The organism is Bacillus sp. 7884-1, from assembly GCF_002272245.1.
Classification (GTDB): Bacteria; Bacillota; Bacilli; order Bacillales; family Cytobacillaceae; genus Neobacillus.
Map to the genome: position 1 here is coordinate 1 of NZ_NPDD01000035.1, position 49,642 is coordinate 49,642.

Sequence of the window (49,642 nt, forward strand, 5' to 3'; positions counted from 1 at the left end):
CAAGCTATTCTTTTCAGTGGCTGTGTTAAACTGGGCTGTTGATTTGTGCTCCACTAAGGAATGCTCCTTGGAACAGTCATCGCAGGGACAGGCAGAGATCGCCTGTCCCTGCGATGACTGTTCCAAGGAGCATTCCTTAGTGGAGCACAAATCAACAGCCCAGTTTAACACAGCCACTGAAAAGAATAGCTTGCGGTTTTCTGAATTTTTTCTTATAATTCAAATAATGGGCGGTATCCTTGAGAGCTGCACCTGAAACTATTTTTTCATAATTTAAAAGGTTTCTGCCTAGATCCGTAGCACGGACCGGGACAGAGGGATAGAACATGTAAAAGAGTACCAAGATCCTCTGCCTTCAGAAGGATCTTTTTTGCGCTCTTTTTTAATCCCCTCTTCCTAATTAAAAGGAGGGAATGTAGATGAAGCAAAGTACAGATTTCTTGAAAATGAAAGAAAATAAGGAAAAAATTGTTATGCTTACTGCGTACGATTATCCATCTGCGAAACAAGCAGAACAGGCAGGAGTCGATATAATTTTAGTTGGAGACTCTCTTGGGATGGTCGTGCTGGGTTACGATTCCACGGTACCTGTAACGATGGAAGATATGATTCATCATGCAAAAGCTGTAAAACGAGGAGCTAAGGATACGTTTATCGTTGTTGATATGCCATTTTTAACCTATCATCTGTCCATTAAGGATACAATGCTAAATGCAGGCAGATTGATTCAGGAAACAGGTGCTCACGCTGTAAAGCTTGAGGGTGCAGATGATGTAATTGATAAAATCGAAGCCCTCACAAAGGCAGGAATTCCAGTTTGTGGCCATCTTGGATTAACTCCTCAATCCGTTGGCGTATTAGGCGGCTATAAAGTTCAAGGAAAAGATGCAAAAGCTGCAATGAAACTATTGGAAGATGCGAAAAAGTGTGAGGAAGCAGGGGCATTCGCAATAGTGCTTGAGTGTGTACCTAAGCAGCTTGCAGAGGAAGTATCAAAACATGTTTCCGTTCCTATTATTGGCATTGGAGCAGGGGCAGATGTGGATGGTCAAGTACTCGTCTATCATGATATATTAGGTTATGGTGTGGAGAGAGTGCCTAAGTTCGTAAAGCAATATTACAACTTAAACCCGTTTATTGTTGAATCCATACAAGCGTATGTAAAGGAAGTAAAATCAGAACAGTTTCCTGAAGATAAACACTCCTTTACAATGAAAGAACGTGAGCTTAGCGGACTTTACGGAGGTATTAAATGAGAGTCATTACCACGATAAAGGAAATGCAGGCTGAAATAAAAAAAATAAAATCTCAATCAAAATCAATCGGGTTTGTGCCAACCATGGGATTTTTACATGAAGGTCATCTTACTCTATTAAATAAAGCAAGATTAGAAAATGATAGTGTTGTTTTAAGTATTTTTGTAAATCCACTTCAATTTGGACCAACTGAGGATTATTCAACCTATCCCAGAGATTTTACCAGAGATCAATCATTGGCTGAATGTGAAGGGGTAGACATTATTTTTTATCCATCGGTAAAAGAAATGTATCCGCATTCTTCATCTGTTAGAGTGACAGTTCAGGAACGTACGGACGTTTTGTGCGGGAAATCTAGACCAGGTCATTTTGATGGTGTGACTACTGTTTTAACAAAGCTTTTTAATATTGTGTTGCCAACAAGAGCTTATTTCGGGATAAAGGATGCTCAGCAAGTCGCCGTAGTAGAGGGATTAATTTCCGATTTTAATTTTCCGATTGAATTAATTCCTGTAGACATTGTCCGTGAAGAAGATGGCCTTGCAAAAAGCTCTCGTAATGTTAATCTCATGCCTGAAGAAAGGTCACAGGCTGTAGTTCTATTTAAAAGCTTAACTGCCGCTAAAAAGGCCATAGAGGGAGGAGAACAGAACCCTCAAACAATTAAGGATCTAGTTTCAGACATGATTGGTTCAGAAACCCACGGACAAATTGATTATGTAGAAATCTACTCATATCCTCAATTAAAAGAAATAGAGAATTTAGAAGGCACATGTATCATTGCGCTGGCAGTTAAATTTTCAAAGGTTCGATTAATAGATAATATCATCTTAGATGCTACGCAGGGAATTGGAGGAGAGAAATAATGTTTCGGCACATGATGAATGGGAAAATCCACCGTGCTACAGTAACGGAAGCTAATCTAAATTATGTTGGAAGTATTACAATAGATGAAGATTTGCTAGATGCCGTGGGTATGGCGGCTAATGAAAAGGTTCAGATTGTTAATAACAATAATGGTGCTAGACTTGAAACGTATATCATTCCTGGAGAAAGAGGCAGCGGTGTGGTTTGTTTAAATGGGGCTGCTGCCCGGCTAGTTCAAAAAGGTGATATTGTTATTATCATCTCTTATTGCTTAGTTCCGGAAGAAAAAGTTCAAAGTCATCAGCCTAAAGTGGCCATTATGGGTGAATGTAACAAGATAATAGAAATGATCAATGCTGAACCAGCATTAACTATTATGTAACGAATCCCCTTTATCGGGGATTTTTTCTTTTTTTATGATTTTTTTATATACTGTAAGTATGGTTTTCTTTTTCTTTTACCTTTTTTGTGATACCGTTTTAATGAAGGTTTGAGGTGTTAGGTAGAATGTTAAATAAATTTGTTGTGGTAGACCTGGAAACTACAGGAAATAACCCCAAAAAAGGGGATAAAATAATCCAATTTGCTGCTGTGGTCATTGAAGAAGGGAAAATCACAGAAAGCTTCTCATCACTTATCAATCCCAAAAGGTCAATCCCTGCTTTTATTGAAGAATTGACACACATAGACGATGAGATGGTAAAGGACTCTCCATTATTTGCAGAAATAGCTCCGAAGGTTAACTCATTATTAGAGGGTGCTTATTTCGTTGCTCATAATGTTTTATTTGATTTGTCATTTTTGCAAGAGGAATTAATTCAAGCAGGATTTGAAGGCTTCTACGGCTCAGTCCTTGATACAGTTGAAATGGCGAGAATCATCTTTCCTACGGCTGACGGTTATAAACTTTCTGACCTAGCTGTAAGAGAGGACCTGCAGCATGATAGACCACATCAGGCAGATAGTGATGCGCAGGTTACTGCAGAACTTTTTCTAATTCTTGTAAATCGGTTATTTCAATTACCTGTATTGACTCTCAATCAGCTTTCACAGCTTTCAGGAGGACTTAAAAGCGATTTACAACAATTAATTGATGAAATCATTTTAGAAATAGACCCAAGCAGTCAAAAATGGCATGAATACGTTGAAATATGGAATACACTTGCCCTGAAAAAGATTCAAAGTCATTCATCATCGACTAGCAGGCAATTTAAGGATGATTACCAATTTCCACTCAGTGAAGAAGAAAAAATGAAGATGGTTAGTAAGGGTTTTACATCCTATGAAAAGAGAATAGGACAATTTCAAATGATGGATGGAGTTTACCAGGCTTTCCTTTCTGGAATGCATACACTCATTGAGGCAGGTACGGGTGTAGGGAAATCATTAGGATACCTGCTGCCCGTTGCGTATTTTGCAAAAGAGAGCAGGCTCCCTGTTGTGGTAAGTACCCATACTATTCAGCTTCAGGAGCAAATCATTCAAAATGAAATACCTTTGTTAACAAAGATTCTTCCTTTTGAAGTAAAGCCTGTTTTGTTGAAAGGAAGAAACCATTATATTAGTTTAGAAAAATTCGCCCTGTCCTTATTGGAGGAGAATGATAATTACGATACGACATTAACGAAAATGCAAATTCTTGTATGGCTGACTGAAACAAATACGGGTGATCGTGATGAGCTGAATCTCTCTAGCGGCGGAAATATTTTTTGGAACAAAATTAAGAATGAACAAACAATCTTTGCGATGAATAAACTTTGGCAGGAGAAGGATTTTTATTTACGCGCAAAGAATGAGGCTCAGGATGCGGATATTATTATTACCAATCATTCGCTGTTATTAAGTAATCTAAAAGCTGAAAAAACATTTTTGCCAGAGTTTGATTATGCCATTATCGATGAAGCTCATCATTTTGAAAAGGTCGCAAGCCAATATTTTGGCCGCACATTAGATTACCTCACAACCCGTTTGCTTCTAAGTCAATTTGGGCAAAATGATCAGCGACTTTTATTTCATGAACTAGAATCAATCCTTGATGCCCTAATAGCAAACAAGGGGAATTTAATACCATCTATAAAAATAAATCAACTTGCAGCAGATCTTTCCTATGAAATGGATGAGTTTTTTAAGCTGACTGCCCTTTATGCAAAATCAAGTACTCCTGAAAGAAGAGGTATAAATCGAGCAAAAGTCCGGTTTTTACGTGAAAAAGGAGGCAAAGAAAAAAATGCTCTTATCCATAGCGCAGAGAGGTTTGCCTTTCTTCTGAAGGATTTACAGAATGCAATCAGTGAGCGTTTAGAGTTAATTAAGAATCATAAAGAAATTTTAACAAGTAAGCAAAGAGGAAAAATGGAAGAAATCATTTCCTTTAGTAATGAACTAGAAGAACTTAGAAACACCGTTCAAGATTGCTTTATTAAAGAATCTAATGATGTAAAATGGATTGAGATTGATTTCCGTTCACAACAGAATGTAACCACCTTCTATGCCCAGCCTGCATTCGTAGCGGCTTCGCTAAAAGAAAGGTTTTTTAGTGTTAAAAGTGGCGTGGTTTTAACTTCAGCAACTCTTACAATTAACAATTCGTTTGACTACATGATAAATGAAATGGGACTCGTTAAAGAAACTACGCTAACCATGAATATACCTTCTCCCTTTGATTATAAAAATCAGGTGAAACTGTTAATACCTGAAGATTTACCAGAGGTGAATGCAACTGGTCTAGAGGATTACGTTATTGCGATTACGGAGCATATAATAACGGTCGCAGAGGCAACAAAGGGTAGAATGCTGATTCTCTTTACGGCTCACGACATGTTAAAGAAAACATTTGAGCTTATTAAAGAAAGTGGATTTCTAAATGATTATGCAATGATTGCACAAGGGATTACAAGCGGCAGCCGCTCAAGATTAACGAGGAATTTCAAACGTTATGAGAAAGCAATTTTACTAGGGACTAGCAGCTTCTGGGAGGGAATAGATATCCCGGGTGAAGACCTATCCTGTTTAGTAATTGTCAGATTGCCATTTAGCCCGCCAGACGAGCCGCTGACGGAAGCTAAGTGTCAAATAATCAAACAGCAAGGTGGAAATGCCTTTACGGAGTATTCATTACCTGAAGCGATTCTCAGATTTAAACAGGGATTTGGGCGTTTAATCCGCAGTGATAAAGACCGGGGAATCATGATGGTTTTTGATAAAAGGATTATTTCTGCAAAATATGGTAAGGACTTTTTGAAGTCAATACCACCCGTACCGATGAAAAAAGGAAATATTGACGAATTAGTCGAAATAATTTACAAATGGCTATAATGAAATCTGGAAAAATTACACATCCTATTAGTATGGAGGTATGTGTATGAGAAAATTATTACTTGTGGCAGCAATCTTTTTCCAATTTACTTCGATTGGAAGTGCCTCTTCTTATGAATATGGTAATGTAGAAAGTATCGATTTGAATTTGAAGGACCATGAAATTGCTGTCACCTTTTTTGGCTTAGGTGACGGGGAAGCGACCCTTATTCAAGGCTCTAATGGTGAGAATATTTTGGTTAATATGGGTGGAGAAGAAACAAGTGATGAATTGTGGGAAGTTCTCAAAACTTATGGTGTTAAGGAAATTTCAACACTAATCATTACGAACACTCAAAATCTTTTTCTTGACCAACTTACGCAAATTATTTCAAAATATAATGTAAATCAATTGATTGCAACAGCTGAAATAGCAAAGGAATTAACTAACATGTCACCTTCCTTTACGGAAGTAAAAGTAATTCCTTGGTCAGAGGGAATAACTCAAGTCCTTTTCCCAGATTTGTCTGCAGAGGTTCTATATGCAGGAATAGGAGAAAATGAAGGGATAGATTTTACGCTGCAATTTTTTAAGCATCGTTTATTTCTGATGACCTCGTCTAGTCAACAAGTGGAAGAAAATTTATTAAAGAAGAATTTAGATGATGTTACTATTTTTAAAGTGCCAAACTGGGCTAAGGAAGATTCGTTATCGGAAAAATTAATTCAACATGTTAATCCGCAAATATCGATTCTATTTGAATCAGAGCAGCATCAACCTGACCCCGATATTATCTATAACCTGCAGGATACATGGTCTGAAGTCTTTTTTACAAAAAAGCATGGTACCATTACGATAAAATTTACTGAAAATAACTATGAAGTATTCACTTTTCCAGTAGAAAAGGAAGACTATAGCTGATATTATTGCTTTAAAGAGATAAAGGAGGAATACAATGGAATCAAAAATAGAAGTCCTCTCAACCGTTAAACTTCAGCATAGTCCGGACTTATACAAAATTGTTGACGCCCTTAATCGAACATTAAAACAAAAGGATTTAATGTTTGGACTAGCACTCGATCAAGAAGATCAAAGTAAAGCTATTTTTACCATTTATCGTACATAAAAGATGTAAAGCGGAGGCGACTGTCCAACTTTGACGGACGCTTACAAGCCGGCACTGCAAATCCTGCACTTTGGATTTGTAGGGACGGATTGAAACGACCGAAAAGTTAGGAGCCGCAGCTAGAAGAAGTGGAGTACAATGAAAAAAATTATTTTATTTATAGTATTATTTATAGTAATTTGTGTTGGTGTTTTTATTAAAGTATATGCAACTGCCCAAGAACCTCTAAATGCTGCAGAAGAAAAGGCTGTTACCTTGGCAAAGGAAAAGGTCGAGCTAAACGAAGTCGAGGATTTTCAAATCTATCATGGAACAGAGACAGTAAATGTCATAGAGGGGAAAAATAAAAAGGGTGAAAATATTATCGTTTGGATCCCTGAGAAAAGCAAGAAAGTGATGTGGGATAAACGGAAAAACGGCATTTCTGAAGAGGATGCTGTCCAAAGACTGTTGGAAGAAAAAAATCCCAAAAAGATTATCTCAGTTAAAATAGGAATGGAAAACAATATCCCATTATGGGAAATTTATTACCGTTCTGAAAATAATTTAATAAATTATTATTATGTAGACTTTAAAACAGGTGAATGGCTAAAAAAAATCGAAAATTTATAGCTTCATGCGAGCAGGAGGAATAGGAATGGCAGTGAAATTAGCAAACAGAGTTATGACGCTTACACCATCAACAACATTAGCAATTACAGCAAAGGCTAAAGAATTAAAGGACCAAGGGGAGAATGTAATTGGTTTAGGTGCAGGTGAACCTGATTATAACACTCCACAACATATTTTAGATGCAGCAGTCCGTTCGATGAATGAAGGACATACGAAGTACACCCCTTCAGCAGGCTTACCTGCCTTAAAGAAGGCAGTCATTGGAAAATTAGAAAGAGACCAAGGTCTTTCCTATAAACCAAATGAAATCATCGTAGGGAACGGGGCAAAACACGTTTTATATACGCTTTTTCAAGTTCTCTTAAATGAAGGTGACGAAGTCATAATACCAACCCCTTACTGGGTAAGCTATCCTGAACAAGTTAAATTAGCCGGAGGCGTTCCGGTTTACGTGGAGGGATTTGAGTCACAGCAATTTAAGATTACAGCTCAACAATTAGAATCGGTGATTACTGAAAGAACCAAAGCAATAATTATCAATTCTCCAAGTAATCCTACAGGTGTTATTTATTCCGCCGAAGAACTGCAGGAATTAGGAAAATTATGCCTTGAAAGAAATATTTTAATCATATCAGATGAGATTTATGAAAAGCTCATTTATGGTGAACATAAGCATGTATCAATTGCACAGTTATCTCCTGAATTAAAGGAACAGACAATTGTAATTAATGGTGTTTCGAAATCACACTCCATGACAGGCTGGCGTATTGGTTATGCTGCAGGGAATAAAGAGGTTATCGAGGCAATGACAAACTTAGCGAGTCATAGCACATCTAATCCGACCACAACTGCTCAGTATGCCTCTATAGCTGCCTATAATGGTCCACAAGAGCCAGTTGAAGAAATGCGTCAGGCCTTTGAACATCGTTTAGAAGTTATTTATGAAAAATTAGTTGCGATACCTGGATTCACTTGTGTGAAACCTCAAGGTGCATTTTACTTATATCCAAATGTGAAGCATGCAGCTGAATTAACAGGATATCAAGATGTAGATGCATTTGTTGAAGCCCTGTTGGTAGAAGCAAAGGTAGCAGTAATCCCTGGCTCCGGATTTGGTACACCAGATAATATCCGTCTTTCCTATGCAACTTCACTTGATCTCTTAGAAGAAGCAGTGGCGAGAATGAAGGATTTTGTTGAGGCTAAGCGTCAACGTTAAAATATTGGATTTTCAATAAAAAGTCTGCCATTGCAGGCTTTTTGCTTTTCTTATAATATCTGGATATTTCAATCCCCTTACTGTGAGAGGATGTTCATGTTATACTAAGCAAGAGGTGTCGCAAAAAATGAAAACAAATATATTATCGTGGCTTCAGGAAGGTAATATAACGGTTCCTGCTCTATTATTCTCAGAGTACCGAAATATGAATCTTAATGAATATGAACTTGTTCTCTTATTAAATATTATGACTTTTATAGAAAAGGGAAATGACTTTCCCACTCCAGAAGAGCTATCGTCTCGGATGACGATTACTGTTTCAGAATGTAACGAAATGCTGCGAAGATTAATTCAAAAAGGGTTTATACAAATAATAGATGAATACTCTTCAGAGGGAATCAGGTTTGAGAAATACTCTGTTGGGCCTTTATGGGAAAAACTTGTAGACCAGTTTTTAATTAAAAATAAACAAACTCAAGAGGTCACTAAGAAGACAGACGAAAGTGATCTATACACATGCTTCGAGAAGGAATTTGGACGTCCTTTATCCCCGTTTGAGTGTGAATCACTGGCAATGTGGATGGATGATGACCATCACGATCCTATCATCATTAAGGCAGCATTACGAGAATCGGTCATGTCAGGAAAGTTAAATTTCCGATATATTGACAGGATTCTTTTTGAATGGAAAAAGAATGGCATAAAGACAATTGAACAGGCGAAAACTCATGGGCGAAAGTTTCGCCAAAAGCAGACGCCAAATCGACCGTCGCAAGATTCTCAAGCCCCTTCAACCAATTCTGTGCCCTTTTACAATTGGCTGGAACAATAAATTAACTAAACGAGAGGAGAAAATCTCTCGTTTGTTTCCATTTAAATTACTAACTGGCAGGTGAAATTACTTTGTTAAACAATACACAAATCCGTTTTTGTCTAGATCAAATGGGCGAGATGTTTCCTGATGCTCATTGTGAATTAGTACATTCAAATCCTTTTGAGCTGGTAATTGCGGTGGCATTGTCTGCACAATGTACGGATGTTCTCGTCAATAAGGTTACCAAGGAATTATTTAAGAAATACAAAACTCCAGAGGATTATTTAGCTATTCCTCTAGAAGAACTGCAAAATGATATTCGCTCGATTGGACTCTATAGAAATAAAGCTAAGAATATCCAGAGTTTGGCCAGGCTTTTATTGGATGAATATGGCGGTGAAGTGCCAAGGGATCGTGATGAATTAACGAAACTTCCGGGTGTAGGAAGAAAAACGGCAAATGTTGTCGTATCAGTGGCTTTTAATATTCCTGCTATCGCAGTAGATACTCATGTTGAAAGAGTAAGTAAACGGCTTGGTATTTGCCGCTGGAAGGATTCTGTGCTTGAAGTGGAAAAAACACTAATGAAGAAGGTACCAAAGGACGAGTGGTCTGATACTCACCATAGATTAATTTTCTTTGGCCGATACCATTGTAAAGCTCAAAACCCGCAATGCCCAAGCTGCCCATTATTAGAGCTGTGCAGGGAAGGGAAAAAGAGAATGAAAGGTAGGAAAGTCGCGAATGGATAATCAGCTAATCATCCCCTTCCTGGAAGAATTGGAACTAGAGGGTTTGAATGAAAATGTAGACCAAGCCATTTCAAATCTATTATCAGACTGGGAAAGAATAAAAGTTGAACTTGAGGGACTTTATCGGAATCGAGATCAAAAATCAACATTACAAGGGATGAAAAAAGGGATTGGCTTATTCATTCAATTTTTATATTGGTCCAATGATAGACAAATTAATTCTAAGGAACCTATTTTAATTAATCATTTAGTGATAACACCGGTTAATCTCGATGAAAGATTAGCTTATATCCTTTCAAGGCCGAACCTGTTCCATTCTTATCGCCAGCTTTCCGAGCTGATGACAGAACAAGCAAAACAATATGCAAAAAAAAATATCGTAAAAAAGCGTCTAAACCAAAAGGGCTAGACGCTTTTTTTGTATTGGAGATTTATCCCCCACTACCACCATTACCGTTACCATTGCCAGGCTCTGTGGTGACTGGTACATCACTGCCTTCGTTTCCTTCGTCTCCGTCTCCTTCACCAGCACCGTTACCATTACCATTGCCATTGCCATTACCATTGTCATTGCCATTACCATCACCAGCACCTTCATCTTGTTGGGGCAGTGGGATATCGATTGAAGTTGTAGCTGGGTCACTTCTCTTGTTACCAATAATCGCAACAACACTGATGCTATACTTCGTACCTGGAATTGGATTCTGAAGCGTAACTACTTTTTCTGAAATAGTTTCAGTTTTAGGTGCTACACCGTCAGAAATAGTTACTTCGAATTGAACAGCAGTATTTTCTGAATTGTTGTAATCCCAAGTTAGTGTCACTTCATTTTTTCCTGCATCATAAATTGCTTTTGGATTAACAGGTGCATTAATCTTGTTGTATTTCTCTGAAACCTTTTTTGGTGCATGACCTTTCACTGCATACTCCACAATAACTTCACTATCAGGTGTAAACTCACTTGCTAATGCAGGCGGTTTAGAACCTTTTTCAACTCTAACCTTTTGCACGTTATCGGGAACAGGGAAGTCAGGTGTTTCGATGTCTTTTGATACATATGCCATTAAATTCTTAAAGATTAGCTGTGCGATTCTCTGATCTGCACCCGGTTGAATAGGGGTTTTTAAATTGGAATAACCCGTCCAAACGGACGCAGTATAGTTAGTTGTATAGCCTGTAAACCATGCATCAGGTACAACCCTGCTGCTAGTAATGTTCCAATCTTTCATTTGTTTTTCTGAATAGTTGGTAGTGCCTGTTTTTCCAGCAACTGGAAGTCCCGGAACTCTTGCCGTTGTACCAGTACCTGGTGAAACCATAACGCTCTTTAACATATCGGTAACCATGAAAGCAGTAGAATCCTTCATAACAAGCTTTGATTCTGGTGCAGTATCAAGGACAGTACCATCTCGAAGCTCAATTTTTTTCACGGCATAAGGCTTTGTATACATTCCATTATTTCCAAATGCACTATAGGCTCCTGCCATTTGGAGAGGCGAAACTCCTACTGTTTTTCCTCCAAAACCGCCAATTGCATAGGATTCAAATATTTCCTTCAACGGTATCCCTAGGCTGATAGCGAATTCTTTTGCTTCTTCTAAACCAACCTGCTGAAGAGCCTGAACCGCTGGGGTATTTCTAGAATACTGCAAGGCAGTACGCATTGAAATTGGACCCATGTATTTGTCATCCCAGTTGCCAAACTCTTGACCGGTAGAATACTTTATTGGTTTATCATCAATCGTTTGATAGGTACCCCAATTTAGATATTCAATCGCTGGTCCATAGTCCAGTACAGGTTTGATCGTTGATCCAGGCTGGCGCTGGGTATCAATTGCATAGTTAAAGCCACGGCTAACCTCTTGGTTTCGCCCGCCGCCAATCGCACGGATTTCACCAGTTTTTGTATCGGTGAGAGCTATACCTGCTTGGAATTCTGCATCTGGATAGCTTATTACTTCATCGGTATTTAATAAGGTATTAACATATAATTGAGCGTTCTTATCAAGTGTTGTATGAATCGTTAATCCATCCGAGAAGATATCAAAGTCTCCTTGATCCTCAACCTCATCAATAACAGCGTCAACAAAAGAATCAAAAGGTTTTTCGTCTCTAACTCGTTCCTCTTCTTTAACCAATGTGGCTGTCACTGGAACACTTTTTGCCTCTTCCATTTGTTTTTTCGTGATATATCCATGCTGTTCCATTAACATCAAGACAATATTACGTCTTTTTTCTGCTAAGTCAGGGTGGTCAAATGGGTTATAATTATTTGGACTTTGCGGCATTCCTGCGAGCTGTGCAGCCTCAGGAAGGGTAAGCTCCTTTAATTCCTTACCATAAAATATTTTTGCAGCCGTCGCTAGTCCATGACTGTTTTCAGATACAAAGACTTTATTTACATACATTTCAAAAATTTGGTGCTTTGTGTATTTTTGTTCTAACTGATAGGCCATCCATGCTTCCTGCACCTTACGCTTCAAGGTTTTTTCAGGAGTTAAGAATGAATTCTTGATGACCTGCTGAGTAATCGTACTTGCTCCCTCAGAACCAAATCCTTCCCGGAAATTTGCTACAACAGCTCCAGCCAAACGGATAGGGTCCAAACCATGGTGTTTATAAAATCGAACATCCTCCACCGCTAAAACAGCATCTTCAAAAAGTTTTGGAATATCCTTATAGTTTACATATTCACGGTTTTCCGAGCCAACTTCTGCAATCAGCTCGCCATCTTTATCTAAAACTTTAGAGGAGATGGGGTCTTTTAATAATTTCGGATCAAGTTTAGGAGTATCCTTCACTAAATAAGCAAAAGTTCCAACGCCTGCCAAAATACCAATAATGCCAAGGGCAACAAGGATTAGAAAAATTTTCTTAACAATACCACTAGGTTTTTTCTTCGCCTTTTGTTTTCCTTTAGATTGTTGGAGTTTTTTACGGCGCTCCTCTCTCGATTCTGCCATGATTAATTTCCTTCCTTTCATAACTTCAAACATTTTCTTAATATCTAAAAATGAAAAAGAGTATCGATTATTTTAATATAGTCAATTCTGGGTTGAAATCCAAGTGGAATAAAAACTCCTTTTTGCTCGATTTCTTCCTTTGTAATTGATTTTCTCCCCCCATTTTTCATTCTTTCCCAAAAGGATAACAAGTGGTTAGCTTCTAGTAAATATACTTGTTCAAATTTGGAGAACCTGAGAATAACAAAACAAATTCCACCCTGTGAAACAACTTCCTGCATATGTTCAATTTGATGCTGATGGAAATTTTTCAAAGGAAACGAGGTCGGATTTGCTGTTTCCTTTGCCTCAAAATCAATATATTTACCTTTATATACCCCGTTATAGTCAGTGGTAGAAGCTTGTTTAAAATAGGCTTCCTTGATGACAGCAGCACTTCTTTTAGGGTAATCCACCTGAACAATTTGAACGGGTGTAGGCTTTTTGTGAATGACTGCAATATTTCTCACACGATAATATTCATTCGTATCGTTCAAATCATCCTCGAGTGTCATACCTCTATTACTAAATGAGTGATTACTTTGTTTCTTTACTTTGGATTCTATTTCCATTTCTTTTGGAACGTATTTTTTTCCGTTTGGATAATTAAATTTCATGACAAGCACCTCTCAAGCTACTACTTATCATATCAAATCTAATCGCTAAGGGGTGTATAAAATTATTAGGTAAACACACGCTAATAAAAATAATGTACCGTGACTCGGTAAAAAAAGCATGATTCTTTTTTCATAAATATTTAAGTCTCAAAAACTACCTATTATGAAAGTAGAAGGTGAATATGAATCATCTTACAATACATGAGATAGAGACTATCAGTCAAATGAAAGCCGAAACGGACAAAAAGAACCTTGATAATATTTCGAGAACGGATGCCTATTTTTCCTATTTTAAAAAGAACTCAGATATTATTTGGTCATTCCTAGCCAGTATGGTATCAAGGAATGGCGGGTGGAATATGTGTGACCTGGAAGGGCATGTATTTCGAGAAATATTAGAGCCTAAAACAAGGAAGGAACTATTTCTAACTTTTGAACGAGCCAATTGGTTAATTTTCCACGATGTTTACCCTCAATTACTGGTCTATCAATATTCGACGAAAATAAAACGTCCAATGTTTCATCTTCTTCCATACTTTGAATGTTCCGAATTTATTCGAAAAGAGTGGGAGAGGTACTGGAAAGAAGGTAATACTGAACGCCTTACCACTTCGTTAATAATAAATGAACAAAATGTGATTCATACACCTGTTATTGGGCATCCAGTTTACAAAAAGCGGGTTTTTCAGTCGTGGATTTTTAATGTTCAGGATTGGCTTCATTTCAGCTCTGTCCTATTTCCCACATGTGGGGGGGAATTATATGGTGCTAGTGTAAATGGCTTTAAGTCACTTTCGAAACGAATTAATCTTGGAAAAAGATTAGCTAGAATCTTGACCCATCCTCGGCTTTTTCCCTTGTTTTTCGATTTTGCTGATAAAACACCGCATACTGGGTCCCGAAATGATTATGAACAATATTTTAAGACAAAGACGAACCGTAATACACCTATATTAAGAGCAACCTTTCCGATTATAGAACACAAACATTATGAATATGTGGATTGGAGCAAGAATCGAGTGATTTCCCCGGCATGGCTGTATTTTCAAGCGAGACATCGCCATCCTATTCACTTAACAGATTGGTACTTTGAAAAATCAAATCAGCTGGAATTTATGCTAGCGTTACACAAAACATCCCATTTAAAGAAAATATAAAAGCAAGGCGCTATGCCTTGCTTTGTTTACAATACTTTATTCCGCCGGGCGATTTGGTCCTTCGAGCTTTTTATCACCATAGCCAACTTTATTGTCTACTTGTGCTGCGCCAGATTTTTTGTTTTGTTTCTTTTTTGACATTATCAACACCTCCAATTTTAGCTTGTTCGATTTTCCATTTTTCATGCGAAAATGAGATAGTGTCGAACAGAAAGGTAATAAATGCCAAATCAGCACTTTCTTTGACGAAACGCTTCTAGTTTTGTCAGTGGGGGAGGAAGCGTTAAAAAGAAAGAGAATAGTACAATATATAAACGCGAGGAGGTTCTAAATTTGATGAATTCGTCATTGCCAGAAAAGGAAAAGCTGCTTTCTATGCTGACAGAGATATATGATCAATTAGAAGAATTGGAGATTGTTCTAGAAGCATCTTTCTCAGACCTTCGCATTCAAATGAATCATGAAGAGCAAAAAAAATTATTGGAACCGATTCATAGACTCTCAATGCTTGAAATGGAATTAGATAAGATAAATCCATCTCCCCACGAATCCATTACAGATCATAGTAATTCAGTAACAAGAGCACTAAAACTTGAAATGGGCTTTTAATTACCTATAGAATAAATATAGAATCCATTGAGTAGCTTTTTAAAAAAGCTGCTTTTTATTTTGCATAAATAGAAAGGAAAAAAGAAATGTCAGAAGAAATTCTAAAATTAACAAAAAAGCTGCTACACTATAACCGATTATTTATTGAATATTTCGAGGAAGCTCGGGAGAAAGGGACCACCCATGATTTTCATGAGGTAATAAAGCCGTTTGCCAATGAAGTAAAAATTACTGCGATTGAATGGAGTACTCTAATGAAGACTTGGTTAACAAATAGCCCGCAAAAACATATACATCCAAAACAAGTCAATACCACTTTTGAACATATAGAACAATTATCCATTCAGTCCTTTTTTCCAAAAACAAGCCGATCAAGATTTTTAAATGCCAATCGAACGGTTGAATTTTTTCTATTAGAAATAGTAAAGGAACTTGAAAAGTAAAATAGAGATGCAGTTTTTGCATCTCTAAGGCTTGTCTAGCTGGTATTTTTCATTTTATGAATTTTCGATGAGGGAGTCTTGCTTATAGTCGTCTGGAATTACTGCGCCCTGCGATTCGAGCTCACGTACAAGAAGACGGTATTCTTTTATGTTAATCTCGTTGTGAATATAGGCTTTCTTAGCAAAATCCATTAATGCGTTTACATCATCAGTGTTGTAATCCCGACTTTGATTAAATTTGCTTTTAAGTGAGCGAATGTCCATATGTAATTCCTCCTTCATCATTTTTTTAATCGTACCATGAAAAAAAAGGATTCCTAGTTTTTAAAATATTTAAACTTTAGACAAAATCCCCCTCATTTTGACATTGAAATCTATTTGCAAATATGCACCCATTATCACCTTCCAACATAGTTTGTAGTAATGAAAACGCGGAGGAGATGTTTGCCCATGTTTGGTAAAAATAGATCAAATCATTATCTAAATCATGGATACTCGGGGCAAATGAATTACGGGAGTCCAATCCATTATCCAGCACATTTTCAGGGGGCTCCTCGTAATCAACCATACCAAAACCAATCAGTACAAAGCATGGAATGGTACCCATATCAGCAGCCAAATCCATACTACCAGCAGCCATATCAACAATCCTATTCTCAACCATATCCACCATATGATGTAACCTTTCCACCAGGTGGAATGCCCCAGCAAACATACAATCAAGCTGGACAGTATCCTCCTAAAGATGTACAGTTTCTATTTCAAAATCCGTTGCAGCCTAAGGAGGAAATGACACCAAATCAGTATGCACCTCAAATGAACGGTTATCCAGTAATGAACCCTTATCCAAAACCAAATGGAATGCTGAAACAGCCAGGTGGGATTCAATCACTTATGAATTCTTTTAAGTCTCAAGATGGGACCGTTGACGTCAATAAGATGGTGAATACCGCAGGACAAATGGTAAATGCAGTAACGCAGGTATCTTCATTAGTAAAAGGTATTGGTGGAATATTTAAAGCATAGAAAAGTAGAAAGACGGCTAAAAGCCGTCTTTCTTATTGGGTTTTGTCGAAAAATATATGGTGTGATGATTTTTCGGGTTATTAATCCTCAATATTTATAGATTTTCCTCTAACCATAGGAACAGTAATGGTAAGTAATCCATCGCGATAAGAAGCTTTAACCATTTTTTCATTAATAACAACAGGTAATGAAATGGTTCGGGAAAGCCTTTCGTGTGAAATCCTTTTTTGGAAAATGCGATTGTTAAGATCTTCTGTTGTTCCACTTTCAGTATTTTCAATCGAGATAGTTAATTGATTGGGTAAGAAATTTAGTCGTATTTGCTCTTTTTTAACCCCAGGAAGCTCGGCTGTAATAATATATTTATCCTCTGATTCCCGTACCTGAATAGGAAAAGCACCACTAGGAAACGGACTGTTAAAAAATTCATCAATGGATTGCAAAAATCCCTTTACCGGTTTTTCATGAATTAAGTCATTCATGGATCTAAACAAATCTCGAAACTGCTCGGGTTTGAACTTTTTGTTATTATTTTGGTCACTAGGAGGCATGGATGACATCATACTTTCCCTCTCTTTCCAAATTTTCTCACCATATCATATGCATTAGGCTATTGTATGTGCAGCGTAATAAGTTCGATATAACTTTATGAACTTTTTTCAACCAATGGTAGTAGGTCATGCCCTGCCATTCAGATGTAGAGAATAGAAAGAACCGCAGCATCGACATGGCTGCGGTTTGTTTTTATATTAAATTAATTTCTGATAGCAGGACATCGATATCAAGGATCATATTTCCGTGGTCATCGACTTCGATTAGTTCATCCTTTTTCATTTTTGTCAGTGTTCTACTAATCGTTTCGCGAGTCGTTCCAATCATACTGGCCAAATCACGGTTAGTAAACTCCGATTTAAGCAGAATCGTCCCATCTTCTAATTCCTTCCCGTGCTTTTGCCCAAGGCGAATGAGAAGTTTGATGATTTGTTCATATGTATTGTTAAGAATTTGTTCTTCTAACCGATTCTGTAAATCAACAATTTTTTCACCAAGTACTTTAAAAACTTTAATGCTTAATTCAGGGTACTCAATAAGAACACCTTCAAATTTTGAGATAGGTACTGCAATTAACGTTGACGGTTCAAGAACTTCGGCATAAGCAGGATAACTGCCTTTTCTGAAGAACCCTACATGAGGAAACATATCCCCTTTTTTCATGATGGCAACTATTTGTTCCTTCCCATGAATATCACTTTTATATACCTTTATTTTTCCGTCATAAATAAAATAAACATTTTCTAAGGGATCACCTTGAAGAAAAACATGACTTTGCTTTTTCCATTCTCTTGCAATGGAAATATTGGCAATCTTAGATAATTCGTAGTCATTTAATTCCCTAAAAAGCGTGAACTCAGAAAGCACCTTCTTAATATCTTCAATTCTCATATTCCACCTCCACATACGTAATAAAATATCTTATACTATTGTAACAGACAAACAAATAATAATTAATCTTCTTTTTTTACGAACGTTTATTCGCTATAATAATAGCAATGAGGTGATCCCATGAAACTAAAGAAAAATTTGCAGGAAATTCTTGTTGATTTAAAAATAAATGACAGTTTTAAAGAAAATATCGTTACATGGAAGACACTCGAATCAAAGGATGCCCAAACTGTCTCACTTCCTGAGGATCTTCATCCGGCATTAGGAGATTCACTAAAAAGTAAGGGAATAGATAAGCTTTATACGCATCAAAAAACGGCTTACGAGAATATCATGGCCGGAAACAGTGTTGTAGCCGTGACACCGACCGCTTCGGGAAAAACATTATGTTATAATCTTCCGGTTTTGCAAAGTATTTTATCCAACCCAAACGCAAGGGCTCTTTATATGTTTCCCACAAAAGCTCTTGCACAGGATCAAAAGAGTGAAATCAATGAAATTATCCAGGCAGCTGGAATTGATATCAATAGCTATACCTATGATGGGGATACACCGGCAAATATCCGTCAAAAGGTCCGAAAAGCAGGACATGTTGTTATAACCAATCCTGATATGCTCCACTCTGCAATCCTTCCTCATCATACGAAATGGGTTTCACTCTTTGAAAATCTCAGATTTGTTGTGATCGATGAGCTTCATACCTATCGAGGTGTCTTTGGCAGTCATGTTGCCAATGTAATCCGAAGGCTAAAACGAATTTGTCGTTACTATGGCAGTAATCCTGTTTTTATCTGCACATCGGCAACCATTGCCAATCCGCTTGAACTAGCTGAAAAGTTAACAGAAGAAAAAATGGTCCTGATTGATAATAATGGAGCACCTAGTGGAACCAAACACTTTCTTTTTTATAACCCGCCCATTGTAAATAAGCCCTTAAATATTCGAAGAAGTGCAACACTTGAAGTTCGTAAAATTGCAGGTGAATTGTTAAGAAATAAAATTCAGACGATTGTCTTTGCTAGAAGCAGGGTTCGGGTTGAAATTATCTTAACCTACTTGCAGGAATTGGTGAAAAATCAGTTAGGTCCCAAATCTATTATGGGATATCGTGGGGGCTATTTGCCTACAGAGCGCAGAAAAATTGAAAAGGGCCTTCGCTCCGGGGATATATATGGGGTAGTTAGTACGAATGCGCTCGAGCTTGGGGTAGACATAGGTCAGCTGCAGGTTTGTATCATGACGGGATATCCTGGAACCATTTCTAGTGCTTGGCAGCAGGCAGGGAGAGCAGGAAGAAGGCACGGCGAAGCATTGGTCATTATGGTTGCAAGTTCTAGCCCACTAGATCAATACATCATTCAGAACCCTGAGTACTTTTTTAATAAAAGCCCAGAGACGGCAAGGATTAATCCTGATAACTTAATTATTTTAATTGATCATATGAAGTGTGCTGCATTCGAGCTTCCCTTTAAAGCGGGTGAGCAGTTTGGGGAAGTTGGGACAGAGGAGCTGCTTGAATATCTGACACAGGAACGGATTCTCTACCAGAATGGTGATAAATGGTATTGGATGAATGATTCGTTTCCTGCTCATAATATTAGCTTGCGCTCCGCTTCACAGGAAAATGTCATCATTGTTGACCAATCAGATGTAGCAAATGCAAAAGTAATTGGGGAAATGGATCGTTTTTCCGCTATGACGCTGCTGCATGATGAAGCTATTTATCTCCATCAAGGAACTCAATTTCAGGTTGAAAAGCTTGATTGGGAAGAAAAAAAGGCCTTTGTCCGTGAAGTGGATGTCGATTATTTTACGGATGCCAATTTAGCCGTACAACTTAAGGTCTTAGAAGAGGACAAGCTTAATAAGCTGGAGTATGCAGAAGTTGGCTATGGGGATGTAAGCGTCCGGGCAATGGCAACTATTTTTAAGAAAATTAAATTTGAGACACATGAAAATATCGGTTCTGGACCAATACATCTCCCTGAAGAAGAGCTCCACACGAGTGCGGCATGGATTTCGTTAAATAAGTCGTTCGCGGAAATGGGACAAGAGCGATTAGAGCAGGGACTTGTTGGCACTGCTCATGCTTTAAATCATATTGCACCATTATTTGTAATGGCAGATCCACAAGATTTACATGTGATACCACAGGTAAAAGCAGATCATAACGAAAAACCAACGATATTCTTTTATGATCGATATCCCGGCGGCATCGGTTTAAGCGAGAAAATTCATTCTAGAATGTCAGTAGTCTTTGCAGAGACGAAGAAAATGATTGAACACTGTAAATGTCAAACTGGGTGCCCATCATGTATTGGGACCGATGCTGTGGGTGAGACCGCAAAAAGAGATACTTTAAAAATAATTGAAGCTTTTATTAATCCTTCCAATTAATATGAGGAAGTGCTGAGAATGTCATTGAAAAATAAATTAAATCGTTTAAAACCGCATATTTCAGGAGGAGAACCCGCAGTAAACAGTAGTACTTCTTCTGAGCTATCGAGGATTGAGATACCATTCCTGCCTAAATGGGAAAGTGAAAATGTGACTCCTTATTTATTGGACCAGGATTACTGTCTGATTCGTGAAGTAAAATATCCGTTGGCACAAAAACATGGTCATTACCATTTTCAAGATTTTCTTACAGCTGTTGATATCTGGAATAAGCAGCCTATTAGCCATCCATTATCAGCCGAAGGGCATCGTGCCGAAGAATTATTCTTTTTTGATACGGAAACCACAGGCCTAGGCAGTGGAGTTGGGAATACGATTTTTTTACTAGGTTACGCAAGTGTGATTGGTGAAAGTCTTGTTTTAAGGCAGCATATTCTTCCTCATCCTGGTGCTGAGGTCCCTTTATATAAAAGCTTTCTGGAGAAGGTAAATTATAAAACATTAGTCACATATAATGGGAAATCCTTTGATTGGCCGCAAGTAAAAACCAGGCATACACTCGTAAGGGATCATGTACCAAAGCTTCCAGCATTTGGCCATTTTGATTTATTTCATGCAGCAAGAAGACTTTGGAAGCATAGGTTGGACCGTCTTAAGTTAGCAGTGGTCGAAAAGGATGTCCTAGGAATCGAAAGGAAAGATGATATTCCAGGGTATTTGGCTCCAATGATTTATTTTGATTTCATTGAAAGTAAACAGCCGGATGGGATGCTGGGAATCATTAAACACAATGAAATTGATATTTTGTCGCTCGTCACATTGTATACCCATCTTACCTTTCAACTTTGTGGGATGGACACCAGCCAAACACGAAAAGAATCTTTTGAAGTGGGCAGGTGGTATGCTTCACTTGGGGAAAAGGCTGAAGCAAGAAAGGTATTGACGAAGCTTGTAGAAGGAAGTGATTTTACTTCTTTACAAGCAAAGCTAACATTAGCCTATCAGTTTAAAAAAGAGCAAGACTGGGAAAGTAGTTTACCTTTATTTTTAGAAGTGGCTGACGAAGGAAATCAGCTGTTGAGCATTGAAGCATGTGTAGAAGCTTCAAAGATATATGAACATAAATTAAAAGATTACAAGCTTGCCTTGGAATATTGCCTGCAGGCTTTGGAATTTGTGGGAAATACGAAGGCTCCAATCCAAAAAATCAAGCAACAGCTTGATCTCCGGCGGAAACGTTTGGAGGGGAAATTCGCTAAATTTCCCAGGTAAGCGCAGTATTCGTCAATCCTCGATTATTTGTAACAAAAAATTCATATTTAAATACGAAAATAATAGTAATCTCATATTGTTTCTTATAGTTGAAAGTTGTAAAATAGTTAACTGTGAGTAAAAAACGACTATAAAACAATAATGGGGTAGATACTATGTATAAAGCAATCTTGTATTTATTTTTTGTTGTCGTTTGTTTGACTGCAGTACTTTTTTCAAGCTTAAAAGATAACTTATATTCGATGCTATAAAAAGTAAGAGCGCCATTCTTCCAGATATAGACTCTTATCACTACGCGCTCGAGCTAGACAGTTGTCTAAGTGAAGTTAATCTTAAATAGATATATGAAAAATAGGTATTTTCCTTAGTACAAGAAATTCCCTTCTATCATAGGCTGTTAATGTAAACAGAATATACTTTTGAAGGGAGAGCTTATATTGTATCTTGGAACTAATTTTGCGCCGCCAGTCATTCATCCGACTCAACAATTCGTTAACCACACTTTTTCAACAACTGTGGTTCCGCATATTCATCCAAAACATGTAACAACTATTAATCATCATATGTTCCAGCATAAACACTATTGTCCAACTACAGCTTCTTGCGCTGAGGAGTGCTGTAACCAGCACATTAACTGTTGCCCAGGGGGTATGCCGCCAGCACCTGTGCCAACACCTCTGCCAACAGCAGTTGCTGGAGCACAGAGTAATGCTTTACCTAACATGCCCCCAAATATGGGACCAGGCATGATGGGACCGGGTATGGCTCCAGGAATGGGACCAGGCATGATGGGACCAGGTATGGCACCAGGTCAATACCGTCGTCCGCGACGTTTCTTTGGATAATCAAACCTACAAGGGCAAGTTTGCCCTTGTTTTTTTTATATATTTTGATATGTTAATAAAAAAGACGGTATTCATTGTCGATAAGGAGAAGAACCTTGATTAAAGTTTTAGCCATATCAGGTTACAAACCATTTGAATTAGGAATTTTTAAAAATGACCATCCTTCCGTTTATTATATTAAAGCAGCTATAAAGAAAACATTAATACCGATGATTGAAGATGGTTTAGAATGGGTCTTGATCAGCGGACAGCTGGGCATGGAGCTATGGGCAGCAGAAGTTATCTTTGAGCTGAAATCTGAATATTCTGATGTAAAGCTGGCGGTTATTACGCCATTTTTAGAGCAAGAGGCTACTTGGAGTGAAAACAACAAGGAATGGTATAAATCTATACTGGCACAAGCGAATTTCATTGATTCAGTTACAAAAAAAGGATATGAAAAACCTTATCAATTTCGCATGAAAAATCAATTTTTTATTGAAAAAAGTGACGCCTTGCTCCTTTTTTATGATCAAGAGAAAGAAGGAAGCCCAAGATACATATACGAAATGGCTGGTCACTATCAAAATAATCATTCTTATCCCATCCAGCTGATAACCTTTTATGATTTACAAGTAATTGTTGAAGAAGAACAAGAACTCAAACGTACAGATTTTTAAAAGAAATTCATATTATAGAGTTATAAGAAAGAAAAATTGACAAAATCACTTATTTTTGAAAAAATAATAGGTAATGATTGGCGAATGACTTGAGGTGATATTGAATGGTGACCGATAAAGTGAAACTTACCGCTAAGGATATATTAGAAAAAGAATTCAAGACCGGTGTAAGAGGATATAAGCAAGAAGATGTTGATAAGTATCTAGACTTGATTATCAAGGATTATGAAACATTACATCAGGAAATTGAAGATTTGCAGCAAGAAAATCTTCGTTTACGAAAGCAGCTAGAAGAAACATCTAGAAGACAGCCAGTAACACAGCCTGCAGGAACGACAAACTTTGATATCTTGAAACGTTTATCAAATCTTGAAAAGCATGTTTTTGGTAATAAGTTATACGATTAACAGATCGTACCTTGATTTCCAAATTAGTACCATTGATTAATATGATACAAATGCATATAATAAAAAAGTACTCATTAATTACGTTCGGGTAATCGCTGCAAGAAGCATTTGCACTCTTGTAGAGGAAAGTCCATGCTCGCACGAGCTGAGATGCTCGTAGTGTTCGTGCCTAGTGAATTCATAAGCTAGGGCAGCCTGAATAAGGCTGACGGCCGGGAAAATACCTAAGTCCTTACGGATATGGTATGAATACCTATAAAAGTGCCACAGTGACGGAGCCTTTTCAGAAATGAAAAGGGTGGAACGAGGTAAACCCCACGAGCGAGAAACCCAAATAATGGTAGGGGCACTTTCTCTGAGGAATTGAACGAGGAGAAGGACAGATTCCTTGGGATCTGTAGATAGATGATTACCACCTAAGTACGAGGCGTTTACGCCGTTTGTAGTACTCTGGTACAGAACATGGCTTACAGAACGTTATTAATGTAAATAAAAGTTAATGGTATCGACTCTCCTTATGAGGAGAGTCTTTTTACTTTTAGTGAATATACGTTTTTGCATGGGCTTACTGATTTTGGTCTATAATGGTATGATAGACCAGCAAATAATCATACATAATAAGGTTAAAAGTTAAGGGTGGACGAAAATGGGAAAATATCAATTAATTGCAACCGCTGCAATGGGGCTGGAAGCATTAGTAGCAAAAGAAGTACGCGCTCTCGGTTATGAGTGTGAGGTAGAAAATGGCAAGGTGATTTATACAGGTGATGAAACCGCGATTGCCCGCAGCAATATGTGGCTGCGCACAGCGGACAGAGTAAAAATTAAAGTCGGTGAATTTAAAGCCTATACCTTTGATGAATTATTTGAGAAAACTAAAGGCTTACCCTGGGAAAAGTATCTTCCAGAAGATGCCGAGTTTCCTGTAACCGGAAAGTCTGTAAAATCAAAGTTGTTTAGTGTTTCAGATTGTCAGGCCATTGTGAAAAAAGCGGTTGTGGATCGAATGAAAAGCTACTATAAGCGAGATTCTTGGTTTGAGGAGACGGGTGCCTATTTTCGAATAGAAGTGGCACTGTTAAAGGACGTTGCTACTATAACGCTTGATACAAGCGGTCAAGGACTACATAAACGAGGATACCGTGTGGATCAAGGGGAAGCACCATTAAAGGAAACCCTAGCAGCGGCACTGGTACAATTAACGAATTGGAAACCTGATAAACCGTTTATTGACCCTTTCTGTGGCTCTGGTACCATTCCAATTGAAGCCGCCATGATTGGTCAAAATATTGCTCCAGGCTTTAATCGTGAATTTGTTTCGGAAAAATGGAATTGGATTCCGGGAAAAGTATGGGATGAAGCTCGTACTGAAGCGGAGGATCTGGCAAATTATGACCAGCCATTGGATATTATGGGGACTGATATTGACCATCGTATGATCAAAATCGCTCAGGAAAATTCCTTTGAGGCAGGTCTTGGAGATCTCATTCAATACAAACAAATGCAAGTAAGAGATATTACAACCACCAAGGAATATGGCGTGATTATTGGAAATCCTCCATATGGAGAAAGACTCGGTGAGAAAAATGCTGTTGAGCACATGTACAAGGAAATGGGACAGGCCTTTAGCAAGCTCGACACCTGGTCCATTTATATCTTGACCTCTAATGAAGAGTTCGAGCAATTTTATGGAAGGCCAGCTACAAAAAAGCGCAAGCTATTTAATGGCTTTATCCGTACTGACCTTTATCAATTTTGGGGAAAAAGACCACCCCGTTCAATTGAATAGTACGCAAAAAGAACAATTGGAGCCTATTCAAAAAGGCTCCATTTCATTCGTTTATAGGAGGGGATTATATGCAAGACCGTATTCCATTTGTAGTTTCTAAAACTGAATCCTTTTATGACAAGCTAAGTGAATGGATTGGTGACTTATTTTATGATATTTTACCCGAAGCTGGGTTTGAATTGCGTGATGAACAAATCTTTATGGCCTTTCAGCTGGAGAAAGCATTCAAGGATAAAAAAATTATGTTTGCTGAAGCAGGAGTTGGTACAGGTAAAACAATTGTTTACCTTCTCTACGCTATTATGTATGCCAGATACACAAATAGACCAGCAATCATTGCCTGTGCAGATGAAACATTAATTGAACAGCTAGTGAAAAAAGAAGGTGACATTGCCAAGCTTGAGAAAGTGCTCGGGCTCAATATTGATGTTCGTTTGGCAAAGTCGAGGGACCAATACCTTTGCTTAAAAAAGCTCGATTATGTTAGGCATGAGGACTTTAATGATGATATAGCTGGAATATATGAGGAATTACCAGATTTTGTTCATAGTGATGGCTCGATGCAAAGGTTTGAAAGATATGGCGACCGCCGGGATTATCCTACATTGTCCGATGATACTTGGGGAAAGATTAACTGGGATATGGTTCAGGATTGTTTTTCTTGCGAAAAAAGACACCGTTGCGGTCTTACATTAAATCGTGATTTTTACCGACATTCAAAGGACTTAATCATTTGTTCTCATGACTTTTATATGGAGCATATTTGGACAAAGGAGTCGCGTAAGAGGGAAGGGCAGCTCCCGTTATTGCCTGACCACTCTTCTGTGGTATTTGACGAAGGACATTTACTTGAGTACGCGGCACAGAAAGCCTTAAGCTATCGTTTCACCGATTCAACACTAGAGACCTTACTTACTAGGCTAATGGAAAATGAAGTGCGTGAAAAAACACTCTATACCATTGAGGAAGCTCTTTTAGACAATGATAAGTTCTTTAGTGCAATATCACAGTATTCTGTCCCATCAGAAGGATCAGAAAAACAAATGATTACTATGAATCCATCTCTAATCAAATATGGTACAACTCTGTTAAATCGACTTCAAGCAATTGAGGAAGAGCTTGTCTTTGAAAGTGAATTGTATGTAATTAATGAATATGACTTGAAAATTGTTGAGGAATATTTAGAGCAAATTACTTACTCGTTATCGTTATTCCTTAAAGAAATGAACGGGATTACTTGGTTTGAGGAAAAGGGATATGAACGGACACTTGTCATCATGCCTAAAATGGTTGAAGAAGTCATGAGGGACGAAGTCTTCATACAGAAAAAACCGTTTATCTTTTCATCTGCAACACTGTCGAACCAAAAGAAATTTGACTATATTGCCAATAGCTTGGGGATTAAAGAGTTTTTATCTTTTTCTGTGGATTCGCCTTTTGATTACCAGGAAAAAATGGAAGTATTTATACCGAAATTTAATCAAAATTCGATGGAAGCTAAGATTGACTATTGTATAAATAAGATTGTTCAAACTGAGGGCAGGGCACTTATTCTGTTAAACAATCAAAATGAATTAAAGAGTCTTAAACAAAGGCTTTCGGGAACAGTTCCATACCCAGTGTACTTTGAGGGGGATGAAGAAATAAGCACGCTCGTTTCAAAGTTTCAAAATGAAGAGCATGCTATTCTTTGCACCATCCATTTATGGGAAGGTTTAGATATTCCAGGCAGATCATTAGAAAATGTGTTGATATTTTCCTTGCCATTCCCTCCAAATGATCCAGTGTTTACGGCAAAAAGGAATGGTGTTGCTAACTCATTTGAAGAAGTGGATTTACCATATATGCTGCTTCGATTACGCCAGGGCATTGGCCGATTAATTAGAAGTGAAAACGATCGGGGCAGTGTTCATATCATGCTGGATGAAGATATAAATGCAGCATTGTTGCAGAAAATTAAAGATGTTCTCCCTACAGAGGCAGTTGAAGTATAATAAAAAGGGTCAGCACCGGTGGCTGACCTTTTGCTTATCTTCCTAATAACCGAAGTCCTTCTGGAGTCATTTTCTCAGGTGACCACGCAGGTTCCCAGACAAGATTTACATCCACATTTCTAGTTTCTTCTATCCCTTGAACAGCGTAGCGAACGCCAGTAGTAATGCTATCGTGAAGTGGACAACCAGGTGTTGTTAACGTCATCGTAACATCTACATCGTTTTCTTCTTTAACTTCCACATTATAAATTAAACCCAGGTCAACAACATTAATATTTAACTCAGGGTCATATACACTTTTTAATGCTTCTATTACTTTTTCTTTTAAGTTCATCCTAAACACCTCGTTATTTTTTTAGAACGCTCAGAATACTTAACGCAATGATGATAAATACAATCGAAAGAACAAATTGGCCAATATTAAAGAGTAGAATACTTTTAAAGAGGATAGAAAAAAACACAGATAATACAGATACTACAAATAAGGTAAATAAGGGAACAACTATCTTTTCATTCATCATATCTTTTAAAGAAGGGACTGCATTTTTCCCAATTTCCTTACTGTATTTAAAAGTCCACCATAAAAATGGAACAATTTTATATAAATATCCTGTAATGCTAAGGACGATCCATAGCATTAAGTAAAGGTATACGAACGGGCCAATAAGATTTGAAAATTGCTCACTCCATAAAGCGATGAAGGCTGCTAGGTGGACGATGTTTCCTAAACCAATGGCAACAATAGAAAACGAGAATGGCTTATCGAGCTTCTTTTTTAACCTTTTTTTTATGATAATAGAGATATGCCAGCTGAAAATAGAGAATCCAGCTAGTAGTAAGAAAAATCCAGCTTTTAGTAAAATGTCATTACTAGTAAAAAATGATAGTAACATAATCACAAGACCGGAAATATATAAACCATATACATATCGTGCTTGTACCATTGGGAATCCGTGTGATAAAGAAAACATAGGAACCATCTTATAAGAAAAACCGAAAATTAATAGTGTAAACCAGCCAGTTACCCCCATTAAAAGATGGCTTTTAAAAATTGCTTGATAGTACTCAGACGCAAAACCTGTTTGAAGAGAATAAATTAATGTTATTCCTAAGAATATCGTCAAGAATAAGCAAACGAGAGCGCTGCCGACAAAAGCAGTCAGGATATTCGGTTTTGCCTGTTTTCTTAATGTCATAAACATTTGAAATAAGAACATTAAGATACCAAGCAACATGAGAATACCTGGTAGTAATGCGTTTTGTGGCGATATATATAACATCCAAGAAAAAGAAGCAATTCCTATTGCAGTAACAAAAAATTGGATAAATCCAAATTTCTCATTCCATATTTTTGTTAAGAAAGCAACGGGAACCAGCTGATACATCGCACCCATCGCGACCATTAGCGCCCAGCCCAAGATGAGTAAATGGGCAGCAGACCAGATAGCCGGTATGCGGAAGCTGCCATTCACGAGCATTTGTCCATTTACTAACACCAGAATTTGTGATAACACAATGGCGATTAAACTAAAAATGATAAATGAGATAGGAAGCTTAATATTAGTTTCATTTCCCGTAGATTGAGCGAGCATTCTATTTCACCTTCTTAGCGGAAGATTTCAATTTTAAAGCTTCCGTCGTTTTGTGGTTCTGTACGCTGCTTGTAGCCAAGTTCCTCTAGCTGCTCATATAGGAACATGGGTCTTCTATCATTAATAATCGTTAAGACTGCACCTTGTTCTAAATTCTCCAAGGCTGCAAGTGTTCTCATCATCGGCTGTGGCGGTTCTAACCCTCGATTATCAAGTATCATATTGAATCACCTTCTTTATGGAATTATGAATTCTTAGTGAAGGTAACTTTCCAATGCTTCGTATCGATTTCCTCGGCCTCATGGGTAAAGCCTTTTGCTTTTAATACAGTGAATAGTGGTACAGGCTTGAATGGAGCATGGAGGATAAAGATATCATTATCTTTCACTTCTTTAATAGCTTCCATAATTTTTTGGAAAGGTTCAATCTTATTCTTTAAATCTTCCCTAACATCTAGCTCAATAATCTTCTGTTCCATTTTTAACAACTCCCTGATTGATTTTATTAATAGAATAATTCCTGTTCCAGTGCTTCACGGTCGATTAAATAGAGTCCATCTTCGCGCTGGTTAATATAATTTTTCTTTTTTAAATGGTTAATCGTCCTGCTGACTGTTTCTCTTGAAGTGCCAATCATGTTTGCCAGCTCACGATTTGTAAATTGTGTTGTTAGCTGATACCTGCTGCCAACCTGTTCACCGTTTGACTGGCAAAGTCTAATAAGAAGTAATACGATTTGTTCAAAGGTGTTATGGAGGACTTGCGCCTCTAATCTGCCTTGAAGGTCGACAATTTTCTCTCCTAGCACTTTAAAAAGCTTTATGCAGAGTTCAGGATTAGCAATAAGCGTTTCTTGAAATTTGTCAATTGGGATGACAATAAGATTTGCTTCTTCTAAAACCTCCGCATGTGCAGGAAAGTTTCCTTCCCGGAAAAATCCAGCATGTGGGAACATCTCACCAGGTTCAAGTATGGAAACAATTTGTTCCTTCCCGGAAAAATCTGTTTTATAGATTTTTATTTTTCCAGAATGGATAAAAAATACCCGGTCAAGTGGATCATCCTGCATAAATACATACATCTTCTGCTTATAAAAGCGAGTCAAGGCAATTTTTATGAAAGGCTCTAGCTCTTCATCAGATAATTCTTTGAATAGGGGGACATCTGATAATCTTTTGTTTATGTCCTCTTGCTTCATTAACATCACCTTCGTATTAGTAATTCTTAATTACCTTCATTTTAGCAGTGATTGAAGAACAAATATGTGACCTCCATCATAGATAGCAAGTTTCCTTGAAAATAATTCTCAATAAAAAGATCCGCAAGATTTAATCTTGCGGATCTTTTTCATGGCGAGATTCGTCGAAGCATTCAAAGCAATACATCTTTCGGTCATCAGATTGTACGCCGTTAAAGAAGCCATCTAAACAATAAATTTCTTTTGAGCAGGTCGTGCAATAGCCAACCAATTCTTTCATTCTATTTTTCTCCTTTCATTAACTATTAGCGAAATCATCCTGTAGGTGTGATAGTTAGCACTATGGCGAGAATACAAATTTTCTATAATAAAAAAGAAGTTAGCAAATTAAAAGGAGTGAAAATGGATGCAAACTTACGCAACGGTTATTCATGTACCAGATTATCCACCACGTGAAAAACATTCAACTATATTTAAAGGCTTTGACGAATTGAATTCTGGTGAATTTATGCAAATTGTAAATGACCATGACCCAAGACCACTTCAGTATCAATTTATGATGGAAAGACCTGAACAATTTTCTTGGGAATACCTTGAAGAAGGTCCAGAGGTTTGGAAAGTATCTATCGGTAAAAAGTAATCGGGTTCTCTGACCCTCGAGTACGAACATACTTAACTTCTCCAAACCATTTTTACTTAACTTTTTTATTTTTCAGGAAACATCCTCTTCCCCTAAATTTTATTTTACAACAGAATTTTATTCTGTTGTTTTTTTATTCTAAGATTTTCAGAAAAATATGATAAAATACAAATGGTTATAAAAAAGGGGGATTTAGTATGAGCCTGACGCCAAAGCAAGTTGAAAAGAAGTTTTTAGAATATGTAAAGAAAATGAGCGCATACAATGAGGCACTTGGATTGATTTATTGGGACCTGCGGACTGGAGCTCCGAAGCAAGGTATGGATCAACGATCTGAAGTAATTGGAATGCTTTCATCTGAGGTTTTTAAAATGTCCACATCGGAAGATATGGCAGCATACATAGCAACACTATCTAAAAATGAACTATCCGAAACCACACGTAAAATTCTTGAGGAATGTAAAAAAGAATACGAACGCAACAAAAAAATTCCTGCGGATGAATACAAGGAATATGTCATTCTACAGTCCAAGGCAGAATCTGTCTGGGAGGAGGCAAAAGAAAAGTCAGATTTTAATCTGTTCAGACCTTACCTTGAGAAGCTGGTAGAAACGACGAAGAGGTTCATCAATTATTGGGGTTATACAGGAAATAGCTACGATGTCCTGCTTGATTTATATGAACCCGGTATGACCGTAGAAGTCCTTGATCAGGTATTTGGCGATTTAAGGGAGAAAATTGTTCCTTTGGTCAAACAGATTGCTGACTCACCAAATAAGCCGAGGACTGAGTTTCTTTTTAAACACTTTAATAAGGAAAACCAGCGTGCATTAAGTTTAAAAATACTTGGGAAAATGGGTTACAACTTTGATGCAGGCAGACTTGATGAAACTGTTCATCCCTTCGCTACTGGGTTAAATCCAGGTGATGTCCGGGTAACAACAAACTATGATGAACAGGATTTCCGTACAGCTGTCTTCGGTACTATTCACGAAGGCGGGCATGCATTATACGAACAAAATATTTCAAGAGAATTGATTGGAACTCCTTTATGTACGGGAACATCAATGGGTATACATGAATCTCAATCTCTTTTTTATGAAAATATTGTCGGACGCAGTTTTTCATTTTGGAAAAATAATTACGAGCTATTAAAGACATATGCAACCGGTCAGTTTGACGACGTTTCAATTGAAGAATTCTACAGGGGAATAAATGAATCGAAGCCTTCGCTAATTAGAATCGAAGCAGATGAATTAACCTATCCTCTCCACATTATTATTCGTTATGAAATTGAAAAGGGTCTTTTTAATGGTGAGATAGTAGTTAAGAACCTTCCGCGGGTTTGGAATAAATTATATCAAGAATATTTAGGGATTACTCCAGAAAATGACGCTAAAGGCGTATTGCAGGATGTTCACTGGGCAGGAGGCAGCTTTGGATATTTCCCATCTTATGCACTAGGATACATGTACGCTGCTCAATTTAAGCATAAAATGCTTGAGAATCTGCCGAACTTTGATCAACTGTTAGAAGAAGGAGATTTACTGCCAATCAAAGAATGGCTGAACAAAAATATTCACCAATATGGTAAACAGAAGAAACCATTAGAAATCCTTCAAGATGTAACGGGTGAAGGTCTGAATGCTCAATATCTAGTTGATTATTTGTACGATAAATATGGTAAGGTCTACCAACTAAAATAATGATAAAGAGGGGAAGGGAGAAATTAATGCCCTTCTTCTTTATTTAATAAGGTGTGTGAGGGATGGGGAAATTAGGTCCAATTATTCTTATTGCAATCAGTGCGATTATGTGGGGAATCATAGCAGTTTTTGTTAGGAAACTGTCAAGCTTAGGTTTTACTCCAATGGAGATTGTTACAATTAGAGTGGTAACAGCCGTTCTATTACTAGGAATTATCGGTTTGCTAAAGTATCCGGGACAAATGAAGATACATTTACGAGACAGCAAATACTTTATCGGAACAGGGATATTTAGTATTGTATTGTTTAATTGGTGCTATTTCTCTTCGATAAATCAACTTAGTCTATCATTTGCCGTTATTTTACTTTATACGGCACCTACTTTTGTAGTTGTTCTTTCTTATTTGTTTTTAAAGGAAAGTATGGATGCTTTGAAAATAATTTCAGTGATTGGGACTTTGATAGGCTGTACATTTATCGTTGGAATTAATTTGATGGAAACACCTTCAATGAATCTAGCAGGGATATTAACAGGTCTAGGAGCAGGCTTCGGTTACGCTCTGTACACTATATTTGGTAAATTTGCTTTAGTAAAGTATCGCCCATTCACTGTTACTTTTTACACATTCTTCGTTGCTTCCATTACTTTACTTCTCTTTACAGATCTTTTTGAAAAAGGAAGTATGCTATTAAGCAGTGAAGCCATTCTTTACGGAATAGGGTTAGGCCTATTTCCAACCGTTCTAGCATACTTATTCTATACAAAGGGACTAGAGAAAATGGAAGGCAGCAAAGCATCTATTATCGCGACTGTGGAACCTGTTGCTGCAACGTTACTAAGTGTTTTCTTCTACAAAGAAGACTTTGGGGTTCTGCAATTTATTGGAACTGCTATTATTCTATTATCAGTTATTCTAATAAATTTGCCGAAAACATTCTTTAAAATAAACAACAAAAAAAGGCTTCAGTATTAATGAAGCCTTTTTCGTTATTTTCGTATTTGTTACCAGGAACCCCAAGTTTTAAATCCTGGTGAGCCTGGTGGGGCATTTTGAATCATATCGATAAACGGTATAGTGTATGCGAATAGAATTAGGGCTGCTGTGATACCAAGCCATAATTTCCAGTTTTCAAAGAGCATTGGTGCTTTTTCATCAAGATTTTCAGCTTCACCTACAGGGAATTCTTCTTCTCCTTTAGGTGCAAAGAACGCAAGATTAACAAAGATGATAATCATTAATATGATTCCAATGAATAGAATCGATCCACCTACGGCTTGTGCAATTTGGTAAGGAATCCATTCCATTGCTTGCGCTGAATCTCCATAAGTTGAGTAGGCAGAGCGTCTTGGGCCGCCGAGAAGTCCTTGGAAGTGCATAGCACCTGACATAAAGGCCATTCCGATAAACCAAACCCAACCTTGTATAATAGCTAATTTGTTCATTGCTTTCGTTAATATACGTCCAGTTAAATGAGGAACAAGCCAAAAGGTAATTCCAAAGAACGTCAAAACAACAGAGGTTGCAGCAGTTAAATGGAAGTGACCTGTTACCCAAATCGTATTATGAACGACTTGGTTCATTTGGTTTGAAGCGTTGATAATACCGCCTGCACCCGCAGGGATAAAGCTTGCCATCCCAATAAATGGAACGGTAAAACGAGCATCTTTCCAAGGTAAAACCTTGAACCAGCCAAAAAGTCCAGTTGCTCCTTTAGAGCGGCCAAATCGCTCAAACGTTGCAAACAATGAAAATGCAGTCATTAATGATGGAATGATTACCATAAAGGTTAGAATTACCTGTAAAAACTTCCAAGCTGGGTCAATACCAGGCTCAGTTAATTGATGGTGGAATCCAACCGGAATGGAAAATAGCAAAAATAGAATAAAGGATAGACGTGCTAAAGAATCTGAAAAAATCTTTCCGCCAATAATTTTTGGAATGATTGCATACCAGCACATATAAGCTGGAAGTAACCAGAAATACACGAGCGGATGTCCGAAATACCAGAACAAGGTACGGCTGACTAACACATCTACTGTATCTACTAATCCAAGAGACCAAGGCAGTAACTGGAATAAGACAGTTGCCGCTACTCCAAGTGATGCAACAATCCACATTACTGTATTAATAATAGCCATAAAGCTTAACAGCGGGCTTGGTTTACCAGGGTTTTCCCTGCGCCATCTAGCATAAGTCATAATTTGTGCTGCTCCATCAAGCCAGCTGCCGATAACAACAAATGTCATACCTAAGTAAAAAATCCAATGTGCTTTTAACGGTGCATAGAAAGTGTAAAGAACAGAAGCTTCTTTAAGTAGTACCATTGTAGCAGCCATAATTGTTCCTAGCGTCATTACCCAGAAGCCAAACCAGCCAATCCTGCGTGCTGCTGGAGAATGAGTTCCTGCTGTACGGCTGACAGCAGCATATTGAAATCCCATAATAAAGAACGTTGTCAAAACAAGCCCCATTAAGACACCATGTACGGTTAAAATTTGATAATAATCAATACCCCATGGAAGCTCAAATTTGCCCGAGCGGACCAGGGTTTGGAGTAATCCCATTAAACCGCCTAGTGTAAGAGCAATAAAGGCAACATAAAAGTGTGCCATCGCAAGCTTTCCATCACGTGGATCAACTTTTAATTTTGATGTTTGGCTAGACATTATTTAACCACCTTTATCTTAGAACTCATTAAATGGTGACCGGTACCGCAGTACTCGTTACAAACCACTAAATATTCGCCTTCTTTATCAAACGTTGTAACAATCTCATTTATGTAGCCTGGTTCAAGCATCATATTGATATTTGTTCCGGCAACTTGGAATCCATGAATAACATCCTTCGTTGTTGCCATTACTTTTACTTTCGCTCCTAATGGAACCTCGACTTCAAGTGGATTATAGGAGAAAGCTGAAGCAACATAAACTAATTCATAATCCCATTCTTTTCCTTCAACTTTGTTTAATCCAGGTTTATCAAAGGGTGCCTGAGTATCAATCTTTTCTGGATCTATAGTAGTTAAGCAGCTTGGCGGCTTGTTACCTAAGTAAAAAGCGCTTACTCCTACAACTGATAAGAAAACAACAAGAGCGCCGATTCCGAAGATAAGCCAAATTTTTTCAAACTTATGCATATGCATGGTTTTTTCCCCTTTCTCTCTTTAAGGCTCTTTTCTTAAACATTCTTGCTTTATGGAACAATTGTCCTAAGTTTCACGAGAAATTAGAAATTAGAAATTAGATAAATCTATTAAGAAAAGAGCTACCAACTAAATTCTAAAGCGCAAAATAACTATTTCCACGTTAAAATCGGCCTTAGGATTTTAACAACAACTTTACGAAAACAGTCATGCATTAAAAACGATCTAAGAACAAGAAATAGACACTTACCCATGTGACAACTAAAAAGATTCCCAAAAAGAAAACGGACGCCATTGTCCCTTTAAGAGAAGAGCTGTCTTCAATTTCTGTTTTTTTGTTTGTTTTCAGTTCCGCTTTCGCCATCCCCCTTGCACTCCCTTCAGAAAAAATTAATTAAATAATAAGTTCTCTTTCATAATACAAAACAATTGTGAAGAAAAAATAACAAATTTGACAGTTCACAAAATGTTCATTCCTTAGGTAACTACTATGTTAATAGTAATAAACTGATATAACAGTGATTTATATCACAATAGTTGTAGGGGAGTTGTGACTAAACTGTGAACTATCACTTAATACCTGTGATAAAAGTAATTGATTATGACTGTCATGATGAAAAAAGCTTGTTTTATTAACGATTGTCACAATTTTGAAACTTTTAAATAGAATGGAATAGATGCAACAGAATTTTGAGAAGCGAGCGTGTTATTGATGGAAAAATATTATTGTGAACCATGCCGTCTCCTCTATGATCAAATGGAATATTGTAAAGTCTGTGGGTCCTTAGCTGATAAAAAGATAAAAATTGAAGTTCAAGCCCAATCGAAAAAACAGTAAAGATTACAAAGCGCTAAGTCAGGCGCTTTTATTTTTTGAAAACTAAAATTGGAAAAGTTTTCGTAATGATTAGTTGCAGCATCTCAGTTATAATCAAGGAGCACAACAACAACAACCTTCAAAACGTTGGCTTCCCTCTAGCAGGGAAGCTTTTTTTTTGTACATACATCTCCTTTTTTTGGTAAAAATACCATTACCTACATTGGAGGAGAAAAACATAATGCCAACAATTCTTTCAGTAGCAGAAGCAGTTCCTGAATTTGAAATAAAACAAGAGCGAGCGGTAGACTTCGCCAGAGAACTTTTTTCAGATAGTTTTAAGGATATCGAAAGACTTCTTAAAGCTTTTCAAAATGGACAAATTGAAAAACGGCACATCGTCAAGGAGATTGACTGGTATAAAGAAGACCGTTCATTTGCGGAAAAAAACAGTGCCTATATTAAATCTGCAGTAACCCTGGGAATGCAGGCGATTGTGAACTGCCTTGAAAATGAGACATTTTTGACCAGAAAGATTAACTGCGATGAAATCGATGCGATTTTCTATATCTCAACAACAGGGATGGCAACTCCGAGTATCGAAGCTAGAATTATGAATCTTTTGCCATTCCGTGAACACACCAAAAGAATTCCCATTTGGGGTCTAGGCTGTGCTGGGGGAGCATCTGGATTATCGAGGGCATTTGAATATTGCACTGCATTTCCGGACGCCTTGGTTGTGGTGCTTTCAGTTGAACTCTGCAGCTTAACCTTTCAACGAAATGACTATTCAAAAAGTAACCTAATTGGAACGTCACTTTTTGCTGATGGGGTTGCCTGTGCATTGATTTGTGGAAATGAAGTAAACATTAATGAATTAAGTGCTAAAAAGACTGCACCAGCCATCATTGATACTCAATCTACGTTAATGCCTGACTCATTAGATGTAATGGGCTGGGATATAAGGGATCAAGGATTATTCGTGGTGTTCTCCCGAGATATCCCCAGTATCATAGAGGAGTGGCTAAAACCTAATGTAAGTAAATTTTTAACTCAGAATAAGCTGGAGCTGGCTGAGATTGCCCATTTTATTGCCCATCCTGGCGGAAAAAAGGTTATTGATGCCTATATTAAATCATTAGGGATACCACATACGATGACCGACATTTCACTTGATGTTTTAAAGCAATATGGAAACATGTCGTCGGCAACGATTCTATATGTTCTTAGAAGGTATATGGATTTAGGTGGTGAAGCAGGGACATATGGACTCTGCACGGCGCTTGGCCCGGGATTTAGTTCTGAATTACTATTACTGAAATGGGGGTAAACGATGATTCTTTTTTTTATATTTATTTCAGTTTTAATTATTCAACGTTTACTTGAGTTAGGAATTGCCCGAAGAAATGAAAAGTGGATGAAAGAGCGAGGGGCGATAGAATTTGGTATGAAGCATTATCAATTTATCGTGCTGATGCATTCTTTGTTTTTTGTTGTTTTCCTTTTTGAAAAAGTTGCCTTTTCTCGTGAGTTATCATCTTTTTGGCCATTGTTAGCAGGAGTATTTGTATGTGCGCAGCTGATCAGAGTGTGGGCGATTTCGTCGCTTGGACGTTATTGGAATACAAAAATCATCGTTTTACCAAATGTTGAGGTCGTCAGAAAAGGGCCATACAGGTTTATCAAACATCCCAATTATTTAGTTGTCTCCATTGAACTCTTGGTTGTACCCTTGATGTTCGATGCATACGTAACAGCTTGCTTGTTTACGCTATTAAATGTGCTTATGCTGTCAATCCGCATACCCGCTGAGGAAAAGGCGCTGCAGGAGCTAACTGAATATGAAGGAAGCTTTGAAAGCTGTAATCGCTTTTTGCCAAAATTGTTAAATAAATATGACAATTAACTAATCTATGTTGAAAATGATTATCATCTGTGATATTCTAATTTTAAAGAAGAATGAAAATCATTCTCACTTCAATTGAGCGGATAGGAAGGTGTATCTTATGGCTTTTGCATTTGTAGGTGGAACGGTAATCATATACGCATTTGTCATGAAGCACGTCTTAAAAAACGTAACACGTTAAGAGAAGAGAATATAACATTGAGCCATGGAGGAATCCTTGGCTTTTTCTTTTGTTTTTAAATGAAAATGGTATCTCAGTAATCGAAGCCAAGCTGAAAAAGTGAATAGGTTAACTATAGAGGGCTTATAGTGACCTGGCGAAGCAGGAAAAATGAATAGGGTAATTATGGAGGGTTCATAGTGACCGAAGCTAAGCTGGATAAATCATTTGGGTAGCTATAGAGGGCTTATAGTGACCGAAGCGAAGTTGTAAAATGGATATAGTAACTATAGAGGGTCAATAATGACCAAAGGGATTCTGGAAAATGAATAAGGTAACTATAGATTGCTTGAGCGACCGAATCATCACTGAAGAATGAAAAAAGGTCACTATAGAACTTCTACAATGACCTACATGAGGAAATCTGAATTACTTGTAATAAGTGTACTTTCCTCTGCAATAAACCTTATAATGTTTCTGTAATATCCGCCTAATCTGTTTCTTAGATTCAATCACCTTACACCACTCATAGATCAAATTGGTGGTAATTTTTATATCTGGAAAGAGAAGCTGTAACTCCTTCACAGACCGTAGTATACCATCCTCGACACTTTCAACACAGCCACATACGCTGCACACAATTTTAGTCTCCCCTGCCTTAACTGAAAAGGAATGGCATGACATACAGGTTTTTCCTTTTTTTAATTGATCATAATAATAAGGGGGGACTCGGGTGTAGGGAGAACCTAGTTTATGTTCCATAACTAAATAGTCAGCTAGTTTATAGTGATCTTCGTTTAGTATAGAGGCTCTCGCATTGAATTCGTCCAAGTATTTAGCGAGCTGTTTGGGATATATTATAGGCTTGTCCAATGGTGCTTGATAGAGGGTGAATGCTGGGTTAACAAAGAAGACATTTGATTTTATGGAGATAGAGTAATTTATCTTTTGGAAAACCTGCTGAAGTAAGGTGTCACTTCTTTCTATTTGATCCAGCGGATTCTGAATCACTGTATCATTCATTACATAGAACTGATCGGATTTATAATAATAATCTCCCTCGTAATTTTTCACTTCACAAGGAAAATGGGTGCCTTGGCCAATAAGAAAGGAATCTATTTGGAAATTTGTTGAGTTTGTCTCTAGCCGCAAATCATTTAATACTAAAAACTTTTTTGGATCCAGCCTCTCATCAGTTAATTGATCAAACATCACCTCACCCTTGTAACCTTTTTCTAGGTACAAATAGATTTTTTTCTCTTTGCTGGGTAAAACCATGCGAATGTTTAAGGATCTAAACAACTTTAATTCCTCTGACTCGATACGTTCTTTATAAGCCATATTCCACATCCTTACCATGTAATAATACAATAGTACCTGAGCGGAAAAAATAATACGTGAATATTATGTTAACAAATTAAGTTTTCACAATAGGAAAAGTTTGAATTATCGTATAAAATATAAAATATTACAAAGTTGTGAACAAGGGGAAGAAATCATGGTGCAAACGGCAAATAAGCAAGAAACCATTTCATCACTTAAAAATAAGATCCTTGCTTTATATGAATGTCTTATTGAACAAGGTGATACTGAGAACGCAGAAAAAACAAAACAGCTAGCGAAGAAACTACAGAACCGTGAGTTTATGATTGCTTTTTGTGGTCACTTTTCAGCTGGAAAGTCAACGATGATTAACAAAGTGGTCGGCGAGAACTTGCTGCCATCAAGCCCGATTCCCACCAGTGCGAACCTCGTAAAGGTAAAATCAGGTGAGGAATATGCGAAGGTTTTTTTCAAAAATGAGAAGCCACGGGTGTACTTAGCACCATATGATTATGAATTAGTAAAGAAATACTGCAAGGATGGCGATCAAATTGAGGAAATCGAAATCAGCCATGCAGACTCCCAGTTACCTGGAAATACGGTTATTATGGATACACCAGGAATTGATTCAGCAGATGATGCACACAGGGTGGCAACCGAATCTGCAATCCACCTTGCTGACATAGTTTTGTACGTGATGGATTATAACCACGTCCAAGCAGAGTTGAATTTTTTATTCACAAAGGAATTGACCGAAGCAGGGAAAGAAGTTTATCTCGTTATTAACCAAGTAGATAAGCATAAGGAAGAGGAGCTATCGTTTCGCCATTTTCAAGAAAGTGTCCAAAATTCTTTTGGTGCATGGGGAGTTAAGCCGGCACGAATCTTTTATACTTCCTTAAAGTTTCAAGACCATAAACTGAATGAATTTAATGAATTGAAAGCTTTTATCGCCCAGAAGTTGCAGATTAAGGATCAACTTTTACAGCAATCCATTTTTCATTCTCTGAAAAAAATTGCGGCAGACTATCTAGACCAAGATCGCAATAAAAGGGAAGAAGTACTTCAGCCAGTTTTTGATTTGTTAAATGAACTTCCTGAGGAAGAAAAACAGGAACTAACACAAACCTATCAATCCATCAGTGCAAACCTTCAGACCCTTGAAAGAGGGGTCGAGGAAACAGAAAAAGAATTGGATAAAGAGATAGCGAAAATCTTGAACAATGCCTATTTGATGCCATTTCAAACAAGAGAATTAGCTGAGGCATTTCTTGAAGCAGCACAGCCGGAGTTTAAGGTAGGCTTTCTCTTTTCAAAACAAAAAACGTTAGAAGAAAAGAATGCTCGTCTTGATCGGCTTTACCAGGACCTGTCAGAGAAAACGAAATCACAGCTTGAATGGCATTTACGTGAATATTTGATTGCTATCCTAAAGAACAACAGTTTAGATGACCAAGAGCTTCAAAAAAAGGCTCAATCTTTTTCAATCAATGTTCCAATTGAATTGATCGTACAAACAATTAAACAAGGAGCAAGGTTATCTGGTGAATATGTACTTCACTACACAGAGGACTTGGCGACTGGTATCAAAAAAATAGCAAGAGAAGGTATTTTAGATTTTAAACAGGCACTCATGCCAGTATTAGCAGCAAAAACAAAAAAGGTAACACAAATGTATCAAGAAGAGTTCAAGAATATGGAACAATACGTAGGTGCACTAACTGAAAAAGAAAATTTTGAAAAAGAAACAGCGGCAAAAGAGACAAAAATTGAGAAGCTGCTAAGTGAAGCAACAGAAAACCAAACCGATGAGTATTTGCTATTCCAGCAAGAGGAGGAAGAAGCTGAAGTCGTTTATGGCCATTCCATACCGGAGCCAGAAACACTTCAAAAGAAATTGCCGGTAACCAAGGTAAAAACGAATGTAACGAAGGAAACCGAAACAGACAAAGCAAGAAGCCAGTTACAAAGTATGGTTTCCCGTTTAAATCAGTCTGCCAAGCTAATCGATAACCTGCCAGGTTTTCAAAAGCTGGCAAAAGAATTAGAGGATAAAGCAGATCGATTAGCGCACAAAGGATTTACGGTTGCTCTATTTGGTGCCTTTAGTGCGGGTAAATCTTCCTTTGCTAATGCACTTATGGGTGAAAAGGTACTGCCAGTATCACCTAATCCAACAACTGCAGCCATTAATAAAATTAAGCCTGTAACCGAAACCTATCAGCATGGAACGGTGCTCGTTAAATTTAAAGAAGCCAACGCGATGCTTGAGGATGTAAACCGTTCATTGAAATTATTTGACCTGCAAAGTCCTACTTTAGAAGCTGCGTCGAGCGAAATTGATAAGGTTATGCTTGAAAAAGGGCAGGAAGGTGTTGCGGAAAAGACACACTATGCATTTTTACAAGCATTTAAAAAGGGCTTCCTCTTACATGGAAAGCAGCTCGGAACTGTTTTAGAAACGGACCTAAACGAATTTGCTGATTTCGTAGCGCTAGAAGAGAAGTCGTGCTTTGTAGAATGGATTGAGCTTTACTATGATTGTGAACTGACTCGCAAAGGGATTACACTCGTTGATACCCCAGGGGCGGATTCAATCAATGCCCGCCATACTGGAGTAGCATTTGATTATATTAAAAATTCAGATGCTATCTTGTTTGTTACGTATTATAACCATGCCTTTTCAAAAGCGGATCGAGAGTTTTTAATCCAGCTTGGCCGCGTGAAAGAGTCCTTCCAGCTAGATAAAATGTTCTTTATTATTAATGCGATTGACTTAGCTGAAAATGAGGAAGAGAAGGAAACTGTTGAGGAATATGTAACAGAACAATTAATTAAATATGGAATTCGGAAACCACACCTTTATCCATTATCTAGTTTGTTAGCGTTAAAAGAAAAAGTAGAACCAGACATAGATGAAAAGTCCGGAATGGGGGATTTTGAAGGGGATTTCTATCATTTTATTTCAAATGATTTAACTGAAATGGCCATCACCTCTGCTGGAAATGAATTAAATCGTGTCCAGGAGTTGGTTGGTAAACTAATTCAAAATTCGAAAGAAGACCAATCTGTAAAAGACCAAAAACGCACTGAAATAGAAAAACAAAAAGCCATGATTAAAGAATTGCTTGAAAAACAAACACCTGAAGCGCTGCAAAAACGTATGTCCCTAGAGAGTGAAGAACTCCTTTACTATATTAAACAAAGAGTATTCCTTCGCTTTGGTGACTTCTTTAAAGAGGCATTTAATCCTGCGACTTTAAGAGACGACGGAAGAAATTTAAAGAAAGCATTACAATCTGCTTTGGATGAGATGTTAGAAAGCCTAGGGTTCGATTTCGCTCAGGAGCTGAGAGCAACTACGGTCAGACTGGACTCTTTTGCACGAAAAGTGTTAACCGACTATCATACAGCGCTGTCTCGTAGTATGAAGGAAATTAATAAGGACTTATCATTTGCACCTTTTGAGATGAAGAATGATGGTGAGATTGAGTTTCCTTTAGCTTTTAGTCATCTAAATAATCAGCTGTTTACGAAAGCTCTGTCTTATTTTAAAAATCCAAAGTCCTTTTTTGAAAAAAATGAAAAGAAGTTTATGAGTGATGAGCTAAATACTGTTTTAAATGGCCCTGCAGATGATTATCTGAAATCTGAAGGTGAAAATTTAGCTGCCTTTTACTCTCGAATTTTGACTGGCCAATTCGAGGAATTAATAACCCAAATTGAAGAACAGGCAGACGATTTTTATTTGAGCCTTCTTACTGCATTAGTTGGGGGAGTCTCCATCGAGAAATTACAAGAAGTTTATCAAAAGTTGGAAGAGTCTAAGTACTAACTTAGTGGGGGATTTCTATGAATTATATTATCGACAAAGAATGGCTGCTAAAAAATTTCAAAGATCCTCATGTCCGTATTGTGGATTGCTCTTTTTCGTTAGCAGACCCTAAAAAAGGCAGACAGGAATATGATCAAAATCATATTCCTGGTGCCAGCTATTTTGATCTTGAGAAAGATTTATCGGGCGAAATTGGTGAACATGGGGGTCGACACCCATTGCCAAATTTACATGAGTTTATCGAAAAACTTGAACAAGCTGGTATTAATGAAAGTACAACGGTAATTGCCTATGATCAAGGGGAAGGTGCTTTTGCTGCAAGATTTTGGTGGCTTTTGCAATACCTTGGAAATGAAAAAGTGTTTGTATTGGATGGAGGCTTTAAAGGCTGGAATGAAGGGGATTACCCGGTTACATCAGAGGTGCCCGCTTTTAATAAGGCTGCATTTAAGCCAAATATTAATCATGACCTGCTCGCAAGTATGGAGGAAGTTAGGTCAGTGTCTGATGGACAAGATTCCAATAAAATCCTTATTGATTCTAGGGAAGAAAGACGATATTTAGGATTAGAGGAACCAATAGATAAAAAAGCTGGGCGTATTCCTGGGGCAATTAATAAACCATGGTTTGAAGGACTCGATGCTGGCTTTTATAAGCCTGCAGAAGTACAAAAACAACGTTTCTCAGGGATTAATCCTTCAAACGAAATCATTGTTTATTGCGGTTCAGGCGTTACAGCGGCACCAAATTATCTGGCATTAAAAGCAGCAGGGTTTGAAAAGGTAAAACTTTACTTGGGAAGTTTTAGCGATTGGATTTCCTATCCTGAAAACAAAATAGAATAGGTTTTTATGCTATAATAGAAATCTGTTGTTTTTAAATGATCGGAGGTCAATATATTGGAAAATCAAAAACCTTCACTTATGCTTGTTGATGGAATGGCGCTATTATTTCGTGCTTTTTATGCTACGGCTGTTTCAGGCCAGTTTATGATAAATTCAAAGGGAATTCCGACGAATGGAATTCACGGATTCATTAAACATTTATTTACTGCAGTTTCTTCTTTTAAACCATCCCATGTAGCAGTTTGCTGGGATATGGGCAGTAAAACATTTCGCTCTGAATTATTCGATGCCTATAAAGGGAATCGTGGTGAAGCACCAATCGAATTAATCCCTCAATTTGATTTAGTTAAAGATGTAGTGGCGGCTTTTGATATCCCTAACATTGGTTTAGCGGGCTATGAAGCAGATGACTGTATTGGAACGATTGCATATCAAGCAAGAGATCATGCACATGTTTCAATCCTAACAGGTGACCAAGATATCCTTCAGCTTCTAGATGAAAGAATCTCGGTTATTTTATTGAAAAAAGGCTATGGAAATTATCTTGTTCATACTCCTGATACCTTCTTTGAAGAAAAAGGTATTAAACCGCGACAAATGATTGATTTAAAGGCATTAATGGGGGACCCTAGCGACAATTATCCTGGAGTTAAGGGGATTGGGGAGAAAACGGCTCTGAAGCTCCTAAAGGAATTTGAGCATGTTGAAGGGATTATTTCTAATCTTGATCGTCTTTCTAAGTCTCACAAAACGAAAATTGAACAGGATTTAGAAATGCTTCATTTATCACGCCTGCTTGCGGAAATTAAATGTGATGTCCCAGTAAGCTGTGATTTACAAGAAGCTGGTCTTAAAATTGAAAAAGACAAAGCTTTAGACAAATTAAATGAATTAGAGCTTCGCGGCTTGCACCGTCTGCTTCCGCTTGAAGCATCCTTTATATCTTAAAATGTAAGGCTGTCCTAAAATAGGGCAGCCTTTTTCCATGCAATTATTTTGTATTTTTTTTCTTCTGTGCATTCTCTAATTTACTTTTCGGTTCCTCAGCAAATTCTGCATCTTGACCATATCCTTGAGGATTAACTCCCGGGGCTTTAACCCCACGATTAGTATGATGATTTTTATTTTTTCCCATTTCTCTTCACCTCCGTTAATAGTATGACCTCTTCGTATAATTAAAGTCATGGAACTTCAAAATAAGACAAGAGATGAGGGATTTGAATAAAGGTGTATATATCGCATTAGCAAGCATTGGCTCTAAAATGTATTCTTCTTTCTATTGAACAACTTTGCCCCCACCAATAAAGCGATATTGCAAGTGTGTTCCAGCAATTTTGTCAAAACGTACACCGCCTGTTTTTTGTGAAGCGGTATGAATCATTAAGCCATCACCTAAGTAAATTCCAACGTGTCCTACTGGTTGTGCCTTAACATTAATGCCAGCATAATCTTCTTTTCTATATCCTCTATATTTCATAAAGAAAAGCAAATCTCCACGTTTAGCTTCACTTAAAGTTGAAAATTTGCGCTTAGAAAACTTTTTCACATATTCCCATTGAGAAGCAGAAGTTTTTGGTAAATCCATTCCCAATGTGATTAAATGCACCCATCTTATATAATCGGAACAATCAAAAGTAGAAGGATTGTTTCGGTCAGAACCTAATTCATAAGGAGTACCATAATAATCCCAAGCTTTACCAATCACATTATTGATATAGCTTCCATTAATTGCTTTAACTTTTGGATTTATATAAGTCGGATGAAGAGAAGGGAATTGCCCAGAATGATGAACATTTTGTAAAATAAATTTACTATCAAATCCTTGTTCTTCCATACCTACTAAATCTTTTTTATCGGGTTTATTTTGAATTTGCTCAATAGAAGTATTTAAATTGGAATCTCCTACCATTAACAATTTGTCTTTCTCAATTATCTCGGGATTTACACCTAAATCATTTTGCATTTCATTCATTTCTTCTTTTGTAGGAAATTTATAACTTTCTTCTACTTCATCTTTTTTGCCAAAATTACAACCACTCAAAATGAAAGTTGTTATGATTAAAGTAGCTAGATATTTTTTCACATTTTCACTCCTATAAATGTTGAACAGAAAGTTTTTGTATTTGTTGTTCTATATCACTAAATCTCTTTAAATTGTATTTAACTTTACCTTAGCTTTTTCAATATATTCTTTTATGTTTTAATGACGCTTCGCAATCAACATCCGAACCAACAAAGGGAATTAAAACAATACGCACCCTATAAAAATTAATCCTTGTGGATTAACCCCAGGAGCCTTTACACCGCGATTAGCATGACCGTTTTTGCTCATCCTTCTCACCTCCCATTTTTTTAGTATTTCCACTCGGAATAATAAAACTCAACTTTCTAAACAATAAAGATAAGAGGTGATAAGTATGAACAAAGGTGTATATTTAGCTCTTTCCAGTATTGGTTTAGCACAGGGCTTAAAGATTCCCATTCACTATTATAAAAAGAAAGAGTGGCGCCCAGACCTCTTTTTCCAAACAGGTGGGATGCCAAGCTCCCACTCAGCGGGAGTTTCAACATTAACCACCTACATTGCTTTACAACGAGGGCTGCCAACATTTGATTTTGCGCTATCGCTGGTTTATGGATTAATTGTCATGTACGACGCCCAAGGGATACGGCGCCAAACAGGTGAACTCACTTTAAAAGTTAATTCCATGCATGATTTAATTGAAAAAGTGGATAAAGAAGAAAGTGTCGAATTTGAACAAGAATCTCCGAAAAAGTTAAAGGAAATGTTAGGTCATCAGCCTGAAGAAGTAATTGGCGGTGCGATTCTTGGGGCATTAGTCGGAGTAATTGGGCATTTATGCACAAAAAAGAGTAGAAAATTGTCGAAATTTAAGTTAAAATCTGATAGTAGATGGTTTTAAATTGCTTGGAGAGGGATGGAGAAGCCAGTGCGAACAACTGATGAGTACTTGCACTACCTAGAAGGAAAAGGATTTCAATTTCAAGAGGATGCTATTGGGTTTATTTATTTCGGAAAACACTATACAAATGCTTCCGATGAATTGATTAATTCCGCGATAGAGATTACATTAAAAGCCCAAAAAAGCTTTGATGGCAGCTTTTATGTGTCATTATTAGAAACCCTTGTTTCGAGCAAAATACAAACAAGAAATGCGGCCCTCAAGTTCGTTAAAGAAAGAGAACTAGTGGCAATATAAACAAGAATCCTCCCAAAACGGGAGGATTTTTGTTTAACCCTGAAAGCTCTTGTTTTTCTTAAGTGATGGAAATTTGTTTGCAGGAAGCTCTGCAAAAATCATCCCCGCGAAAATCAATATGCAGCCAAATAGCGCACTATATGATAAGCGTTCAGCGGCCCAATAATAACCGGCAATGGCCGCAAACACCGGTTCCATTGCAAAAATTAAAGCTACCCTTGTTGCAGTTGTATATTTTTGAAAATTTGTTTGAATCAAAAATGCTAAAGCGGTAGCAAAAATACTCGTAATGATCAACGCGATGATCACATTTTTAGAGAGCAAAATTTCTACGTTAAAGGATTTTCTCCAATCTTCAAATAGAAAGGCAGAAATAATGGATAAAATCGCTACAGTGGAAATCTGTATGACTGTTAACAATAAAGTTGGGTATTTGCTTGAGAACTTTCCCGTGAAAATAATTTGAAGGGCAAAGCTAATGGCACAAATGAACACAAAGCCATCTCCAATATTTAAAGAGGAAACGTCTGTCATCGTAAGCAGAAATAAACCGAAGGTCGCAATCGAAACCCCGATTACTGCATTCCTGCTCGGAAACTGTTTTAATAAAAACATTGAAAATAGTGGAACAAAGATCACACTCAGCCCCGTAATAAAGCCTGCTTTAGAAGTGGTTGTGTATAATAGGCCAATCGTTTGGGCCGCGTACCCAAGGAAAAGCCAAAAACCAATAAAAACACCTGAGGCAAACATTCTTATGTTTAGAAAAACTAGCTGCTTTCGTTCAAAGATAAAAAGCCATAATAATAGCATGAATGCTGCGGCTAGAAAACGGATTCCATTAAATGAAAAGGGTTCGAGCAGTCCAATCGCATTTTGAACAAGGACAAAAGTTGTACCCCAAATAAATGTAACAAAAAGTAAGCATATATCAGCAAAAATAGGCTTTTTCATGCTGCTTTACTCTTCCTCCAATGTATTTTTTCGGATTGCTAGGCGGGCCAATTCATCCGCTACTTTATTTTCGATGCTTGGAATCCACTTCATAAAAAATAAATCAAATTGTTTCGATAACTTTAATGCCTTTTCTAGAAGAGGAGCATAAAGTTTATTTTTTGCAAATTCCTTCTCAACAGCTTTATTGACTAATTCTGAATCCGTTCGAAAGGATACAACACTGTGGGAATACCCTTTTTCTAAGCAAAGCTCTAATGCTTTAATGAAGGCATGGTACTCAGCCTCGTGATTTGACATCATTCCGAGCGGGATTGAAAATTTTTCTGCTGATCCATTCCCTTTGATAAAGATTCCAGCACCGCTTGGTCCCGGGTTGCCAGCACTGGCACCGTCTATGTAGACTTCAATCATAGCAGACCCTCCAGTTTTCATAATAATTGAAAGTTTATCATAATCTAACACAAAACGCAGGAAATAAATTTTTCCTCTTTCTACTTTGTTGAAGTGGGTATGCTAAGACTAGATGTTTTAACATATTGTAAGAAAGTGCCAAACTTGAACTACCCCTCCTTAACACCCTAATGGGTTGTTTGACGAAGGGGATTCCTAAGAACACCAGTGTATCCACCAGTTATTGATTAGGCGATCCCCGCAGTACCTGCGGATAGAAGTCTTAAGGCTTCATTTTTAAGATTAAA

The 49,642-nt window shown here is 37.4% G+C and carries 52 protein-coding genes and 1 other RNA gene; 34 read left to right on the plus strand and 19 right to left on the minus strand.

The window, feature by feature from the left end:
* The 12 genes from CHI06_RS30195 to CHI06_RS04985 form a co-directional block, all read left to right on the plus strand.
* The coding region (locus tag CHI06_RS30195; RefSeq protein ID WP_218833088.1) for a hypothetical protein at positions 1-256 on the plus strand (256 nt) is incomplete at its 5' end.
* A 163-nt stretch (positions 257-419) separates the two neighbouring features.
* Complete coding sequence (panB, locus tag CHI06_RS04935; RefSeq protein WP_095247316.1) at positions 420-1,256, plus strand: 3-methyl-2-oxobutanoate hydroxymethyltransferase; 837 nt, start codon at positions 420-422, stop codon at positions 1,254-1,256.
* Complete coding sequence (gene panC, locus CHI06_RS04940; protein WP_095247317.1) at positions 1,253-2,122, plus strand: pantoate--beta-alanine ligase; 870 nt, start codon at positions 1,253-1,255, stop codon at positions 2,120-2,122. The genes panB and panC overlap by 4 nt, the downstream gene beginning before the upstream one ends.
* Positions 2,122-2,505 (plus strand): aspartate 1-decarboxylase, encoded by a 384-nt coding sequence (panD, locus tag CHI06_RS04945; protein WP_095247318.1) that lies wholly within the window; start codon positions 2,122-2,124, stop codon positions 2,503-2,505. The genes panC and panD overlap by 1 nt, the downstream gene beginning before the upstream one ends.
* A 125-nt stretch (positions 2,506-2,630) precedes the next feature.
* Positions 2,631-5,438 (plus strand): ATP-dependent DNA helicase DinG, encoded by a 2,808-nt coding sequence (dinG, locus tag CHI06_RS04950; protein WP_095247319.1) that lies wholly within the window; start codon positions 2,631-2,633, stop codon positions 5,436-5,438.
* A gap of 46 nt (positions 5,439-5,484) precedes the next feature.
* Positions 5,485-6,339, plus strand: coding sequence for an ATP-dependent DNA helicase (locus tag CHI06_RS04955; RefSeq protein WP_095247320.1), 855 nt, complete (start codon positions 5,485-5,487; stop codon positions 6,337-6,339).
* 34 nt (positions 6,340-6,373) lie between these two features.
* Positions 6,374-6,544 carry a YpmA family protein gene (locus CHI06_RS04960; protein WP_095247321.1) on the plus strand — a complete coding sequence of 57 codons (171 nt, stop codon included), beginning with the start codon at positions 6,374-6,376 and terminating at the stop codon, positions 6,542-6,544.
* Positions 6,545-6,682: 138 nt separating this feature from the next.
* Entirely contained in the window at positions 6,683-7,156 is a 474-nt protein-coding gene (locus CHI06_RS04965; RefSeq protein ID WP_095247322.1) for a cell wall elongation regulator TseB-like domain-containing protein, read from the plus strand.
* A gap of 31 nt (positions 7,157-7,187) precedes the next feature.
* The gene (locus CHI06_RS04970) at positions 7,188-8,375 is read left to right on the plus strand and encodes a pyridoxal phosphate-dependent aminotransferase (protein WP_142300924.1); all 1,188 of its coding nucleotides are present in this window, start codon (positions 7,188-7,190) and stop codon (positions 8,373-8,375) included.
* A 127-nt stretch (positions 8,376-8,502) separates the two neighbouring features.
* Positions 8,503-9,207, plus strand: coding sequence for a DnaD domain-containing protein (locus CHI06_RS04975; protein ID WP_095247324.1), 705 nt, complete (start codon positions 8,503-8,505; stop codon positions 9,205-9,207).
* Positions 9,208-9,278: 71 nt separating this feature from the next.
* Positions 9,279-9,941 carry an endonuclease III gene (gene nth / locus CHI06_RS04980; RefSeq protein WP_095247325.1) on the plus strand — a complete coding sequence of 221 codons (663 nt, stop codon included), beginning with the start codon at positions 9,279-9,281 and terminating at the stop codon, positions 9,939-9,941.
* Complete coding sequence (locus CHI06_RS04985) at positions 9,934-10,350, plus strand: YpoC family protein (RefSeq protein WP_095247326.1); 417 nt, start codon at positions 9,934-9,936, stop codon at positions 10,348-10,350. Before nth ends, CHI06_RS04985 begins: the two co-directional genes overlap by 8 nt.
* 22 nt (positions 10,351-10,372) lie before the next feature.
* Here the strand turns inward: CHI06_RS04985 and CHI06_RS04990 are convergent, their stop codons facing one another.
* On the minus strand, positions 10,373-12,904 hold the full coding sequence (locus CHI06_RS04990) for a penicillin-binding protein 1A (protein WP_095247327.1): 2,532 nt from the start codon (positions 12,902-12,904) through the stop codon (positions 10,373-10,375).
* Positions 12,905-12,948: 44 nt separating this feature from the next.
* Positions 12,949-13,560 (minus strand): Holliday junction resolvase RecU, encoded by a 612-nt coding sequence (gene recU, locus CHI06_RS04995; protein ID WP_095247328.1) that lies wholly within the window; start codon positions 13,558-13,560, stop codon positions 12,949-12,951.
* Positions 13,561-13,742: 182 nt separating this feature from the next.
* Between recU and CHI06_RS05000 the strand changes: the two genes are divergently transcribed.
* From CHI06_RS05000 to CHI06_RS05010, 3 genes are all read left to right on the plus strand, one after another.
* Positions 13,743-14,717: a DUF2515 family protein gene (locus CHI06_RS05000; RefSeq protein ID WP_095247329.1), complete on the plus strand. Its 975-nt coding sequence runs from the start codon at positions 13,743-13,745 to the stop codon at positions 14,715-14,717.
* A gap of 333 nt (positions 14,718-15,050) precedes the next feature.
* Positions 15,051-15,326 (plus strand): hypothetical protein, encoded by a 276-nt coding sequence (locus CHI06_RS05005; RefSeq protein ID WP_095247330.1) that lies wholly within the window; start codon positions 15,051-15,053, stop codon positions 15,324-15,326.
* Positions 15,327-15,412: 86 nt separating this feature from the next.
* Positions 15,413-15,769: a DUF1798 family protein gene (locus tag CHI06_RS05010; RefSeq protein ID WP_095247331.1), complete on the plus strand. Its 357-nt coding sequence runs from the start codon at positions 15,413-15,415 to the stop codon at positions 15,767-15,769.
* Between the two features lie 54 nt (positions 15,770-15,823).
* Here CHI06_RS05010 and yppF read toward each other — a convergent pair whose 3' ends face one another.
* On the minus strand, positions 15,824-16,033 hold the full coding sequence (gene yppF, locus CHI06_RS05015; RefSeq protein WP_095247332.1) for a YppF family protein: 210 nt from the start codon (positions 16,031-16,033) through the stop codon (positions 15,824-15,826).
* A gap of 186 nt (positions 16,034-16,219) precedes the next feature.
* Between yppF and CHI06_RS05020 the strand changes: the two genes are divergently transcribed.
* Positions 16,220-16,795 carry a YppG family protein gene (locus CHI06_RS05020; RefSeq protein WP_257009168.1) on the plus strand — a complete coding sequence of 192 codons (576 nt, stop codon included), beginning with the start codon at positions 16,220-16,222 and terminating at the stop codon, positions 16,793-16,795.
* A gap of 80 nt (positions 16,796-16,875) precedes the next feature.
* On the opposite strand, the gene CHI06_RS05025 is transcribed toward CHI06_RS05020, so the two are convergent.
* Both CHI06_RS05025 and CHI06_RS05030 read right to left on the minus strand, forming a co-directional pair.
* Positions 16,876-17,358, minus strand: a complete 483-nt coding sequence (locus CHI06_RS05025) for an Hsp20/alpha crystallin family protein (protein WP_306453800.1) — start codon at positions 17,356-17,358, stop codon at positions 16,876-16,878.
* A gap of 181 nt (positions 17,359-17,539) precedes the next feature.
* Positions 17,540-18,238 (minus strand): Crp/Fnr family transcriptional regulator, encoded by a 699-nt coding sequence (locus tag CHI06_RS05030; protein WP_095247334.1) that lies wholly within the window; start codon positions 18,236-18,238, stop codon positions 17,540-17,542.
* Between the two features lie 120 nt (positions 18,239-18,358).
* On the opposite strand from CHI06_RS05030, the gene CHI06_RS05035 reads away from it, so the two are divergent.
* From CHI06_RS05035 to CHI06_RS05070, 8 genes are all read left to right on the plus strand, one after another.
* A complete protein-coding gene (locus CHI06_RS05035) occupies positions 18,359-20,635 on the plus strand; it encodes a DEAD/DEAH box helicase (protein ID WP_095247335.1) in 2,277 nt (758 codons plus the stop codon).
* 18 nt (positions 20,636-20,653) lie between these two features.
* Positions 20,654-21,907 carry a ribonuclease H-like domain-containing protein gene (locus tag CHI06_RS05040; RefSeq protein ID WP_095247336.1) on the plus strand — a complete coding sequence of 418 codons (1,254 nt, stop codon included), beginning with the start codon at positions 20,654-20,656 and terminating at the stop codon, positions 21,905-21,907.
* Positions 21,908-22,344: 437 nt separating this feature from the next.
* Positions 22,345-22,752, plus strand: coding sequence for a CotD family spore coat protein (locus CHI06_RS05045; RefSeq protein WP_095247337.1), 408 nt, complete (start codon positions 22,345-22,347; stop codon positions 22,750-22,752).
* A 98-nt stretch (positions 22,753-22,850) separates the two neighbouring features.
* A complete protein-coding gene (locus CHI06_RS05050) occupies positions 22,851-23,411 on the plus strand; it encodes a DUF1273 domain-containing protein (RefSeq protein ID WP_142300925.1) in 561 nt (186 codons plus the stop codon).
* 104 nt (positions 23,412-23,515) lie between these two features.
* Positions 23,516-23,818, plus strand: a complete 303-nt coding sequence (gene gpsB / locus CHI06_RS05055; protein ID WP_095247339.1) for a cell division regulator GpsB — start codon at positions 23,516-23,518, stop codon at positions 23,816-23,818.
* Between the two features lie 80 nt (positions 23,819-23,898).
* Positions 23,899-24,293: RNase P RNA component class B (gene rnpB / locus CHI06_RS05060), an RNA gene on the plus strand.
* 171 nt (positions 24,294-24,464) lie between these two features.
* Complete coding sequence (locus CHI06_RS05065) at positions 24,465-25,607, plus strand: THUMP domain-containing class I SAM-dependent RNA methyltransferase (RefSeq protein ID WP_095247340.1); 1,143 nt, start codon at positions 24,465-24,467, stop codon at positions 25,605-25,607.
* Between the two features lie 68 nt (positions 25,608-25,675).
* Positions 25,676-27,601, plus strand: coding sequence for an ATP-dependent DNA helicase (locus CHI06_RS05070; protein WP_095247341.1), 1,926 nt, complete (start codon positions 25,676-25,678; stop codon positions 27,599-27,601).
* A 34-nt stretch (positions 27,602-27,635) separates the two neighbouring features.
* Here the strand turns inward: CHI06_RS05070 and CHI06_RS05075 are convergent, their stop codons facing one another.
* The 6 genes from CHI06_RS05075 to CHI06_RS29650 all read right to left on the minus strand — a co-directional run bounded on the left by CHI06_RS05075 (position 27,636) and on the right by CHI06_RS29650 (position 30,670).
* Positions 27,636-27,935 (minus strand): metal-sulfur cluster assembly factor, encoded by a 300-nt coding sequence (locus CHI06_RS05075; RefSeq protein WP_095247342.1) that lies wholly within the window; start codon positions 27,933-27,935, stop codon positions 27,636-27,638.
* Positions 27,936-27,948: 13 nt separating this feature from the next.
* Entirely contained in the window at positions 27,949-29,193 is a 1,245-nt protein-coding gene (locus tag CHI06_RS05080) for a hypothetical protein (RefSeq protein WP_095247343.1), read from the minus strand.
* Positions 29,194-29,207: 14 nt separating this feature from the next.
* Entirely contained in the window at positions 29,208-29,414 is a 207-nt protein-coding gene (locus tag CHI06_RS05085; RefSeq protein WP_095247344.1) for a DUF2249 domain-containing protein, read from the minus strand.
* A gap of 23 nt (positions 29,415-29,437) precedes the next feature.
* Positions 29,438-29,671: a DUF2249 domain-containing protein gene (locus CHI06_RS05090; RefSeq protein WP_095247345.1), complete on the minus strand. Its 234-nt coding sequence runs from the start codon at positions 29,669-29,671 to the stop codon at positions 29,438-29,440.
* A 26-nt stretch (positions 29,672-29,697) separates the two neighbouring features.
* Positions 29,698-30,390: a Crp/Fnr family transcriptional regulator gene (locus CHI06_RS05095; protein WP_095247346.1), complete on the minus strand. Its 693-nt coding sequence runs from the start codon at positions 30,388-30,390 to the stop codon at positions 29,698-29,700.
* Positions 30,391-30,520: 130 nt separating this feature from the next.
* Positions 30,521-30,670, minus strand: coding sequence for a hypothetical protein (locus tag CHI06_RS29650; RefSeq protein ID WP_179292534.1), 150 nt, complete (start codon positions 30,668-30,670; stop codon positions 30,521-30,523).
* 126 nt (positions 30,671-30,796) lie between these two features.
* On the opposite strand from CHI06_RS29650, the gene CHI06_RS05100 reads away from it, so the two are divergent.
* From CHI06_RS05100 to CHI06_RS05110, 3 genes are all read left to right on the plus strand, one after another.
* Positions 30,797-31,030, plus strand: coding sequence for a DUF2249 domain-containing protein (locus CHI06_RS05100; RefSeq protein ID WP_095247347.1), 234 nt, complete (start codon positions 30,797-30,799; stop codon positions 31,028-31,030).
* A gap of 197 nt (positions 31,031-31,227) precedes the next feature.
* On the plus strand, positions 31,228-32,736 hold the full coding sequence (locus CHI06_RS05105; protein WP_095247348.1) for a carboxypeptidase M32: 1,509 nt from the start codon (positions 31,228-31,230) through the stop codon (positions 32,734-32,736).
* Between the two features lie 62 nt (positions 32,737-32,798).
* Positions 32,799-33,710 carry a DMT family transporter gene (locus CHI06_RS05110; RefSeq protein WP_095247349.1) on the plus strand — a complete coding sequence of 304 codons (912 nt, stop codon included), beginning with the start codon at positions 32,799-32,801 and terminating at the stop codon, positions 33,708-33,710.
* A gap of 29 nt (positions 33,711-33,739) precedes the next feature.
* Here the strand turns inward: CHI06_RS05110 and CHI06_RS05115 are convergent, their stop codons facing one another.
* The 3 genes from CHI06_RS05115 to CHI06_RS05125 all read right to left on the minus strand — a co-directional run bounded on the left by CHI06_RS05115 (position 33,740) and on the right by CHI06_RS05125 (position 36,244).
* Entirely contained in the window at positions 33,740-35,404 is a 1,665-nt protein-coding gene (locus CHI06_RS05115) for a b(o/a)3-type cytochrome-c oxidase subunit 1 (RefSeq protein ID WP_095247350.1), read from the minus strand.
* On the minus strand, positions 35,404-35,880 hold the full coding sequence (locus CHI06_RS05120) for a cytochrome c oxidase subunit II (protein ID WP_095247351.1): 477 nt from the start codon (positions 35,878-35,880) through the stop codon (positions 35,404-35,406). The genes CHI06_RS05115 and CHI06_RS05120 overlap by 1 nt, the downstream gene beginning before the upstream one ends.
* 214 nt (positions 35,881-36,094) lie before the next feature.
* The gene (locus tag CHI06_RS05125) at positions 36,095-36,244 is read right to left on the minus strand and encodes a cytochrome c oxidase subunit 2A (RefSeq protein ID WP_095247352.1); all 150 of its coding nucleotides are present in this window, start codon (positions 36,242-36,244) and stop codon (positions 36,095-36,097) included.
* Positions 36,245-36,938: 694 nt separating this feature from the next.
* On the opposite strand from CHI06_RS05125, the gene CHI06_RS05130 reads away from it, so the two are divergent.
* Both CHI06_RS05130 and CHI06_RS05135 read left to right on the plus strand, forming a co-directional pair.
* Positions 36,939-38,027, plus strand: coding sequence for a type III polyketide synthase (locus tag CHI06_RS05130; RefSeq protein WP_095247353.1), 1,089 nt, complete (start codon positions 36,939-36,941; stop codon positions 38,025-38,027).
* 6 nt (positions 38,028-38,033) lie between these two features.
* Positions 38,034-38,603, plus strand: a complete 570-nt coding sequence (locus CHI06_RS05135; protein ID WP_095247364.1) for an isoprenylcysteine carboxyl methyltransferase family protein — start codon at positions 38,034-38,036, stop codon at positions 38,601-38,603.
* Positions 38,604-39,192: 589 nt separating this feature from the next.
* Here CHI06_RS05135 and CHI06_RS05140 read toward each other — a convergent pair.
* Positions 39,193-40,104 (minus strand): nuclease-related domain-containing protein, encoded by a 912-nt coding sequence (locus CHI06_RS05140; protein WP_095247354.1) that lies wholly within the window; start codon positions 40,102-40,104, stop codon positions 39,193-39,195.
* A gap of 157 nt (positions 40,105-40,261) precedes the next feature.
* Between CHI06_RS05140 and CHI06_RS05145 the strand changes: the two genes are divergently transcribed.
* The 3 genes from CHI06_RS05145 to CHI06_RS05155 are packed head-to-tail and all read left to right on the plus strand — an operon-like array spanning position 40,262 to position 45,714.
* Positions 40,262-43,921: a dynamin family protein gene (locus tag CHI06_RS05145; protein WP_095247355.1), complete on the plus strand. Its 3,660-nt coding sequence runs from the start codon at positions 40,262-40,264 to the stop codon at positions 43,919-43,921.
* Positions 43,922-43,938: 17 nt separating this feature from the next.
* Positions 43,939-44,766: a sulfurtransferase gene (locus CHI06_RS05150; RefSeq protein WP_095247356.1), complete on the plus strand. Its 828-nt coding sequence runs from the start codon at positions 43,939-43,941 to the stop codon at positions 44,764-44,766.
* A gap of 54 nt (positions 44,767-44,820) precedes the next feature.
* On the plus strand, positions 44,821-45,714 hold the full coding sequence (locus CHI06_RS05155) for a 5'-3' exonuclease (RefSeq protein WP_095247357.1): 894 nt from the start codon (positions 44,821-44,823) through the stop codon (positions 45,712-45,714).
* Positions 45,715-45,757: 43 nt separating this feature from the next.
* On the opposite strand, the gene sspL is transcribed toward CHI06_RS05155, so the two are convergent.
* Positions 45,758-45,901 carry a small, acid-soluble spore protein L gene (gene sspL, locus CHI06_RS05160; RefSeq protein WP_095247358.1) on the minus strand — a complete coding sequence of 48 codons (144 nt, stop codon included), beginning with the start codon at positions 45,899-45,901 and terminating at the stop codon, positions 45,758-45,760.
* 141 nt (positions 45,902-46,042) lie between these two features.
* On the minus strand, positions 46,043-46,849 hold the full coding sequence (locus CHI06_RS05165; protein WP_095247359.1) for a C40 family peptidase: 807 nt from the start codon (positions 46,847-46,849) through the stop codon (positions 46,043-46,045).
* A gap of 334 nt (positions 46,850-47,183) precedes the next feature.
* On the opposite strand from CHI06_RS05165, the gene CHI06_RS05170 reads away from it, so the two are divergent.
* Both CHI06_RS05170 and CHI06_RS05175 read left to right on the plus strand, forming a co-directional pair.
* Entirely contained in the window at positions 47,184-47,690 is a 507-nt protein-coding gene (locus CHI06_RS05170; RefSeq protein WP_095247360.1) for a divergent PAP2 family protein, read from the plus strand.
* A gap of 27 nt (positions 47,691-47,717) precedes the next feature.
* The gene (locus CHI06_RS05175) at positions 47,718-47,987 is read left to right on the plus strand and encodes a DUF6123 family protein (RefSeq protein WP_095247365.1); all 270 of its coding nucleotides are present in this window, start codon (positions 47,718-47,720) and stop codon (positions 47,985-47,987) included.
* Between the two features lie 33 nt (positions 47,988-48,020).
* On the opposite strand, the gene CHI06_RS05180 is transcribed toward CHI06_RS05175, so the two are convergent.
* Both CHI06_RS05180 and CHI06_RS05185 read right to left on the minus strand, forming a co-directional pair.
* Complete coding sequence (locus CHI06_RS05180; RefSeq protein WP_095247361.1) at positions 48,021-48,941, minus strand: DMT family transporter; 921 nt, start codon at positions 48,939-48,941, stop codon at positions 48,021-48,023.
* A gap of 6 nt (positions 48,942-48,947) precedes the next feature.
* Positions 48,948-49,355, minus strand: a complete 408-nt coding sequence (locus CHI06_RS05185) for a reverse transcriptase-like protein (protein WP_095247362.1) — start codon at positions 49,353-49,355, stop codon at positions 48,948-48,950.
* Positions 49,356-49,642: the final 287 nt, after the last annotated feature.

Excerpts from the sequence above, each read along its gene's own strand:
- panB (WP_095247316.1), top strand. The coding sequence starts at position 420 with ATGAAGCAAAGTACAGATTTCTTGAAAATGAAAGAAAATAAGGAAAAA.
- panC (WP_095247317.1), top strand. The coding sequence starts at position 1,253 with ATGAGAGTCATTACCACGATAAAGGAAATGCAGGCTGAAATAAAAAAA.
- panD (WP_095247318.1), top strand. The coding sequence starts at position 2,122 with ATGTTTCGGCACATGATGAATGGGAAAATCCACCGTGCTACAGTAACG.
- dinG (WP_095247319.1), top strand. The coding sequence starts at position 2,631 with ATGTTAAATAAATTTGTTGTGGTAGACCTGGAAACTACAGGAAATAAC.
- CHI06_RS04955 (WP_095247320.1), top strand. The coding sequence starts at position 5,485 with ATGAGAAAATTATTACTTGTGGCAGCAATCTTTTTCCAATTTACTTCG.
- CHI06_RS04960 (WP_095247321.1), top strand. The coding sequence starts at position 6,374 with ATGGAATCAAAAATAGAAGTCCTCTCAACCGTTAAACTTCAGCATAGT.
- CHI06_RS04965 (WP_095247322.1), top strand. The coding sequence starts at position 6,683 with ATGAAAAAAATTATTTTATTTATAGTATTATTTATAGTAATTTGTGTT.
- CHI06_RS04975 (WP_095247324.1), top strand. The coding sequence starts at position 8,503 with ATGAAAACAAATATATTATCGTGGCTTCAGGAAGGTAATATAACGGTT.
- CHI06_RS04985 (WP_095247326.1), top strand. The coding sequence starts at position 9,934 with ATGGATAATCAGCTAATCATCCCCTTCCTGGAAGAATTGGAACTAGAG.
- CHI06_RS04990 (WP_095247327.1), bottom strand. The coding sequence starts at position 12,904 with ATGGCAGAATCGAGAGAGGAGCGCCGTAAAAAACTCCAACAATCTAAA.
- recU (WP_095247328.1), bottom strand. The coding sequence starts at position 13,560 with ATGAAATTTAATTATCCAAACGGAAAAAAATACGTTCCAAAAGAAATG.
- CHI06_RS05000 (WP_095247329.1), top strand. The coding sequence starts at position 13,743 with ATGAATCATCTTACAATACATGAGATAGAGACTATCAGTCAAATGAAA.
- CHI06_RS05010 (WP_095247331.1), top strand. The coding sequence starts at position 15,413 with ATGTCAGAAGAAATTCTAAAATTAACAAAAAAGCTGCTACACTATAAC.
- yppF (WP_095247332.1), bottom strand. The coding sequence starts at position 16,033 with ATGGACATTCGCTCACTTAAAAGCAAATTTAATCAAAGTCGGGATTAC.
- CHI06_RS05020 (WP_257009168.1), top strand. The coding sequence starts at position 16,220 with ATGTTTGGTAAAAATAGATCAAATCATTATCTAAATCATGGATACTCG.
- CHI06_RS05025 (WP_306453800.1), bottom strand. The coding sequence starts at position 17,358 with ATGATGTCATCCATGCCTCCTAGTGACCAAAATAATAACAAAAAGTTC.
- CHI06_RS05030 (WP_095247334.1), bottom strand. The coding sequence starts at position 18,238 with ATGAGAATTGAAGATATTAAGAAGGTGCTTTCTGAGTTCACGCTTTTT.
- CHI06_RS05035 (WP_095247335.1), top strand. The coding sequence starts at position 18,359 with ATGAAACTAAAGAAAAATTTGCAGGAAATTCTTGTTGATTTAAAAATA.
- CHI06_RS05040 (WP_095247336.1), top strand. The coding sequence starts at position 20,654 with ATGTCATTGAAAAATAAATTAAATCGTTTAAAACCGCATATTTCAGGA.
- gpsB (WP_095247339.1), top strand. The coding sequence starts at position 23,516 with ATGGTGACCGATAAAGTGAAACTTACCGCTAAGGATATATTAGAAAAA.
- CHI06_RS05065 (WP_095247340.1), top strand. The coding sequence starts at position 24,465 with ATGGGAAAATATCAATTAATTGCAACCGCTGCAATGGGGCTGGAAGCA.
- CHI06_RS05070 (WP_095247341.1), top strand. The coding sequence starts at position 25,676 with ATGCAAGACCGTATTCCATTTGTAGTTTCTAAAACTGAATCCTTTTAT.
- CHI06_RS05075 (WP_095247342.1), bottom strand. The coding sequence starts at position 27,935 with ATGAACTTAAAAGAAAAAGTAATAGAAGCATTAAAAAGTGTATATGAC.
- CHI06_RS05080 (WP_095247343.1), bottom strand. The coding sequence starts at position 29,193 with ATGCTCGCTCAATCTACGGGAAATGAAACTAATATTAAGCTTCCTATC.
- CHI06_RS05085 (WP_095247344.1), bottom strand. The coding sequence starts at position 29,414 with ATGATACTTGATAATCGAGGGTTAGAACCGCCACAGCCGATGATGAGA.
- CHI06_RS05090 (WP_095247345.1), bottom strand. The coding sequence starts at position 29,671 with ATGGAACAGAAGATTATTGAGCTAGATGTTAGGGAAGATTTAAAGAAT.
- CHI06_RS05095 (WP_095247346.1), bottom strand. The coding sequence starts at position 30,390 with ATGAAGCAAGAGGACATAAACAAAAGATTATCAGATGTCCCCCTATTC.
- CHI06_RS29650 (WP_179292534.1), bottom strand. The coding sequence starts at position 30,670 with ATGAAAGAATTGGTTGGCTATTGCACGACCTGCTCAAAAGAAATTTAT.
- CHI06_RS05100 (WP_095247347.1), top strand. The coding sequence starts at position 30,797 with ATGCAAACTTACGCAACGGTTATTCATGTACCAGATTATCCACCACGT.
- CHI06_RS05105 (WP_095247348.1), top strand. The coding sequence starts at position 31,228 with ATGAGCCTGACGCCAAAGCAAGTTGAAAAGAAGTTTTTAGAATATGTA.
- CHI06_RS05110 (WP_095247349.1), top strand. The coding sequence starts at position 32,799 with ATGGGGAAATTAGGTCCAATTATTCTTATTGCAATCAGTGCGATTATG.
- CHI06_RS05115 (WP_095247350.1), bottom strand. The coding sequence starts at position 35,404 with ATGTCTAGCCAAACATCAAAATTAAAAGTTGATCCACGTGATGGAAAG.
- CHI06_RS05120 (WP_095247351.1), bottom strand. The coding sequence starts at position 35,880 with ATGCATATGCATAAGTTTGAAAAAATTTGGCTTATCTTCGGAATCGGC.
- CHI06_RS05125 (WP_095247352.1), bottom strand. The coding sequence starts at position 36,244 with ATGGCGAAAGCGGAACTGAAAACAAACAAAAAAACAGAAATTGAAGAC.
- CHI06_RS05130 (WP_095247353.1), top strand. The coding sequence starts at position 36,939 with ATGCCAACAATTCTTTCAGTAGCAGAAGCAGTTCCTGAATTTGAAATA.
- CHI06_RS05140 (WP_095247354.1), bottom strand. The coding sequence starts at position 40,104 with ATGGCTTATAAAGAACGTATCGAGTCAGAGGAATTAAAGTTGTTTAGA.
- CHI06_RS05145 (WP_095247355.1), top strand. The coding sequence starts at position 40,262 with ATGGTGCAAACGGCAAATAAGCAAGAAACCATTTCATCACTTAAAAAT.
- CHI06_RS05150 (WP_095247356.1), top strand. The coding sequence starts at position 43,939 with ATGAATTATATTATCGACAAAGAATGGCTGCTAAAAAATTTCAAAGAT.
- sspL (WP_095247358.1), bottom strand. The coding sequence starts at position 45,901 with ATGGGAAAAAATAAAAATCATCATACTAATCGTGGGGTTAAAGCCCCG.
- CHI06_RS05170 (WP_095247360.1), top strand. The coding sequence starts at position 47,184 with ATGAACAAAGGTGTATATTTAGCTCTTTCCAGTATTGGTTTAGCACAG.
- CHI06_RS05180 (WP_095247361.1), bottom strand. The coding sequence starts at position 48,941 with ATGAAAAAGCCTATTTTTGCTGATATATGCTTACTTTTTGTTACATTT.
- CHI06_RS05185 (WP_095247362.1), bottom strand. The coding sequence starts at position 49,355 with ATGATTGAAGTCTACATAGACGGTGCCAGTGCTGGCAACCCGGGACCA.